A 56311-nucleotide genomic window follows, 5' to 3' on the forward strand; every position below is an offset into this window, starting at 1 on the left:
CGTCGACCGTGGCTGACATTCGCCGTGGCGGGCGGCGGACCCACCGGCGTCGAATTGGCCGGACAGATCCGCGAATTGGCGATGCACGCGCTCACAAACGAGTTCCGGTCCATCGACCCGGACGAGGCAAGGGTACTGCTCTTCCACGGAGACGATCGGGTGCTCCCTTCGTTCAGTCGCAAGCTCTCGGCCGCCGCCAAACGTACTCTCGACGGGATCGGCGTCGAGACTCACCTCGGCGTGCACGTCACCGACGTGTGCGAGACCAGCATCGAGACGACGGACAAGAAGACAAAAGAGAAGCGGCAGTACGAGACCCGCACGATTCTGTGGACCGCGGGCGTCGAAGCAGTGCCGTTCGCCGAGGCACTGGCCACGGCGCTGGGTGTGAAGCAGGTCGGCGGTGGCCGCATCGAGGTGGAAGCCGATCTGACCGTTCCCGGCCACCCGAACGTCTACGTGGTGGGCGACCTCATGTCGCGGGACAAACTTGCCGGGGTGGCCGAGGTCGCGATGCAGGGTGGTCGGCACGCCGGTGCCAGGATCGCTGCAACCGTGGAAAACGGCGTGCCCAGCCGAAAACCGTTCAAGTACCGCGATCTTGGAACCGCGGCCTACATTTCGCGACGCCACGCGTTGCTTCAGGCAGGGCCGGTCCAGCTGTCCGGGTTCATCGGATGGGTGTCATGGGGAATCATCCACATCGCGTTCCTCGCGGGTTTCCGCAATCGCGCCAGCACGGTGCTGAACTGGGGCGCAACCCTCGCGTCGAAAACGCGTCGGGAACGGGCAATCACGTACGGCGACCCCGAAACCGCGCGGCAGCCGTACAACTGAGGGTTACTCAGTCTTGAACACGGGGTTTCCGGCGGCGTCGATCATCCACCACAGGCTGCCGACGCTCTGTCCGAGCATGTCTCCGGGAACCTTGTCGTCGAGGTACCGATAGACGGGCTTGCCGTTGACGGTGATCTGGAAAGATCCTTCAGGCCCGTCGACAGTGTCGATGACGGCGTTGATTCCTTCGACGATCGGCGAATCCGTGACCGAGGTGACCGCCGGCCAGTAACGCAGGCACGCTTCGTCGCACGACCCGGCTTGTGAGTTCTCCTCGTCCGGGTTGTAGACGTAGACGGTCATGCCCTCGCCGTCGACGGCGATCGTCCCGAGTGGGGAGTCGGCGGTCTTCAGCAGGGGTGCATCAGCGGCGGCGGGTGGCGACAGCGACGTCGCAATGGCAGTGACGTTGTCTGCGCTGTCCCCGGAATCGAGGGCGTCGGGCGAGCAACCGGTGAGGATCAGGGCGCTACTCGCAACCGTCGCGAACAACCACTGTCTGCGCATGACGTCTCCGTTCTGGGCGGGAGTGCTCGGGACAAGCAATCGGGGATACCCGTTGCGGACGAGCTGAAAACGCCGGGCGTCCTGACTCCTCGACAATAGCTCTGTTACAGAGCTATTGTGAGGTGTGGATGAAATCGGAGCAGATCACAGGCTTTCGGATGATGTCCTGGAGACGCTCGGGCAATTGCGCCGGGGCACGAGGAAGGCATCGGGGCGACCATTTGCAGAACGACCGCTCGGCGGCGCCCAAATCGAACTCGTCAGGCTGCTACGGCGCAACCCGGGTCTGTCGGTGGCTGAGGCTGCCGGGCGATTGGGTGTCGCGGCAAACACGGTGTCCACCCTGGTTCGGCAGCTCGTCGACGATGGAGTGATCGAACGGGTTGCCGACGAGGCTGATCGACGCGTCGCGCGATTGGTCCTCTCGGACGAGGCGCGCGCCCGCGTCGAAGTGTGGCGTGATCGCCGGAGTGTGATTGTCGGTCAGGCATTGTCGAGTCTGACCGGAGAAGACAGGGCGAGGATCGAGGCTGCGCTACCAGCCCTGTCGCGATTGGCGAGCGCTCTGGCAGCAGCCGGATCAGAAGGTGAGGGGCAGTGAGATGCTGACACAGTGGTGGAAGAGCCGAGCGGCAGGTTCACCCGACCCCGGCGCACACGCGGTCGAGATCGACTCGGTTACATACAAGTTCGGCGACCACCGCGCGGTGGACAACCTGAGTCTGGTCATCAACGCGGGGGAGTGCTTCGGCCTGCTCGGTCCCAACGGTGCAGGAAAGACTACGACGATCAGATTGCTCAACACGTTACTTCCTCTGCAAGACGGTGATATTCGGATTCTCGGTCGCTCAGTTCGTATCGAGGCGATGACCATTCGGCGCTACCTCGGATACGTGCCACAACAGCTCTCGATCGAAAGCGCATTGACCGCGCGCGAGAACGTGACCTGGTTCGCGCGACTGTACGACGTTCCGCGGTCCGAACGACGCGAGCGCGTCGACCAGGCGCTCGAGATGGTGGACCTGCTCGATTCAGGCGATCGCCTGGCGTCGAGTTTCTCCGGCGGTATGGTGCGACGGCTCGAACTTGCACAGGCGCTGGTGAACCGACCGTCGCTGCTGGTACTCGACGAACCGACGGTGGGGCTGGATCCCATTGCCCGCGAATCCGTCTGGCAGCGAGTGGCGGAGATGCAGAAGCAGTACGGCATGACTGTGCTGCTGACGACGCACTACATGGAAGAAGCCGAGGAGCTGTGTGATCGTGTTGCGTTGATGCATCACGGTGAACTTCGGGCGGTGGGCGAGCCGAGCGCGTTGGCCGCCGAACTGGGGCCGGAGGCCACTCTCGAAGACGTGTTCCGTCACTACACCGGCGACGACCTCACCGGCGACAAGTCAGGAGGTCTCCGCGATGTCCGCAGTGCCCGTCGCACAGCGCGCCGCTTGGGCTGATCCCACTACCAACGGTTTCGCTCGATTGCTCTCGAGAATTTACACATTCTGCCTCGTGGAAGTTCAGAAGTTGCGGCACGACCGATCTGAATTGGTCACGCGCGCAATCCAGCCGATCCTCTGGTTGGTGATCTTCGGCCAGACGTTCAGTCATATCCGAGCGATCCCGACTGGTGACGTACCGTATCTCGACTTTCTCGCGCCGGGCATCATTGCGCAGTCCGCTCTTTTTGTTGCGATCTTCTACGGAATCCAGATCATCTGGGAGCGTGACGCGGGAGTCCTCACCAAATTGATGGTCACGCCGACGCCGCGCGCTGCATTGGTGACAGGCAAGGCATTCGCCGCCGGGATCCGCGCAGTCACCCAGGCAATGGTGGTCGTCATCGTGGCGGCGCTGTTGGGGGTGAGTATGACGTGGAACCCGCTCAAACTGCTCGGGGTCGTATTGGTCGTTGTCCTGGGTTCCGCGTTCTTTGCCTGCTTGTCGGTCGCGATCGCGGGAATCGTGCTCAAACGAGATCGATTGATGGGCATCGGGCAGGCAATCACCATGCCATTGTTCTTTGCGTCCAACGCGCTGTACCCGGTCGAACTCATGCCGACGTGGGTTCAGTGGCTCAGCCGCATCAACCCGCTGAGCTACGAGGTGTCAGCACTACGCGGTCTACTCATCGGAATGCCGACCAACTATGTCGTCGACTTCGGCGTGCTGATCGGGGCAGCGCTGCTCGGAATCGTCACAGCCTCGGCACTATTGGGCCGCTTGACTCGCTGATCTTCGCACTGGATCAGTCACGAGTGAACGGTGGGGCGTACGTGCTGCAATCCGGAGGTACGGCCGGGAGTCCTTCGGACGAGCGAAGTTTCTCCGCAATCGACGAGAGTAAGTCCTGCGATTCAGGGGAGAGATCGACCGCTTTCATAGCCAGAGAACGCAATTCGCTGTCGTGGAACTCTTCGACAACCGAACGGTCTTCTTCGGGAATCAGTTCGGGATCTTGGCGAGGCGTCGGGCCGAAGAAGTACTCTGCTGCTACGCCGAAGTAATCGGCCAATGCCAAAACGACTTGCTCTGACGGATTTGTGCGCACACCGCTCCGGAGCTGAGAGAGGTACGGTGTCGAAATCTTGCATCCGCGTTGTGAAAGGGCTTCCACAACTTGTGCGTTGGTGAGTCTCGGGGCTGTGGCCGGGTACAAGGCGTTCAAGCGGTCCTTGAATGAATCGGTCACAATTCCTCCCTCGAGCGTGACCCAGCGTCACAGCTACTTCGCAGTTTTCACATAGTAGACGACACGGTTATTCTGGACTCCGGTCGAAAGTCCTTTCACCTGCGGATATTTGGCGCGGAGAGATTCCAAAGACTTTGTAAAGTATGTGATTTACGCCGCGTACTGACCGTTCGTTTTGCCAACGGGCGTGCGGGTGGCGTATAAGCAAAATGTCGGTGGTTACGCCGTTGCGCTGCAGGTTCTTTCGGCCGGTCCTATGTAGCTGCGTCGATGCATCGTGGCCCTGTCTGTAACGTGCGAGCACTGCCGCCGGGCGCCGGGCGTCACTCTCTCCGGCGGTTGGCGCGCCGCGTGTTCGGAACTCCTTCTCGGTGCTCTGCTCGACGCTCGCGCGTAGTGATGGGCGCGTATTTTTCTCGGCACTCGAGAGTGAGCGGGCAGGTGTGTCGACCTGTCGAAAGTCACGCGCGTCGAAAGCGGCCGATTGGTATGTCATCGACGTTGGAACACAGTGCTTCTCGTCAGTCGCCGCTATCTCCTGCGGTGATACCAGCGTCGCCCGGACGTGTTTTGCGGCAGACCGAGCTCGAGGCGCAGCGTCTCGGCACGACATGTCGAGCGTCGCCTCTGCGTCTTTCGGATCGGAATAGCCCGCTGCGCCGGTAGTAGTCGACGTCCGTCGACATCGGGTGCGTGTCAGGACCCTTCGAAGGACTACGCGGCTTGCACAGGGAGGGCGGCAATTCTGTCGCACAGATCTACCATCAGCCCCTGCCGTGCGCTGCTCCTCCTGCAGGATGCGTGCCTCGGCCTCGGAAGCGGCTTATGGCACGGGGCTTGCTGACCGGCGCATACTGGTTACAACGCGGTGTGTTCGAAGGGCAGGACTGACATGGTCAGTGTCGAGAAGTGGGCGATGTGGGATTCCGCCGTGGAGGTGGATGTCACCGAAGGCGCTGCGCTGCCCACTGCGCACGCGTTGATCGCAGCTGCCATCGACGAGACCGAGGCGGTGTGCGACCTTCGCCGGGGCGACGCCGAGATTCACGCCGTCAACCTCGCTCAGGGAACTCCGGTCAAAGTGACTCGGCGTATGTCTGCTCTCTTGCGGTCGGCGCTGTGGGCGGCTCGTATGACCGGCGGCGCAGTCAATCCGCTTGCCGACAACTACTCCGAGGACGAGTCCATCCCTCCGGTCCACCCGACCCCGACGTTCGAGGACGTACAGCTCGACGGCGACGTGGTGTACGCGCCCTGGGGTGCGTCGTTCGACATCACCGGAGTTGCCAAGGCAGACACCGTCGATCGCGCCGCGCAGATCGTGGCTGCCGAACTGCAATGTGGTGTTGCCGTACGGATCGGCGACGTGATCGCCACGGCCGGCCATGCACCGGCCGGTGGCTGGCAGATTCCGGTACCGGGCAGTGAGGAAGTCGAACTGATCAACGGAACCGCGATGGCGACGGCGCGGGCGGTAGAGCTGCCCTCCTGGGAGCCGAACCAGGAGCGTCCCTCCACGGAGTGGGCGCAAGTCTCGGTGATCGCGGACGACGCGGTGTGGGCGTACGCCGCGAGCGAAGCAGCGTTGATCCGGGGTATCAGCGCCATCAAATGGGTTGAACAGCAAGAGCTTCGCGCTCGGCTCGTCGACCGATCCGGACGTGTGTACGCGACGGAGAGTTGGTTCGGCCCTGCTGCCGCGTGAATCAGGCCCGTCCGCGCTCCTTGCGGTACCAGTGCACGAGTGCGTCGGTGGACGTGTCGCCGAGGTCGCCGGGTGCCTCTTCGGATGAGAGTGCAGGTCCCAGTTCCAGTGCCTGCGTCTTGCCGAGTTCGACGCCCCACTGATCGAACGGATTGACACCCCACACAGCACCTTCGACAAATACCTGGTGCTCGTAGAGTGCGATCAACTGACCGACGACCGAGGGCGTCAATTCCTTGGCCAGGATGGTGCTCGAAGGCCGGTTGCCTGGCATCACCTTGTGCGGCACCAACTCCGGGGCCGTGCCCTCTGAAGCGATTTCTTCGGCGGTCTTGCCGAACGCGAGAACCTTTGTCTGAGCGAAGAAGTTACTCATGAGCAGATCGTGCATGGATCCGGTGCCGTCCGCCGTCGGCAGATCGTCGGTGGATTCCGCGAAGCCGATGAAATCGGCGGGCACGAGCCACGTGCCCTGATGCAGGAGCTGATAGAACGCGTGTTGGCCGTTGGTCCCCGGCTCGCCCCAGAAGATCTCACCGGTGGACGTGGTGACCGGTGAGCCGTCGGCGCGAACCGACTTGCCATTGGACTCCATGGTCAGCTGCTGCAGGTACGCGGGAAAGCGCAACAGGTCGTTGGAGTAGGGCAGCACTGCGCGGGACTGAGCGCCGAAGAAGTTGGAGTACCAGAGCCCGATGAGCCCGAGGAGTACCGGCGCGTTCTGCTCGAGCGGTTGGTTTCGGAAGTGCGTGTCGATCTGGTGGAAACCGTCGAGGAATTCGGCAAAACGAACGGGTCCGACGGCGCACATGACCGACAGTCCGATCGCCGAGTCGACGGAGTAGCGCCCGCCGACCCAATCCCAGAATCCGAACATGTTCGCGGTGTCGATGCCGAACTCCGCCACGCGATCACCATGGGTGGAGACTGCGACGAAATGCTTGGCTACGGCCGAGACGTCTTCGCTGCCCAGACCGGCGAACAGCCAACGCTTTGCCGCCGTCGCGTTGGTGAGCGTCTCGAGGGTGGAAAACGTCTTGGACGCGACGATGAAGAGCGTCGTCTCCGGATCGAGGTCGTCGAGCTGCCCGACCAGGTCGACCGGGTCGATGTTGGAGACGAACCGAACGCTGATTCCGGCGTCCGCGTAGTGCCGTAGCGCGCGATAGACCATCACGGGCCCGAGGTCGGAACCGCCGATGCCGATGTTGACGATGGTGCGGATGCGCTTGCCGGTGGCGCCGGTCCACTCGCCACTGCGCACACGGTCCGCGAAAGCGCCCATCGCGTCCAGAACTTCGTGAACGTCCGCGACGACGTCCTGACCGTCGACGGTCAGAGCAGAATCCTTCGGCAGACGCAGTGCTGTGTGCAGCACGGCTCGGTCTTCCGAGCTGTTGATGTGATCGCCCGCGAACATCGCGTCGCGTCGTGCCTCGACGCCGGCCTCGCGGGCCAACTCGACGAGTAGCGCGAGAGTCTCGCGGCTGACGCGATGCTTGCTGTAGTCGATGTGAAGATCACCGGCGTCGATCGTCAGCTCTCGCCCGCGGGCTGGATCGTCCTGGAAGAGTTCTCGCAGGTGAACGCCTTCGATGTCGGCGTAATGAGCGCGCAGTTTCTGCCAGGCTGAGGTTCCGGTGATGTCAGTGCTCACGATCATCGACTTTAGTGGCACAAGCTGGAAACTTCCGCGTGAGTCTCGCTCGCGGGCAGACGGACGCGGCTTCGACGAGCATCATGGAACCCATGGACACATTCGAATTCATTCGATCAGTTCCCACCCAGTTGTTCGTCGGCGGCCGGTTCGAGCCCGCGGAGAACAACGCGACCTTCCCGGTGGCAGATCCGGCGACCGGAAAATCGTTGACCGACGTCGCCGATGCTAGCCCCGCGGATGCGATGCGCGCGCTCGACGAAGCCGTGGCCGTCTCGTCGAAGTGGGCGAGCACACCTGCGCGCGAGCGTGGTGAAATTCTGCGAGCCGTCTTCGAGAAGATCACCGAGCGCGCCGAGGACGTGGCGCTGCTGATGACCCTCGAAATGGGCAAGGCACTCGCCGAGAGCCGTGCCGAGGTCAAGTACGGCGCCGAGTTCTTTCGGTGGTTCAGCGAGGAGGCCGTTCGCATCGGCGGGCGCTACACGCCGGCGCCGGCGGGCAACGGCCGGATCCTCGTCACGAAGGCGCCGGTCGGACCGTGTCTGGCCATCACTCCCTGGAATTTTCCGTTGGCGATGGGCACCCGCAAGATCGGACCGGCGTTGGCCGCCGGCTGCACGATCATCGTCAAGCCCGCCTCGGAGACCCCGTTGACGATGCTGCTGCTCGCTCAGCTCATGGCCGAAGCAGGGCTGCCCGACGGAGTCCTCTCGGTGTTGCCGACATCGAAATCCGGGGAAGTGACCGGCCCTCTCATCGACGACCCCCGACTGCGCAAGCTCACCTTCACCGGGTCCACCGGCGTCGGCAAGATGCTGGTGGAGAAGTCCGCGAAGCGATTGCTCCGCACGTCGATGGAATTGGGTGGCAATGCGCCCTTCGTCGTGTTCGACGACGCGGACGTCGACAAGGCAGTCGAGGGTGCGGTACTGGCCAAGCTTCGCAACGGAGGCGAAGCCTGCACCGCCGCCAACCGGTTCCATGTCGCCAACGCCGTGCGTGAGGAGTTCACGACCAAGCTGACCGAGAAGATGGCGGCGTTCACGATGGGACCGGGTACCGACCCGGAGACGAAGCTCGGCCCGCTGATCAACCAGAACCAGCTCGACACGGTCGCAGAGTTGGTTGCAGATGCGGTGGATGCCGGGGCGAAGGTTCGACTGGGCGGCGAAGCGCCAGGTGGTGAGGGGTACTTCTATCCGGCCACCGTGTTGGCCGATGTTCCGGCGAGCGCGCGGATACTGAAGGAAGAGGTGTTCGGACCCGTCGCCGCAATCACCGGCTTCGACACCGAAGCCGAGGGAATCGCGGCCGCCAACGACACCGAGTTCGGATTGGCTGCGTACATCTTCACGAGGGATCTCGACCGTGCGCTTCGGGTCTCCGACGCACTGGAATCAGGAATGATCGGCGTCAACCGCGGAGTGATCTCGGACGCGGCAGCGCCGTTCGGTGGTGTGAAGGAATCCGGATTCGGCCGCGAGGGCGGGACCGAGGGGATCGAGGAATACCTGAGCACGAAGTACATCGCGCTCGAGAACTGACACACACACGAACGGCTACATCGGGACTGCCAGAGGCATCCGATGTAGCCGTTCGCAAGTGATCTGGGTGTGCGCTAGTGGCCCAGGCGTCCGCGGCCCAGGCGCAGGAGCAGCATCGCGAGGGTGTGGCCTTCCTGGCCCAACTCGTTGAACCGTTCGAGGACCTTCATCTCTCGGCTGTGCACCAGACGCGGACCACCCGATGCCATCCGGGTACGGCCGATGATCTGGGATACCTCGGAGCGGCGTTTGATGGCCGCGAGGATCTCGGCGTCGAGACGGTCGATTTCTTTCCGGAGCTCGTCGATCTCCGCCTCACTCTGGGGGATCTCGACGTCTGTCGGAGCAGTATTTACACTATTTACAGTATTTCCATTGGGGGCTGCAGCCTGGGTGCTCATTGCTATTCGTCTCCTCTTCCTACTGCGTGGATCGTGGTCTCGGCTCGGGTCGTTACCGATCCAGGCACACTGACGAAAATGCCCCGGATCCGATTCGGACCAGGGGCGGGTGAGCTGTTCAGATCACGTGCACCGAGGTCCGGGGCACGTAAAGTAACGCCACAGCGGGCCGACGGGGTCGGCCGTGTTGTCGCGAACGGAAATGCTGAACATGGCGTCCAGTTTGCCATGCTCGACACAGGTAATCCAAGTGCCTCTACCAGCAGGTGGACGCACTGACGACCGTGTCGGTGGACGCCGGTAGCGTGGACAGGCGATGAACACGTACCCAGCACTCGGTGAGCACGACGGACATTCCCAGCACGACGGGGGCGGCGCGCGGGGACATGGCGCGGGTTCGGACGCCCTCCTCGAGGGTCTCAACCCGCAACAGCGCGAGGCCGTGGTCCATGCCGGTTCGCCGTTGCTGATCGTCGCGGGCGCCGGCTCGGGCAAGACGGCAGTACTGACGCGTCGCATCGCCTATCTGCTGGCCGAACGGGGTGTCACCCCCGGTCAGATCCTGGCCATCACGTTCACCAACAAGGCTGCGGCCGAGATGCGCGAGCGTGTGGCAGCCCTTGTCGGACCGCGTGCCAACGCCATGTGGGTATCGACGTTCCACTCCAGTTGCGTGCGCATCCTGCGAGCACAGGCGGCGCTCCTGCCCGGTTTGAACTCGAATTTCTCGATCTACGATTCCGACGATTCGCGTCGACTGCTGACGATGATCTCGAAGGACCTCGAGCTCGACACCAAACGATTCTCCGCGCGGCTTCTCGCCACTCACATCTCCAACCTGAAGAACGAACTCGTCGGACCGGAAGAGGCGGTTGTCGCAGCCGATCAGGATCCAGCCGAGCTGCCGCGACTGATCGCCAAGGTCTACGGCCACTATCAACAGCGGTTGCGTGCGGCGAACGCACTCGACTTCGACGATCTCATCGGTGAGACCGTTGCGCTTCTCCAGGCGTTTCCCCAGATCGCCGAGTACTACCGCCGCCGCTTCCGTCACGTGCTCGTCGACGAGTACCAGGACACCAACCACGCGCAGTACATGCTGGTGCGTGAACTGGTCGGCGGTGCCGGAGAGTCCGACCATGCCGTTGCCCCGGCCGAATTGTGCGTCGTCGGTGACGCCGATCAGTCGATCTACGCATTCCGCGGAGCCACTATCCGCAACATCGAAGAGTTCGAACGCGACTACCCGGACGCTCGGACCATCCTTCTCGAACAGAACTACCGTTCGACGCAGAACATTCTGTCTGCGGCCAACTCCGTGATTTCCAAGAACACCGGCCGACGTGAAAAGCGTCTGTGGACTGATTCGGGTGAAGGTGAACTGATCGTCGGCTACGTTGCAGACAACGAGCACGACGAAGCATCTTTTGTCGCCTCGGAGATCGATCGGCTGGTGGACCAGGGCGAGACCAAGTTCGCCGACATCGCGGTGTTCTACCGGACCAACAACTCCTCACGCGCGCTCGAGGAGATCTTCATTCGACTCGGAGTGCCGTACAAGGTGGTCGGCGGCGTTCGCTTCTACGAGCGCAAGGAAGTTCGGGACATCGTCGCGTATCTGCGCGTCCTCGCCAACGAAGACGACACCGTGAGCCTGCGACGCATTCTCAACACGCCACGACGCGGTATCGGTGATCGAGCCGAAGCCTGCGTCGCCGTGCACTCCGAGCATCGCAACATCAGCTTCGCCGCCGCACTGCGCGACGGCGCGGAAGGCAAAGTGGCGCTGCTCAATACGCGGTCACAGAAGGCCATCGCGTCGTTCCTCGAGATGATGGACGGGCTGCGGGCCCTGCTGCCGACACCGGCCGCCGACGAGGACGAACCCTTCGAACTCGGTGACATCGGTGAGGTCGCCGAGGCGGTGCTCGAGCGCACCGGCTACCGCGCCGAGCTTGCGGCCAGCAGCGATCCACAGGACGGCGCGCGGCTCGACAACTTGAACGAACTCGTCAGCGTGGCAAGAGAATTCAGCTCCGACGCACGAAACGCGGCCGGACTGATCGATCCGGACGACGAGGAAACCGCAGCAATGCGTGAAGGCGAACCCGATCCGGGTTCGCTTGCCGCCTTCCTCGAACGGGTATCGCTTGTCGCCGACGCCGATCAACTGCCGGACTCCGACGACGGCGTCGTCACGATGATGACGCTTCACACCGCCAAGGGCCTCGAGTTCCCGGTCGTCTTCGTCACCGGTTGGGAGGACGGGCAGTTCCCGCACATGCGCGCCCTCGGTGATCCGGCAGAGCTGTCCGAAGAGCGTCGACTCGCTTACGTCGGCATCACCCGTGCCAGGCAGCGCCTGTACCTGACGCGCGCGATCATGCGTTCGGCTTGGGGACAACCGATCCAGAACCCGGCGTCGCGGTTCATCCAGGAGATCCCGGAGGACCTGATCAATTGGCGCCGTGAGGATCCGGGCACCGGTGGTGGATTCGGAAGCGGCAGGCCGGGTTACGGCAGCGGAAGCCGATACGGCAGCCAGGGCGGCCAGGGATACGGTGGCGGGCAGAACTACGGGGGAGGGTCCGGCAAGGCTGCGTCGACTCCCAGTTTCGGTGCCGCGCGTGGCCGCAACAACGTTCTGGTCCTTGCCACGGGTGACCGCGTCAGTCACGACAAGTACGGTCTGGGCACCGTGTTGGAAACCAAGGGCACCGGACCCACCGCGACGGTCACCATCGACTTCGGTAGCGCGGGCAAGGTGCGGTTGATGCTCATCGGCGGTGTGCCGATGGTCAAGCTGTAGAAGACAGACAAAAAACTTCCGGCCCGTACCTGGAAAGGTGCGGGCCGGAAATTTTTTGTCAGAAGCGTTGGGCTTGCGGTCAGTCCTGCTCGATACCGAGGCTGATGCCGCGTGATGCGAGCCAAGGGAGGGGGTCGATCTTGTTCTCGCCGGCGAGGTGAACCTCGAAGTGAAGGTGGGGGCCGGTGGAGAAGCCGCGGTTGCCGACAGTGGCGATCTGGTCGCCGGCCATGACCTGCTGACCGACGGTGACGGTGGACGTGTCGATGTGGCCGTAGACGGTGATCGTTCCGTCTGCGTGCTGTAGGCGTACCCACATGCCGAATCCGGAAGCCGGACCTGAATCGATGACCTTGCCGTCGGCGACTGCGACGATGGGCGTCCCGATCGGGGCGGCGATGTCGACGCCGGCGTGCAGGGTGCCCCAGCGGGTGCCGAAGTTGGACGTGAACGTGCCGACTGCCGGCAGGACGAACAGCGGGCGACGGGCAGCTGCTTCGCGTGCTGCGCGCTCGTCACTGAAACGCTGGCCCTTGGCAAGCAGGTTGCTGAACTGGGAGAGGTCGGTCGGTGCTGCGACGTTGAGGACCTGGGGAGCGTCGGCCTCGGTGGTGGCTGCCGTGGAGGTGGCCGGAGCGAACTGAGCGGCCTGCGGTTCTGCGGTGGTGCCGATCGCGGAGGACTCGTTGGCGAGTGCAACTTCCGAGTGGTCGGCGGCGGAAGAGGAACCGTCGTTGACAACTGCCTGGCCCGCGGCGACAACTGCGCCGGCTGCAACTGCCAGAACGGCGGCGCGGCCCTTGAGAGCAGAGGGAGGGGTGGGGAGTCGGTGAGCACCGCTGCGGCGAACCGGAGATTCGACATCGACTGTCGGTGCGGAGGAGGCGTAAGTGGGGGTGCTGATCACGTCGGACTCGACGAACTCGTGAGAGTCGGAATCTGACGACGTGGAGGATGAATTTCGAGTGAACATATCGGTAGAGATCTCAGAACTTTTGGTCTCGGTGTAACGCCTGGCCGAGTGCGTTGGATAAGTGGTCGTGACCTCGTCTGGAGCTGAGTTCGAGAACCTACTAGCGGTGAACTGGCTGCGGTGATGCATATGCCGGTTCTCTCCTCGAGTTCGTGATCAGCCCGTGACTTAGACCGACTGACGGTAACGAAATGATTGCGATGGGCGCAAGCCGTAGCGGAAACCTGTCCGATTATGTGACGTGCATCACAGCTTGACCTGGGAATATGTCGATACGGGCAAAACGGACGAATCATCTCGTTTCGTGATCACGCGTGTCACAACCGGATCACCGGTCCATTCAGGCACTACCGTCGATCGAGTGTCCACAACACCTGGAACTACGTCGCAGGCGCGTTTCGACGACCCCGGAGTGAAGTCCGGGGCGCCACTCGCGGCGGTAATCGGACTGCTCGGTGCCGTTGGAGTGGCGGCCAGTCCCGTCGTCGGAGTCGGGAGTGGCCGCGGGGTCGACACGACGGGGGCTCTTGCTTCTGCCGCTCTCTTCGCGGCCGTCTGCACGATCATCGTGCCGTTGGTTGCAGTGCTCACCTCGGGCCGCAGGCCCGCCTTGGCCGGTGGACTCCTGGCCGGTATCGGGGCGGTGTCGCTCGGAGCGGCAATTCTCGACGTCCAGTTGTTCGTCGACGCAATCGATGCAAACCGCTTGGACCTTTTCCGTCCGATTTCGGCGGGTTCGATCGATGCGGGTCCTGGCGCTTATCTCGCGCTCGCGGGACACTGCCTTCTTGTCCTGTCCGGGGTGCTCGGACTTGTCGCTGTCCATCGTGAATCGGAACGGGACGGATACGGCAGCGCTCGCGCCGCGGAATTCGACGGGCGATCGGTTGGCGGACGGATCGGCGCGTGGCCGACAGCGCTGCTGATTCTGGCCGCAGTGGTGTTCGTGCTCTCCCTGTTCGGTCCTTCCTTCAGTTCGCAGGATCCGATCTTTCTGGTCAAACCGCTCGTCGACTCGGTGTCGGCCACCGCCGTCGGTACAGGATTGGTGGGCGTCGCGGTGCTCGTTGCGGTCGCGGCGGCGTTGACGTCCATCTCGCTGCCGGTGGGCTGCGGCGCCCTGATCGGTGTCGGCCTCGGCGCACTCGCAGTCAGTGGAACCAGGGTGGTGGCTGGGTTCGCGGCCGGCGATCGGATCGGCGTCGGTTCGGGATCCGTGGTCGGGGCACTGGCCGCCGTGGTCATCGTCGTGATCGGAGTTTCAGCGCCTTACCTCGCATCCAGGCGTGAAACGGATGCGATTCCCGCTGAAAGTGTGGTCCGCGCGCCTGCGAAGACAACAAAGGGTGCGCTCAAGGCAGCGATGGTGGCTCAGTCCCGGGCGGCGCAAGCGCGGGTGAACAGACTTCACCGCGTTGCCGGTACCGCCGCAATCATCACTGCGGCTGTTGCGGGCGTCGGCTCGGCTTTGCCTGTCCTGTCGTTGCCGGATGGAATCCCGGAGCCGTCGATGCTGTCGTCTCGAGTTGTCCTGCTCGCGGCTGCCGTATTGCTCCTCGCCGCGCTGGGCCTGTTTGCCCCGGGCCGCGCCGCCGTGGTGCGTCCGGCCGTCGGAGTGCTGTGGACCACCGTCGTGATGGGCGTCGCGGCTGTCATGCAGTCGGCGGTCATCGCGACGGACGTACCAGGCGTCGGGTTGGGTGCCGGCGCCTTCGTGCTTTGTGGCGTGGCTCTCCTCGCTGCGGCGACGGGACTGCTCGTCTGGCTGGCGGGAAGCGCAGAACGTGAAGACGTCGACACGTCGGTAGACGGAGGTTCGAGAGGGCTGGTGCTTCTCGTCGGTGGGATCGGCGCAGTCGCAGTCCTGATCGGGACCGCGCTTCCCCTCTATCGGGGTGACGCCTACACAGCGGCGTCAGTTCTGGAGTGGCCGTGGGGAATTGACGTCTGGGGGCAACTGCTCGTCGGCGTCACCGTCGTGATCGCCGCTGCGATCGCAGCGTCTGCGCGGCCGGCTCGAGGCGCGGCATTGCTGATCGGATCTGCCGTGGCAGCTCTGGTGTACGTCAGTGAGTGGCCGCTCACGTCATCGCGCATATCGGACGCAACCGTGGGGGTGGGTGCGATCACAGCGGCCACGGGCATAGTGTTGCTTCTCGTTGCAGCGTTCTCGAGCGCAAGAATCAGTGAGACTGATGCTTGACAAATTCGGTGTGGCCACCTTGCTCGATCGGTGAGGCGTGCCTCATTGCGCATTTGCGCGTGACTTGGGCCACATAGCATCAGTGCGGGCGCAAACCGAACGCGGCAACTGGTTAAAGTCCAGAACAGACCCGCTCCTACCCCTCGAGCGGGTGACAACGCAGACGAGACGGTGAGCAGATGGATCTCTTCGAATACCAGGCGAAGGAACTCTTCGCCAAGCACGGAGTGCCGACTTCGGCTGGACGTGTTACAGACACAGTCGCCGGCGCACGCGAGATTGCCGAAGAAATCGGTAAGCCCGTGATGGTGAAGGCACAGGTCAAGGTAGGCGGCCGCGGCAAGGCCGGTGGCGTCAAGTACTCGCCCGACGTGGATGCCGCAGTGGCAAACGCCGAGGCAATCCTGGGCCTGGACATCAAGGGCCATGTCGTCAAGAAGCTGCTGGTCGCAGAGGCAAGTGACATTGCCGAGGAGTACTACATCTCCTTCCTGCTCGACCGCACCAACCGCACCTACCTGGCCATGTGCTCGGTAGAGGGTGGCGTCGAGATCGAGGTCACCGCCGAGGAGAACCCCGACGCTCTCGCCAAGATCCCCGTCGACGCAGTCAAGGGCGTCGACCTCGCGTTCGCGCGCAGCATCGCCGAGGCAGGAAAGCTGCCCGCAGAGGTGCTCGACGCAGCGGCCGTCACGATCCAGAAGCTGTGGGAGGTCTTCATCAACGAGGACGCACTCCTCGTCGAGGTCAACCCCCTCGTTCGCACGCCTGACGATCAGATCCTCGCCCTCGACGGCAAGGTCACCCTCGATGAGAACGCAGCGTTCCGTCAGCCCGGCCACGAGGCATTCGAGGATCGCGACGCTACCGATCCCCTCGAGCTCAAGGCCAAGGAAAACGACCTCAACTACGTCAAGCTCGACGGTGAGGTCGGAATCATCGGCAACGGCGCAGGCCTGGTCATGTCCACCCTGGACGTCGTCGCATACGCCGGCGAGAACCACGGTGGCGTCAAGCCCGCCAACTTCCTCGACATCGGCGGCGGAGCTTCCGCTGCAGTCATGGCTGCCGGCCTCGACGTCATCCTGAACGACGCACAGGTCAAGAGCGTGTTCGTCAACGTCTTCGGCGGCATCACCGCGTGTGACGCAGTTGCCAACGGCATCGTCGGCGCACTGAAGACCCTGGGCGACGAGGCCAACAAGCCGCTCGTCGTTCGCCTGGACGGAAACAACGTCGAAGAGGGTCGTCGCATCCTCGCCGAGGCCAACCACCCGCTGGTCACGGTCGTCGCAACCATGGACGAGGCCGCCGACAAGGCCGCCGAACTCGCTCACGCAGCGAAGTAAGGGACTCACAGAACAATGGCAATCTTCCTCACCAAGGATTCAAAGGTCATCGTCCAGGGCATCACCGGCGGCGAGGGCACCAAGCACACCGCTCTGATGCTCAAGGCCGGCACCCAGGTCGTCGGCGGCGTCAACGCTCGCAAGGCCGGCACCACGGTCTCGCACGTTGCTGCTGACGGTTCCCCTGTCGAGCTCCCCGTCTTCGCGACGGTCGAAGAGGCAATCAAGGAGACCGGCGCAGACGTCTCCATCGCATTCGTTCCCCCGGCCTTCTCGAAGGACGCCATCGTCGAGGCCATCGACGCGGAGATCCCGCTCCTCGTGGTCATCACCGAGGGCATCCCGGTTCAGGACTCCGCTTACGCTTGGGCGTACAACGAGTCCAAGGGCAAGAAGACGCGCATCATCGGACCGAACTGCCCCGGCATCATCACCCCGGGTGAGGCCCTCGTCGGCATCACACCCGCCAACATTGCAGGCACCGGCCCCATCGGCCTGGTCTCCAAGTCGGGCACCCTGACCTACCAGATGATGTACGAACTCCGTGACTTCGGCTTCTCCACCGCCATCGGCATCGGCGGCGACCCGGTCATCGGAACCACCCACATCGACGCCATCGAGGCGTTCGAGAAGGATCCCGAGACCAAGGTCATCGTGATGATCGGTGAAATCGGTGGCGACGCGGAAGAGCGTGCAGCCGATTACATCAAGGCCAACGTCACCAAGCCGGTCGTCGGCTACGTGGCAGGCTTCACCGCTCCCGAAGGCAAGACCATGGGCCACGCAGGCGCCATCGTCTCCGGTTCCTCGGGAACGGCTCAGGCAAAGCAGGAAGCTCTCGAGGCTGCAGGCGTGAAGGTCGGCAAGACGCCGTCCGCCACTGCTGCTCTCGCTCGCGAGATTCTTCAGTCCCTGTAAGGGGCTTCGCCCCCGTGCGTGGTTAGGGAGTCTCCGGACTCCTTAACCACGCACAGTGGTATCGACCCACATCGACCCGGCAGGTTCCAACTGCCCGGCACCGGATGTGATGGATGCGACGATCGAGTCGAGATCGTCGGCGTCACCGGCGGCGAGCGTCATCACCGCCTTCGATCCGTACGTAGTGCCGAGCACCGAGACGCCCCGCGCTCTCAGCTCCGCTTCCACCCGACCGGCCTCTGAGTGCCGGATCGCCAAAGTGCGCAGGATCCTCCTCTCCCTGGCCACAAGCTCGGCCGAATCGAGAGCAACCGAGACGGCTCCCGAATACGCGCGGACCAACCCACCGGCGCCGAGCTTGATTCCGCCGAAGTAGCGCGTGACGACAACAATCACATCGACCAGATCTCGAGACTTGAGAACCTGAAGCATCGGCACCCCAGCTGTCCCGCCTGGTTCGCCGTCGTCGTGTGCACGCTCGACGCGTGAGTTCGCTTCGTATCCGATCACGAAAGCCGAACAATGATGGCGCGCATCGGGATACAGCGACTTCTGCTCCGCGACGAACTCCGTGGCGGCCTCGGCGTCGTCGATCCGGCGAAGCGCGGCGATGAATCGTGAGTGCTTCACCTCGGTTTCGACGACATGGTCGGCGCCGGGCGCGAGGGTGAAGGGCATCTGCCCATTGTCTCCTGTCGGTGTTAGCGTGCGAAGTCGAGACACATACGCTGGTAACCATCGAAGACCGTCTACGAGGAGAAGTCATGACGTTCACGCCGCAAGGGCCCAGCTTCGGGCCACCGAATCAGCCGGCAGCGGGCGGTGGAACCAAGAATCTCGGATTCATCCTGCTCATCGCCGTCGCGGCACTCGGCCTGATCAATTTCCTACTCGGTTTTGCGCCTTTCACGTCGATCAGTGGAAGCAGCAGCGGCATCGGTAGCGGTCTGGACACCAGTTCGAGCTTCTTCGAGTCGAGCATCTACGGCCTCGGATTCGTTTTCGCCGGCGGTGTGGTCGCAGGCGTATCGCTCCTCCCGAAGCAGTCGTATGCAGGCATTGCCGCAGCGCTCACCCTCACGGGTTTCTTCGCTTTGGTGTTCGCCGCGTTCTCCGTAGGTACCAGCGACTACGTCGACATCAGCCTCGGTTGGGGTCTGATCATCGTGCTGATCCTCTCGTTCGTGCAGACGGTCGTCGCAGTCGCCGCGTTGTTGTTCGAGATCGGAATCCTGAAGGCTCCCGCGCCGCGTCCGGTAGCTCAGCAGTACGGTCAGCCGCAGGGCTATGGCCAGCCCCAGGGCCAGGCGCCGGGGCAGGCGCCAGGTCAGCCACAGGGATACGGACAGGCTCAGTACGGCCAGCCGCAGCAGGCTCAGCAGCCGGGCCAGTACCAGCAGAACCCGCAGTACGGGCAGGCGCAGCAGCAGGGATACGGGGGAGCGCACGCCGCCCCCGCCGACCCGACTGCTTCGCAGCCGCCTTACGGCCAGACTGCGTCTCCCTACGGTCAGAACCCGGTGCAGAATCCCGCACAGACCGACTCGGCCGCGACGACGTCGTCTTACTATCCGCTGACCTCGCAGCCCGCGAGTCAGCCGAACCCGAGTTACTCGTCGGATCAGTTCACCGCTCCGCGCGGTTACGGCCAGCCGTACAACCAGCAGCAGACTGGCTCGACCGAGCAGCCGACGGGCTTCGAGCCGCCCACTTTCGAAGCGCCGACGCCGTCTGCTGAGCCTGACCAGGGCAGCAGCGATTCCGCGGCCGAGACCAAGGTCTTCGGGTCGCAGAACCCCGACGAGCGTCAGCAGTAGTACTACTTCGTTTCACGAACATGAATGTGGCCTCCGACCCGCTGCGGGTGGAGGCCACATTCCGTGAGCCCGACGGCGCGCCTGAGTGCGCGGCGCACTATCGAGTGAAACCCTCGAGGGGATGAGTTCTTTGATTGATGGCACCCGGTCCCGTCCCGCGTCCTCACGACCCGGACGTGGTCGTACTGGCGGCGGCCGCGTCGGCGGCGGTCGCCCGGCACCGAACCCGGACCTGGCGCGCAAGCTGCTGACGGTCGCCTTCCGGCCGTCGGGTCTGACGATGCTGCTGATCGCGGCTGTCGTTGTGGTCACCTTGGTATCGGCGAGCAGCGACCTGACCGGAACCTTCGGCGCCATTGCCACCACATGGTTGGTCATCCACCAGGTGCCGGCGACTATCAGCGGCGTCCAACTCGGTGTACTGCCATTGCTTCCGACGGCCGTCATGATGTGGGTGGTTGCACGCCGATGCGCGTCGACTGCGGTGCACACCGACTCCCGTGACGACACCCTCCGCCTGGTGGGGGCCGCGGTAGCCGGACCGTTGACTATCACGGCAATCGCTCTCGCCGTGGTCGCCGACGCCTCCGCAGCCATTCCGCTGTCTAGCCCCAACACGTTGGCCGCTTTCGGCTGGGTCGCCGGGATTCACCTGATCGCCGCGTCCGTCGGTGTTGCTGCTGCGCACTGGGATCGCGTCGTCGCCGAGATTCCGCCGTGGGCATCTGCCGCTGTTCGACCGGCAACGGCTGCGTCGGCAGCGCTGTTGGCTGCGGGCGCCGTGGCCGTCGTAATGTCGCTACTCGTGTCCTGGTCGACGGTCGGTGACCTACTCGCGCGCGGCAACGGGTTTGTCGGCGTACTGGGATTGACGGTGTTGTCGCTGCTCTACCTGCCGAACCTCGTGGTCGGCGCAGCCGCGGTGATGACGGGATCGACGGCCGATTTCGGCAATGTCTCCATCAGCGTGTTCGGCAACATCGGCGGTGACCTGCCACCCTTGCCCCTTCTCGGAGCGATTCCGGAAGGCGTCGCCGGTGGAATCTGGCCCGTGTTGTTGATCGTTCCGGCAGCGGTGGGCATGATGCTCGGCCGTGATTGCGCTCGACGCATCGCCGGGCAGGACAGTGTGCTCGCAGTGCTGACGGCAGCTGCCGGTGCCGGGGTCGTCATGGCGCTGCTCGCTCTTGCTGCCGGGGGAGACCTCGGGCAGTTCGGCACCGTCGAGGTCCTGTGGTGGGGCTTCGGTCTTCTGACTTTTGCGTGGCTGGGATTGTTCGGAACCGTCTCGGCGCTGTTCGCGATGTGGTTCTCACACCGCGGACACATGAAGGACGAGGTTGCGCCCCCGACGGCTGAACCGGCTCGAACAGTCGAGCCCGAACTTGCGATCACGGCTGCGGCCACACCGGAAGACGAGGACGACGAGAACACGGGCGAAGTGCTGGCCCAGGAATCTGCGGTCGTTGTCACCAAGGTCGTCGAAGCGGAAATCGTCGAGGAATCAGGCGAACCCGTGCAGGTAGTGACAGAGGAAACCGTCGAGATCGAAGTAGTCGACGCCGAGGTTGTCGCGGCACCCGAGGCGGACCCCACAGCCGACTCTCCAGCCGGGGCCGAGCCGGAGACCGACCTGCCCTCGAAGCCGCAGAAGTCCAGCGACTAGGCTGTCATGCGGCCGATACTCCGGCCGCATCATCTTCCAGTTCTCAGGAGTAGTGCGCTGACTGCCTCGGCCGACAATCCGCAGCCGACAATGCCCGACGGGGTCCAATTTCGCGACTCGATCGCGCGGGTAGTCGTACTCGCTTCCGGCGCGGGAACCCTGTTGACTTCGCTGATCGACGCTTCGCACGCCGAGGGATACCCGGCCGAGATCGTTGCCGTCGGTGTAGATCGTGACTGCCTCGCCGCCGAGCACGCCGCGGGCTCGAAGATCCCGTCCTTCAAGGTCTCGATCAAGACTTATGAAAATCGTGCCGCCTGGGACGAGGCGCTGACAGCAGCGGTGGCCGAGCACGAACCCGATCTCGTGGTCAGTGCAGGCTTCATGAAAATCCTCGGCCCCAGCTTTCTCGCGCGTTTCGGCGGCCGAATCATCAACACTCATCCCGCGTTGCTGCCTGCCTTTCCCGGCGCGCACGCGGTTCCCGACGCTCTGGCGTACGGCGTGAAGGTCACCGGTTCCACGGTGCATCTCGTCGACGGCGGAGTTGATACCGGGCCGATCTTGGCGCAGGAAGCTGTGCCGGTGCATGACGACGACACCGAGTCTTCGTTGCATGAACGCATCAAAATTGTGGAGCGACGGTTGTTGGCGGACGTCATCGCCGCTGTTGCTACGCGCGGAGTGGTTTCCGATGGACGAAAGGCCGTGATCCCCAGTGAGTGAACGCAAGGCTGTGCGCCGTGCACTTGTCAGCGTCTACGACAAGAGTGGTCTGATCGAGCTGGCCACGGGCCTGCACGAGGCCGGTGTCGAGTTGGTCTCGACCGGTTCGACCGCGTCGAAGATTGCCGACGCCGGAATCCCCGTGACGCCGGTCGAGGCGCTGACCGGATTCCCGGAATGCCTCGAAGGCCGTGTGAAGACGCTGCATCCGCGCGTCCACGCCGGCGTCCTCGCTGATACCCGCAAGCCGGATCACCTCGCTCAGCTCGAGGAACTCGGCATCGCGACCTTCGAATTGGTCGTCGTGAACCTGTACCCCTTCACCGAGACGGTTGCCTCGGGCGCTAGCCCGGACGAGTGCGTCGAGCAGATCGACATCGGTGGCCCGTCGATGGTGCGTGCTGCAGCCAAGAACCATCCGTCGGTTGCCGTCGTGGTCGATCCGGCTCGGTACGCCGATGTCCTGACTGCCGTTGCCGGTGGCGGATTCACCTTGCGTGAGCGCACTGTGCTTGCGGCGCAGGCGTTCCAGCACACTGCGTCGTACGACGTCGCTGTTGCAAGCTGGATGACGAGCACGATCGCAGCTGACGAGGACGGTTCGCTGTTCCCCGCCTGGGTCGGTGCTACCTGGAACCGCAGCGCTGTCCTTCGTTACGGCGAGAACCCGCACCAGGACGCCGCGCTGTACGAAAACCCGGCCGCGCCTGCAGGTTTGGCTCAGGCAGAGCAGTTGCACGGCAAGGAGATGTCGTACAACAACTACACGGACTCCGACGCAGCGTGGCGTGCAGCGTACGACTTCACTGATCCGGCCGTCGCAATCATCAAGCACGCCAACCCCTGTGGCATCGCCATCGGCACCGACATTGCCGACGCTCACCGCAAGGCGCATGCATGCGATCCGGTCAGTGCATTCGGTGGTGTCATCGCAGCCAACCGTGAGGTCACCGTCGAACTGGCAGAGCAGATCGCCGATATCTTCACCGAGGTTGTCATCGCGCCCTCGTACGAAGACGGGGCTGTCGAGGTTCTGCAGCGTAAGAAGAACATTCGTGTTCTGAAGGCTGCGGCTCCGACCGCTACTGGAATCGAACTGCGTCCGATCTCTGGCGGTACCTTGCTCCAGCAGCGCGACGTTCTGGACGCTGACGGCGACAACCCGGCCAACTGGACTCTCGCCAACGGTGAGGCTGCAGATGCCGAGACTCTCGCAGACCTCGAATTTGCTTGGCGTGCCAGCCGATCGGTGAAGTCAAACGCGATCCTGCTGGCCTCCGGCGGCGCGTCCGTCGGCGTCGGTATGGGCCAGGTCAACCGCGTCGATGCAGCGCATCTTGCTGTTCAGCGAGCCGGTGACCGCGTCGTAGGGTCGGTTGCGGCCTCGGACGCGTTCTTCCCGTTCCCCGACGGTCTGCAGGTTCTTCTCAACGCCGGCGTCAAGGCTGTTGTGCAGCCGGGTGGTTCGGTTCGCGACAACGAGGTGATTGCCGCGGCCAAGGAAGCCGGTGTCACTCTTTATCTGACCGGTGCGCGCCACTTCGCGCACTGACTTTCTGCTTCGGTAGCGGGCCTCGACTCCTCAACGGGAGTTCGGGGCCCGTTCTGCATTCAGGCCGGCCCGGTTCTTTCAGGCTGCGCTGCTGTGGGTGCCCTGGAGTTCGCGGGGTGAGCCGGTGATGACCACGCGTGAGGCTCCGCGACTGCGGATCTCGCTGATCAGTGCGCCGAGGGTGGCTTCGTGGGCAGCATCGGAGTGCGAAAGATCCAGGGTGACGGCGTATCCGGTGAGGTCACCGGGCAGATCGACATACGGCGGCGCGATGGACAGTTGGTTGACTCGAAGTTTCATCTGGTGCTCCTGCGTGTGAAAGGTAAAAGAAAAGGCACCCGAGGCGTTTGCCCTGGGTGCCCGAGAACGAATCCGGTGAAACTGGGGATCATTCTCGGGGTACACCGCGCTTGTTGCCCATGTGCTTGGCCGACATTGCGGCCGAAAAAATGTGCTTGCCTGCGGTGCAGCTGCGCCACGAAGGTACGGATGCAAAGTTCGGGTGTAGCGACATGACGTCCGTTCCTTTCTGTGTGGCGTTGCTGGTTAATGGATGACCGTACAGCACGGATCGAGGGTTCGCACCAATAAAAAGCGCCGCGAACGTAAACTCCGGGTGACTTCTGTCCCCGGGTTCGCTGGATTGAGAGAGCCTTCGTTGCAGGTCAGGCGTAGAAAGCAGAAGTCCCTCCGCGATGGTTCGCGGAGGGAACTTTCTACCCGAAAAAGAGGACGTTCGGTCTGTACGTCATTTGGAGAACGAGCGGACCCACGCTGTGAAGGGCTCCGAGAACTCTGCCGAGTACGGAAGCGGCGCGACGTAGTCGGCCCCGGTGGACTGTTCTTCGCCGATGTCCTTGAGTACGAAGTTGGCGTTGCGCATCCGCACTGAAGTCAGCGCGGTATGTGAGAGCGCGGCGTCGAGTGCCGCGACGTCGGAGGGAATTACTTGGATGTCCTTGTCCGAGCAGCTGGTGAGAACGGGCATGCCTGCCGGCAGCGCCGCTACGAGCGCAACCGGGTCCAGTGCGTCTTCCTCGGCGAGTGCCTTGGCATTGGCGTGAACGAGTCCCGCGTTCTGCAGCGGTTCGGGTAGATCATCCGGAACCGTGCCCTCGGTCCGAAGAGACTCGACGGCGTCGGCGAGCGCTACGCGCAGTTCGTCAGCCAGTTCGACCGGCAACTGTCCGGCGCCGACGACGGCGTCGAGCTGGCGGTGAATCTGCGTCGTGAGTAGATCGAGAAGCCGGACACTCAGTGGCTCGAGCAGTGCGAGGGCGCTGACTCTTGTGCCCTCTTTCGCCGTGGCAAGTGCCAGCGCGACGACGGCGCCGTCGCTGTGTCCGACGACGAACAAGCGCTCGGGATCGACGCCGGGTTGTCCGGCGAGGTAGTCAAGTCCGTCGGAGGCGGCGTCGACGAATGTGTTGAAGCCGAGATCGGCGATGTCCTCGATCTCGTAGTCGCCGAGGGCGGTTTCGCCGCTGCCGAGCTTGTCGTAACGCAGGCTTGAAATGCCTTGATTTTCAAGAAGATCCGCGATGAACCGCAGAGTTCCGATGTCGCCTTCGAGGAGTGCGCTGTCGCCGTTTCGGTCGGTGGGGCCGCTGCCGGCCAGAATCAGCGCGGCCGGCGCCGGGGAGTCGGGTGAGGCTGCCAGGCGAAGACTCCCGTACAGGGTGACGTCGCCGGATTGGAACGAGATCTCGGTGTCGGACATGACGACTTGTCTACCAGGTCCACAGGTTCAGGCGGTGCGCAGACTCCGGACACGTCGCCATCCACGCCAACTGAACCACAAGAGTGCGGCGAGCAGCGGAATGATCAGGAGCGGCAAGATCATCGCGATCAACGAGGTGAAGAAAGTCAGCACATCCTCGATGACGGAGACGACGGGATTCGCCAGTCCACCGGTAGTGGCCGTACTGACCGCGCGAGTGCCGGTCTGGGCGGCGCTGAAAGTCAGCGCCGTCGGTGCTCCGACGATGATGCCCGCCAACGCGGCCATCGCAGGGTCGAGATGGCTGAAGGCCGCCCAGGCCGCGATCACTCCGGCGATGGGTCCGGTGACGTTCCCGATCACCGAGAGTGCGTTGTCCACGAAGGGAATGAGGTCGGCACCCAGTTCGACCACCGCGGCTATTGCCAATGCCACCAGCGCGCCGGTGGATCCGACCCACCGCATCGACTCGCCGACGGTGATCCCGAACAGTTCGAAGTGGACGGCAGCGCTGAGCATCAGTAACGGCAGGAAGGTTCGCATTCCGGACGCTGCGGCGAGTCCGAGACCGAGCATGGCGGGCAACACCCAGGTATCCATGGGTGGAGTTTAGGTCTACTGTGCGCCTTTATTAACCGCCGGCGGTTAATAAAGGCGCACAGCAAAGTCTCGGAAAGGACCTTTCATGGCGACAAACCCGCAGCCGATGTTCTTCCTCAACCTGCCCGTCAAGGACCTCGGCAAGGCCACCACCTTCTACGAGGGCCTCGGATACTCCAAGAACACGCAGTTCTCCGACGAGAATGCGTCGTCGATGGTCATCAGTGACACCATCGTCGTGATGCTGTTGGCCGAGCCCTTCTTCAAGACCTTCACCACCAAGGGCATCGCCGACACCTCGACGTCGACGGAAGCGCTGCTCGGTCTCTCGGCCGAGACCCGTGAGGCCGTCGACACCCTCGTCGACAAGGCGCTCGCGACCGGCGGTTCCGAAGGTAACGCGACGCAGGATCACGGCTTCATGTACAGCCGCAGCTTCCAGGATCCCGACGGCCACATCTGGGAAATCATCTGGATGAATCCCGAGAACATCGAGGGCTGAGCGACCGAACTTCCTCGGCGAGAGGCGAAACCCCGCAAACACTCGTAGCGTGGAGTAGTGACTGTCGCAAAAACCCTCGGAGAGCTACGCGCCTCCGGACACGTACAGCGAAGTGTCAAGGAAGAACTACGAGAGAACCTTCTCGCCGCGTTGCGGGACGGCCGTGACCCCTGGCCCGGGATAGTCGGGTTCGAGGACACGGTCGCCCCGCAACTCGAGCGGGCGCTGATCGCCGGCCACGACGTGGTTCTGCTCGGCGAACGAGGTCAAGGAAAGACGAGGTTGCTTCGCACTCTCGGGCTCCTGCTCGACGAGTGGACGCCCGTCATCGAAGGCTCGGAACTGGGGGAGCACCCGTACGAGCCGATCACACCGGCTTCGATACGTCGAGCCAAGGAACTGGGTGACGACCTCTTGATCGCCTGGCGACACCGCAGCGAGCGGTACTCCGAGAAACTGGCAACGCCGGACACCTCGGTCGCCGACCTGATCGGCGATGTCGACCCGGTCAAGGTGGCCGAGGGTAGGAGCCTCGGCGATCCGGAGACCATTCACTTCGGTCTCGTGCCCCGCGCGCATCGCGGAATCGTGGCGATCAACGAGCTTCCCGACCTCGCCGAGCGCATCCAGGTCTCGTTGCTCAACGTGATGGAAGAGCGGGACATCCAGGTCCGCGGGTACACGCTTCGGCTTCCGTTGGACGTCCTTCTGGTCGCGAGCGCAAATCCTGAGGACTACACCAACCGCGGGCGCATCATCACACCGCTCAAGGACCGCTTCGGCGCCGAAATTCGCACTCACTACCCCGTCGAGTTGGCGGGTGAGATCGCGGTGATCGAGCAGGAGGCGCACCTGGCCGCGGAGGTGCCTGACTACCTTCTCGAAATTCTTGCCAGGTTCACGCGCTTGCTACGCGAATCCACCTCGGTGGATCAGCGATCGGGTGTGTCGGCACGATTTGCCGTCGCCGGCGCGGAAACCGTCAGTGCAGCGGCGGTACGACGCGCGGCGGTGCTCGGCGAGGCCGATCCTGTTGCACGGCCCGTCGATCTCGAGTCCGTGGTCGAGGTTCTTCGCGGCAAGGTCGAATTCGAATCCGGTGAAGAGGGACGGGAACTGGAGGTGCTCGAGCACCTGCTGCGTCGCGCGACCGCCGATACGGTTCGGGTACGACTCGGCGGAATCGACCTCGGGATGTTGGTTGCTGCTGTGGAGACGGGCAATACGATCGTCACCGGTGAATCTGTCACGGCCAAGGCGTTTCTCGACGAGCTTCCGGACCTCGAGGTCCTGGACGAAGTAGCCGAACGCCTCGGCGCGCAATCCGACGGCGAGCGTGCCGCCGGTGCCGAACTTGCCCTCGAAGGGCTTTACCTCGCGCGCCGGATCTCCAAAGATCAAGGCCCGGGCGGCCGCTCGGTGTATTCGTAAGGGGCAGTGATGATCCACAATCCGCGGTACGGGCCGTACGACGGTGGTCCCGATCCGCTGGCGCCTCCGGTAGATCTGCGCGAGGCCTTGGCAGCAATCGGCGACGACGTGTTGTCAGGCACGTCGCCGCGCCATGCCCTCCGGGAGCTCCTGCGCCGCGGAAACCGAGACATGCGCGGGCTCGACGACCTTGCTGCCCAGGCGAACCGGCGTCGACGTGAGTTGCTACGCCGCAACAATCTCGACGGAACGCTCGACGAGGTTCGTAAGCTTCTCGACAAGGCGGTGCTCGAAGAGCGCAAAGAACTGGCACGTGCTCTCGACGACGACGCACGATTCAACGAAATGCGAATCGAGGAGTTGCCACCGTCGACAGCTCAGGCCGTGCAAGATCTGGCCGACTACAACTGGCGCAGCGAACAGGCTCGCGCGGATTACGAGAAGATTCGTGATCTGCTCGGACGTGAGGTCCTCGATCAACGCTTCTCGGGAATGAAGCAGGCACTCGAGGGCGCTACCGACGAGGATCGTGAGCAGATTCGCCAGATGCTGGCAGATCTGAATCAACTGCTCGATGCGCACTCTCGGGGCGTCGACACTCCGGAGCAGTTTGCGGAGTTCATGGACAAGCACGGGCAGTATTTCCCGGACAACCCGCGCAACGTCGACGAACTTCTGGATTCGTTGGCGCAGCGCGCGGCGGCCGCACAACGATTGCGTAACTCGCTCTCGCAGGAGCAGCGTGACGAGTTGGATGCGTTGGCGCAGCAGGCGTTCGGCGATCCGAGCCTGATGAGTGAGCTGAGTCAACTCGACCAGTTCCTTCAGGCGGCTCGGCCGGGTGAGGACTGGGAAGGTTCGCAACAGTTCCGCGGCGACAACGGAATGGGGTTGGGTGAGGGGACCGGTGCCCTGCAGGACATCGCCGAGCTGGAATCGCTGGCAGATCAACTGTCGCAGCAGTATGCCGGCGCAGCGCTCGACGACATCGACCCCGAGCTACTTGCGCGGCAACTCGGCGACGAAGCCGCCGCTGATGCTCGCACCCTGGCCGATCTCGAAAAGGCTTTGCAGGAACAGGGTTTCTTCGATCGCGCACCAGACGGTCAATGGCGCTTGTCGCCCAAAGCCATGCGACAGCTCGGACAGACCGCTCTGCGTGACGTTGCCGGGCAACTGTCGTCGCGAACCGGTCAACGCGATACGCGTCGGGCAGGTGCGATGGGCGAACCGACCGGAGCTTCCCGCGAATGGGAGTTCGGGGACACCGAACCCTGGGACGTCACGAGAACCATCACCAACGCCGTCCTACGTGACCCGGGCCGAATGCCGGTGCGGCTGAGCGTCGTCGATGTCGAGGTGGCCGAAACCGAGCAGCGTAGTCAGGCTGCGGTGGCTCTGTTGGTGGACACGTCGTTCTCGATGGTGATGGAGGATCGCTGGGTGCCGATGAAGCGCACCGCTCTGGCACTCAATCATCTGGTGAGCACGCGGTTTCGCAGCGACGAGCTGCAGTTGATCGCCTTCGGACGCCACGCGCACGTACTGAGCCCGTCGGAGCTCGCCGGTTTGGACGGCGCGTGGGACCAGGGAACCAACCTGCACCACGCACTGTTGTTGGCGGCCAGACACCTTCGACGCCATTCCAATGCGCAGCCGGTGGTATTGATCGTCACGGACGGTGAGCCGACGGCTCATCTCGAAGCGGACGGAGAAGCCAGGTTCGACTACCCGCCGAGTGCGCGAACCCTCGGTTTGACGGTTCGAGCACTCGACGCCGTGGCCAGGCTGGGCGCCAAGGTCACGTTCTTCCGCCTCGGTGAGGATCCAGGTCTGGCCAGGGTGGTCGACCGGATGGCGCACCGGGTGGGTGGACGCGTCATCGCGCCGGACCTGGACGGCCTCGGCGCAGCCGTTGTGAGTGACTACATGCGAGGTCGCCGTTAATTCTGCCGCCGTCAGTCTTGTTCAGCGGGCTGGTGCTGGGTGATGCAGTGGATGCCGCCGCCACGTTCGAACAGCGGTCTGGCGTCGACGGTGACGACAGTGCGTCCGGGGTAAGCGGCTGACAGGATCCGGGCCGCTTCGGCGTCGGCCGGATCGTCGAAGCTGCAGGCGATCACTCCACGATTGACCACGAGGTGGTTGATGTAGCTGTAGTCGACGAATCCCTCGTCGTCGCGCAGGATTTCGGGAGCGGGTACCCGAATGACCTTCCACGGCCGGCCGCCGACGTCCGTCGAGCTTTCGAACAACTCGATGATCGTCTTGCTGACGGCGTAGTCGGGGTGCACCGGATTGCGTTGGTCATGGACGAGTACCACTCCGGGGGAAGAGATGGCAGCGACGATGTCGACGTGTCCGCGCGTTCCGTAGGTCTCCTGATCGCGAGTCAACCCGCGGGGAAGCCAGATCACGTGCTTGGCGCCGATGGTGCGGGCGAGTTCGGCCTCGATGTCGGCCTTCGTCAGGTCGGGGTTTCGTCCCGGATCGAGTTGGACGGTTTCGGTGACCAAGACGGTGCCGAGACCGTCGACCTGAATACCGCCGCCCTCGTTGACGATTGGTGAGTCGATCAACTGGGCACCGGATTGTTCGACGACAAATGCGCCGATCTTCGAGTCCTTGTCCCACTGCGCCCACTCCTGTGCGCCCCAGCCGTTGAACACCCAGTCGACTCCGCCGAGACGGCCTTCGTCGGACAGGACGAACGTCGGCCCGATGTCGCGCATCCACGCGTCGTTGAGAGGCGCCTCGACGATGTCGACCTTCTCGGACAGATACTTTCGTGCTTCTTCGACTTCGGCGGGATCGACGACGACGGTGACCGGCTCGAATTCGGCGACGGCGTGGGCGACGGCCGCCCACGTCGAGCGCGATTCGTGCTGTTCCTCGGCGGTGTCGCCGAGGGAGTATCCGGCGCTGGGGTACGCCATCCAGGTGCGTTCGTGCGGTTCACTTTCCGCGGGCATTCGCCAGGTCATCGGTTGGCTCCCACAGTGTTCACCGGTGCGGTCAGAGCCGAGTAGGTGTCGGGTCGGCGAGTGGCCAGGAACGGGAACAGTGCAAGCCAGTCTTCACGTTGCCGAAGATCGAGATCGGCGACCAGCACTGCTGATTCGTCGCGGGGAGCCTGAACGAGGATGCGTCCGTACGGATCCGAGATGAAGGAAGAACCGTAGAAGGTGATGAGACCTTCACTGCCGTGGCGATTGGGAACAACCATGAAGGTGCCGTTGGCAATACCGTTTCCGACGATCACCTGCTGCCACAGCGGTTGGGTGTCGAAGTTCGGATGATCGGGCTCGGAGCCGATCGCCGTAGGGTACACCAGAACCTGGGCGCCGGCGAGGGAGTATGCACGTGCGACCTCCGGGAACCACTCGTCCCAGCATGTCGGGAGGCCGAACTTCGCGCCGAGTGCCTCGTGGACGGGGTATGCGTCCTGCGCCGGACCGCCGCGGAAGTACGTGTCCTCGTAGTATCCGGCCGTCACCGGAATGTGGAGCTTGCGGGTTCTGGCGAGAAGCTCACCTTCGGGCGAGACGAGGATCGCGGTGTTGAATCCCAGTCCGTCCTCGGCCTCACTGCGCTCGTACAGCGATGCGTGGACGAGGACCTGGTTCGCGGCGGCGGCTTTGGCGGCGAAGGCGAGAGTGGGTCCGGTGAGCAGGTCTTCCGCTTCGCGTCCGGGATTGTCGCCGGCCGGGGTGGAGGCGGGGTAGCGGCTGAGCGTCAGCTCCGGAAGAAAGACCACGGAAGCGCCCAGCTTCGCTGCGGACGCAATGCCCTCGCTCAATTCGGTGTAGAGGTCGTCTTGGTCCTCGTGCCAGCGATGTTGCACGAGACCTACACGCAGAGGTGTGGACGTGGACGGCGTAGTCGCGGCCAGAGACTCGGGTGGGGTGAGGGCGGTGATCGTCAGCATGGGGTTTCCTCGGTGCTCGGGTATTCGACGTTCAACGTAAAACGAATGTGATTCGTTAAGTATGGTGGGTGAGCGCTGATTGATCAAGGACTTTCGAGGAATTGTTTTTTGCGGCGCCCCGAACGGTGTGGATCACTACAGGAGGACATATGCCGCGGCCATCGCAACGACTGCTCTCACCGGCGATCATCACCGAGGCAGCGATCGAGTCGGTGGACGAATCCGGCGACTTCACCATGCCGGGACTCGCCGCACGACTGAAGGTGCGACCGTCGTCGCTCTACAACCACGTTTCCGGACGGGCCGAGATCGTCGAACTGATGAGGGCTCAGCTGATGGCGGGAATCGACGTGGAGTCGGCCTCGGGATCCTGGAGCGAGACCGTCTCTGCGCTGGCAGCCGAGTACCGGCGAAGCTACGCAGCACATCCTCGCCTGATTCCGCTCTTCACCGCCCAGACGGTGCAGGCCGGTGTGGCGTTCACCCTGTACAACGCGTTGGCGCAGGCATTCGCCGATGGTGGCTTCGACCCGGCTCAAACGCTGCACGCAATCACAACCGTCGACAGTTTTGTTCTCGGTTCGGCGTTGGATCTGGCGGCGCCGGATGTCCAGTGGGCATCGGGGCCCGAGGCCAACGACGCGATGAAGGCGGCGTTGGCAACATCCGGGAAAAATCCCGAACGTGCCGACGCCGCCTTCGAATTCGGCTTGCGCGTATTGATGGCGGGCCTGATCGCTCAGGCCCCCGAACCTACTGTCTCCTAAGACACGCTGAGGTCGTTCTCGTCGCGCAGAGCCTCTGTGTCGCGGTTGAGGGTTTTGCCCTCGAAGAACTCGGGATTGCGCACTCGCATGACCATCATCAGTACCGCGCCGAGAATGAGGATTCCGAAGCCGAGGAAGAAGACCAGGCCGATTCCGCCGATGGATGCTCCGCTGGCGTTGTCCGGATTCATACTCTCCTGGACCGAAATGACGAACACCGCAAGCAGCATGAGACCACCGATGAGTGGGAACGCGAGCCGGAAGACGAAGTTTCGTACGCTCTCGAAGAGCGTCTTGCGGAAGTACCACACGCACGCGAATGCCGTGATGCCGTAGTACCAGCAGATCATGATACCGAGGGCGGCGATTGTGTCGAGCAGCGCACTTTCGGAGAGGAACGTGACGACGCTGTAGAACACTGCCGTCACCGCGCCGGCCACGACGGTGGCGTACGACGGCACCAGGAACCGAGGCGAGACCTCGGCGAGCTTCTTGGGGAAAGCTCCGTATGCGCCCATGGCGAGCATGGTTCGGGCGGCGGGCAGGAACGTGGTCTGCAGGCTCGCAACGGAAGAGACGAAGACTGCGAGGAAGAGGAGCATTCCGCCCCAGTTGCCCAGGACCGGGTCGGCCAGAGCGCCGAAGACGTTCTCGGAGTTGTCGGGATTGCCGAGGCCGAGGCCTTCCTCACCGACGCCGGCGTACATCATCGCGGCAACGGCGACCAGCAGGTAGGTCAGGAGAATGGTTGCGACACAGAGCAAACCGGCGCGGCCCGGGGTCTTCTTGGGGTTCTTCGACTCCTCGCCCAGCGTGAGACAGGTATCCCAGCCCCAGAACGCGAAGATCGATCCGGTGAGTCCGATGACAAACGCACCGATGGCGAGTCCGCTGAACGGGTTGAACCAACTCAGGTCGAAGGACAATCCGGCCGGGGCATCGCCGGCGCCAACGTGAACCAGTGCAACGACGGCGAAGACGACCAGCAGCACCATCTGGAAGCCGACGAGTGCGAACTGCACGCGCTCGCTGGTAGTGATTCCTCTACTCGCTATCCATGTGGCCAGGGCGATGAAGACGAGTGTGGTGCCGACATTGACAAATTTGTTGCCCGGCAGATCGGCGATCGACGGATTGTCGACCACTCGCGCGATGAACAGATAGAAGAAGTCGACGGCAATGGCAGCAAGGTTCGAGAGCACGATGATGGTGGCGATCACCATGCCCCAGCCGCACATCCAACCGACGTACGGCCCGAATGCCTTGGTGGACCAAGTGAATGACGCGCCGCAGTCAGGTGTGTCGGAGTTCAGCTCGCGGTACGCGTACGCGGTGAGGAACATCGGGATGAAGCCGGCGATGAAGATGGCGGGCATCTTGAGGCCGACCGCTGCGACGATCAATCCGATGCTGGCGGTCAGGGTGTAACCCGGTGCCACGGAGGAGATTCCGAGTACTGCGCCTGAGATCATGCCGATCTTGCCGGTGGCGAGGCCTTTGGAACTCAGTTCGGTGCTGGTCATGACAGTGCCTCCGGCTGGGTGAATTCGTGCTTGGGCACTACGACCATGGGAACGGGCAGCACGCGCAGCATCTTGGCGGCGGTGGAGCCCAGGAAGAGTTTTCGGGGCTGCGCGAGACGGCTGGAACCGACCATCACGAGGTCGCCGTCCTGCCAGTCCAGTTGACGCACTGCCGATTCCACTGTTGAACCGTCGGCGATGATGACCTCGATGGGGAACTCGGCGGGGAGCGCCGCTCTTGCGATGTCAAGCGTGTCCTGAGCGTGATTTCGTGCACGCTCCCTGGCGGACTCGGCGGTGTCGCGGTGATCGCGCAGGTCGTTCTGGGGGTCGAGTGCCACGAGCGAGACCAGTCGCAGCGGAACCTGCATCAGTTCACTGGTACGTACGGCGGTGTTCAAGACGACGTCGGCGCCGACGCGGGTACCGAGCGCGCAGGTGACCTCTCGTATTGCGGTAGCCGACGAGTGCCGCGTTCCGCGAGGAGCCAGTGCTACCGGGACGTGGGCGGAGTGCAGCAGTTCGGTCGAGACCGAACCTATCGCGTGACGGCCGAGCAGACCGTCGCCGGAAGCTCCCACCACGATCGCCAGCGCGCTCAGTCGGTCAACCTCGTCGAGCAGGCCCTGAGCAAACGACTCGTGGAAGCTCAGGTGTACTTCCACCTGGATGTCCTCGGGCACCGATGCTTTCGCCTCGGCGAGCCAGTCGTGTGCACGTGCGGCGAGAATGTCGTCGTAGCCGGCTTCCGAGGGAACCTTGGCCGGCAGTGTCCGATCCGGTGGGAGGACCATGCAGATGTCGAGTTGCGCGCCGAGACTGCGCGCGAGCTGGGCCCCGAGGACCAGCCCGTCTTTACCGCTGGGTGTGGCGAGGTATCCGACGATAAGGCGCATGGTGGCTCTTTTCCGGATTGGAGGAATCTGCTGTGCGCCTTTATTAACCGCGGGGGGTTAATAAAGGCGCACAGCAGGAGGGGCGGCGACTCAGTCGTGCGAACTCATGACGTGCTTGAGGCGGGTGTAGTCCTCGACTCCGTATGCCGAGAGATCTTTGCCGTAGCCGGAGTACTTGAAGCCGCCGTGCGGCATCTCGGCAACGAGTGGGATGTGGCAGTTGATCCACACCGCGCCGAAGTCGAGAGCGGCGGAGACGCGTTGCGTGACACCGTGATCCTTGGTCCAGATGCTCGAGGCCAGGCCGAACCGAACGTCGTTGGCAAGCGTGATCGCCTCCTTCTCGTCGGAGAAGCTCTGGACGGTGAGGATGGGACCGAAAGTCTCTTCCTGCACGATGTCGTCCGATTGCGCGACGCCGGTGATGACGGTCGGCTCGAAGAAGAATCCGGTTTCGCCCGAACGCTTTCCGCCGGTAACGATCTTGGCCGACGCCGGCAGGTTCGCGATCTTGTCGCTCACGGCGTTGAAGTGGTTGATGTTGTTGAGCGGGCCGTAGAAAGCATCAGGATCGGAAGGCGCGCCGGGGCGCAGCTTCTCGGCGTTCCGGACGAGGGCTTCGACGAGCTGATCGTGGATGGACTCGTGAACGATCACGCGAGTGGCCGCGGTGCAATCCTGGCCACCGTTGAAGAACGCTGCCTCTGCGATGCCGGTGGCGGTCTTCTCGATGTCGACGTCGCCGAAGACGATCGCCGGCGCTTTGCCGCCCAGTTCGAGGTGCGCGCGCTTGAGTTGCTGCGCTGCGGACACGGCGACAGCGATGCCCGCCCGCACCGAACCGGTGATCGAGACGAGACCGAGGGCCGGGTTCTCCACCAACGTCGCGCCGGTTCCGCCGTTGCCGAGCACGACGTTGAACACGCCGTCCGGCAGGATGCCCTTCGAGAGCTTCGCCAGGACCAGCGTGCTGCCTGGTGTGGTGTCGCTGGGCTTGAGGACGATCGTGTTGCCGGCTGCGAGGGCTGGCCCGATCTTCCACAGCGCCATCATGAACGGGTAGTTCCACGGAGTGACCTGACCGACGACGCCGATCGGCTCACGACGGACGTAGGAGGTGAAACCCTCCATGTACTCTCCGGCCGCCTTGCCCTCGAGAAGTCGTGCGGCTCCGGCGAAGAACCGCATCTGATCGGCTCCGACCTTGACCTCTTCGTCGGCGATCATCTGGTGGGCCTGGCCGGTGTTGGCGCTTTCGGCTGCGACGATTTCGTCGCTGTGCGCTTCGATGGCGTCGGCGAGTTTGAGGAGTGCGGCCTGCCGCACGCTTGGTGTCGTCTTACCCCAGGTCTCGAATGCGCGCTGTGCTGCTTCGACGGCGGCGTCGACGTCTTCCTTGGTGGAGACCGGCGTACGCCCGACCACACTCTCGTCCACGGGGTTGATCAGGTCGAGTGTTTCCGTCGCGGCCGAGGCGACGAATTCACCGTTGATGTAGTTCTCGAGTACGACGATCGACATCGGTACCGGTTCCTCTCGAGGTCGAACGAGTTCCGGCCGAGGTGATCAGCACGGAACTCGCACTTTGTGGGGCGTGTGTGAGCAAGTGTGCGCTGACTCACAAGTAAAGGCAGCTGCCAAAAAGGTGAAATCTTTGATCCCTGACGCGCCGAGTTGTACAGTCCTGCCCATGACGATCGCTGTGCGGTGGATGTTGGCGCAGCCGGATCTCGCGCTGGAACTCAAAGGTGGGGCGCAGGGTGTCGGTCGCGAGATCACATTTGCGCACGCCACGGAGCTGCTCGACCCGTTTCGATGGTTGACCGGCGGCGAATTCATCCTCACCACCGGCATCCGATTGCCGTCCACTCAGCAAAAGCGCGGCCGCTATCTCCGGATGCTCGATGCGGCGGGTGTGGCGGCGGTGGGATTCGGAACCGGGCTGTCGTACCCCGAGGTCCCGGCCGATCTGGTGGCCGTCGCCGACGAGATCGGACTCCCGCTGATCGAGGTGCCGCTGCCGACGCCGTTTGCTGCCGTCGTCAAGCGTGTGATGAGCCGGTTGGCAGAGCAGGAATATGAAGCTGTCCTCCGGGCGTCGCGGGCGCAACCGCGGATGACGCGTGCCGTCATTTCCGGCGGAACTGCCGCAACCGTGCGTGAACTGGCGATCGCAACCTCGGCGACGGTGCTTCTTCTCGACGTCGCCGGACGAGTTCTCGAGAGCTCACCTCAACTGCCGACGGACGACGTGATCGACGAACTGCGAGCAACTCTCGGGGGCGGCGCATCCAGCAGCGTGACGCTTGCAAGGTCTGGAGCGTCCATCGCCGTGCAACAGATCAGCGTCGGAAGGACGCCGTACGGATACCTGGCGGTGATCAGTGCTTCGGCGCTCAGCTACGTCGATCAGATACTGCTCGGTCACGCGAACTCGTTGCTGGCGTTGGACTTCGAGAAACCTGCGCGCCTGCGCGCCACTCAGGATCAGTTGAATTCGCATGCCCTCGGGTTGCTGCTCACCGAAGACCGTGACCCGGCGCCGGCGTGGCAACAGATCCGGCAGGCCGCCGACGGCGAGGGAATGATCCGAGGGTTGACAGTTCTTGCCGACACGTCCGACGTAGCGGGACGCGTCGGAGTCGAGATTGCCGAGTTCATGAACAAGGCAGGGCGGCAGTTGTTCTCGCGAATCAACGACACTCGCGTCACGGTGCTGCTGCGTGGAACCGACGACGTCGAGTTCGCCCGAGAGCTGCTCGGCGGGGTATCGAGGTCGGATCTTCGCGCGCTTCGTGTGGGCCTGAGTGCGCGGCGCGTGGTCGCAGCGCTGGCGGTCGCCGTCGAACAGTCCCAGCTGTGTGCGTCTGCGGCGGAAATCGGTGGCGAGCCTTTGGAATTCGCGGCGCTGACCGGAAGTGTGCTGCTGTCTTTCGATTCGACGCGTGAAGTGCTCAACACGCTGGCGGAAACGATGATCACACCGATCGAGGACTATGACCGTGACAACGGCACCGAACTGCTGGCGTCGTTGCGGGCATTTCTCGAGGCCAACGGGCACTGGGAAGCGGCAGCCATCACGATGGGCGTCCACCGGCACACGCTGCGAAGCCGAATGGCGAAGGTGGAGAGCTTGATCGACTGTCGACTCGAGGTAGCGAGAGTTCGTGCGGAACTGCTGCTCTCGATCATTGCCCGGCAGTCGTGACTGCCGGGCAATGATCGAGACTTGGCAAAGTGGCCGTCAGGCCTTGCTGCGGGCGATGATGTCGGCGGCGGTTCGCTGCCCCATCCGGACAGCACCGTCGACGTGCTGGTACCCCTCGGCTGCGATGTCGGAGCACGAGAAGTGGATCGGGCCGACGGGTGTGCGGGAATCCGCGCCGTATCGGTGCAGGCCACCGAGGTCGAAGCTGGCCGCGTACGCACCGCGGGTCCATTCCTCCGAGCCCCAGTCGGATTCGTAGTACACAACCGGTTCTTCGGCCTTCGGGCCCAGGTAGCGGGCAAGTGAGGCCAGAATCGTGGCCTTACGCTCCTCGACGGAAAGCTCGAACATCGCGTCGGCCTTCTCGTCGGAGACGAAAGCGACCAGGGTGCCGCGATCGTCCTCGTGGTTGGTGTTGTCGTACACCTCCTGCACTACCTCGGACGCGCCGAAGCCGGTGCCGGAGAGGCCGTCTTCGCGCCAGAAAGGCGTCTCGTACACCGCGTGCACCTTGATGACGAGGCCGAGGGACTGGTGCTGGTGCATCTGGTGCTGACGACGCGGCAGCGGGGGATCGTACGAGATCCGGGAGTAGAGGTTGGGCGGTACGGCCAGGATCACTCGGCTTGCCTCGACGCGAACATCGCCGTCCGCCAACACCGTTGCGCCGGATTCGTTCCACTTCACCGTTCGCACGGGTGCGTTGAGGAAGACGTCGTCACCGAGAGCCTCCGCCATGCGGATCGATACCTGCTGCATTCCGCCGATCACTCGCTTGTCGAGGATGAAGTCCTCGTCGACGAGGTGGGAGAAGGAGCCTGCCGAAGCGGCCATGAGTACGGCCTGCAGGGCAGAGAACGAGTGGGCGGGCTTGGTGAGCATGCCACCGGCGATGAAGAGGCCGATGTTGTCACGTGCCTCGGCGTCGTCGGACTGATTGATCAGCCACTGCTTGAAGGAGACTGTGTCGAGATCGCGGGCGAGGGGATGTGCCCACGGTTCCTCGGCGCCGATCTGTGCTGCGAGATCGTCCATCTCGTCGATGAGACGGTCCATCTCCTTCTTCGTGGTGTCGTTCGTGGGGAAGGAATCACCCGTGTACTGCGTCCGCTCACCTGCCGACGAGATGTAGACGGACTCGCCCTCGCGGTAGCGCTCGAAAGTTTTCAGACCGAGTTCGTCGAGCAAGGAGATCAGCGCGGTCTGGTCGGGGGAGACCCACTGGCCGCCGATTTCCAGAACTGCTCCGTCGATGGTGTCGGTCCACGTGCGGCCGCCGACGCGGTCGCGCGCTTCGATCACAGCGACGGTCAAACCGGCCTTGCGCAGCGCGGTTGCAGCTGCCAGGCCAGAGGGGCCGGCGCCGACGATTGCAACGTCTCTCTGGAGAGTAGGCACTTGCGAGCTCCTTCATGTTGAGCACCGCTCGAGTCGAAAGATGCCGACGAGCGAGTGAACGGGTGTCGGTTTTCAGTCTGTCCCGAGGAGACGCACACCACACCTGACGAAACGGAGTGTTCGATCGGTGATCTTGTGCCGTTTAGGCGCGGCTAGCCGTTGATGACGTGGCGATCGCCGAGCGGTCGGCTCAGCGGAACGTCCAGGCTGCCGAACACGGCAACCAAGATGCACATCTTGTCCGCGGCCTCCGGCAATGCTCCGGTTCGGAGCGTGACGATCACCGTCGTATCAGTCTCTTCGACGGTTGCGTACGCGCCGTAGCACTCCGGAGTGCCGGTCACGAAGTGGACTGCCACCGTGTGATCGTCGACCTCGGACCACGATTCGAACATGGTGGCCGTCGCACCCACGATGTCGGTGCGGCTGTCGAACTCCGTGCCCATCTCGCTGTCGTCGACCTCGTCGGGAACGGGGGTTCCGAGCGACCAGTCGGCGGGACTTGCTTCGTTGGCCGCCATCGGATTCGGCGCGGCAACCGGCCCCGTTGTCTGGGCCCCGACGGAGCATCCGGCCACAGCAAGGCAGGCCAGAACGGCGAGGGTTAGTACACGCATGAATCCACCGTAACCCTGCTCAAGCGAGTAGCGCCGTGACCAGCGCAATCGCCGGTATCGACGCCAAAGTGGTGACAAAGGCGCTGTCTCGGGCGAGGACCATTCCGCGCCGATATCGGCTTGCATAGATGAAGACGTTCTGAGCCGTCGGCAACGTCGAGACGACCACGATGGCGAACAACTGATGGCCGTCGATGCCGAGGAGGAAGTGCGCCATCAGGTAAGCCAGCACCGGTTGGACGACGATCTTGAGGGTCGACGCAAGCGCGACGTCGCGGCGCGGACTGGAGCCCTTCTCGAGCACTCGTACGCCGTACAACGAGAGCCCGAATGCCAGCAGTGCGCCGGGGACCGACGTGGCGCCGATCAATTCGAAAGGCTGCATCAAGGGTCTCGGCGGCACCCAACCGATCAACGCCACGATCAACCCCGCAGCGCCCGCGAGCACGATCGGATTCTTGAACGGAGCGGTGACAGTGTCGATCAGTGACAGTTTTTCGGCTTCGCCCCGCAATGCCGTGAGATCGAGGATCGTCAAGGCGATCGGGGAGTACACGACGATCTGGAAGAGCAGGAGCGGCGCGACGAACGTGGCATCGCCGAGCACGAACACCGCGATCGGGATACCGAGGTTGGCCGAATTCACGTACGACGCCGACAGTGCGCCGATGGTCAGCTCGGGCAGCGGCCGGTCGAGCCAGATTTTTGCGACGACGACGTACAAGGCGCCGACGGCAAAGGCGGTGGCCGACGCGACCGCGAGCGTCGGCGAGAAGATAACTGAAAGATCGGACGACGCGAGCGTGGTGAACAGCAGGGCAGGCGTCGCGACGAAGAAGACGAGCCGACCGAGAACGAACTGTCCTTGGCTACCGAGGGTGCCGAGGCGACCGAGGAGATACCCGACCGCGATGACGACAAAAATGACGGTGAAACCCGCAACAACTCCCGACACGCTGCGGGCACCTCTCGACTGGAATGAACGACTCCGGGAAATCTTAGTCCGGGCAACGAAAAGGCCGCGCAGTCGAGTGACTGCGCGGCCTCTTCGGTACTTCTACGTATGACTACCGTGCGGCGGTGAAGGGGAGCAACGCCATTTCGCGGGCGTTCTTCACTGCAACGGCGACCTGACGCTGCTGCTGCGGGGTCAGGCCCGTGACGCGACGGCTGCGGATCTTGCCGCGGTCCGAGATGAACGTGCGAAGCAAGTTGATGTCCTTGTAATCGACATGCGTGATCTTCGCTGCGAACAACGGGTTCTTCTTGGGCTTACGACCCTCTACGGGGCGTGGCTTCTTCGACGGTGAACGCTTGACTGCCATCCGACTTCCTTACCAGCTCGACTTGTGTACGCCAGGCAGTTCCCCACGGTGCGCCATTTCTCGCACGCGAATCCGGGAGAGCCCGAACTTCCGCAGGTGGCCGCGCGGACGTCCATCCGCAGCGTCTCGATTGCGCAATCGTACCGGACTGGCGTCGCGTGGTAGACGTTGCAGGGTCGCTTGGGCCTTCGCGCGCTCCTCGGGTGAGCTTTTCGGGGAGCGGATCGTCTCCTTGAGTGCCGACCTCTGCTCCGCGTATCGCTCGACGACGACCCGTCGCTGGTTGTTCTTCGCGATCTTCGACTTCTTGGCCATGCCTACTTCTCTTCTCGGAAATCGACGTGCTTGCGCAGCACCGGGTCGTACTTCTTCAGTACGAGTCGATCGGGGTCGTTGCGACGGTTCTTGCGGGTCACGTACGTGTACCCGGTGCCCGCGGTGGACTTGAGTTTCACGATCGGGCGGATCTCGTTGCGTGCCATCTGCTCAGACCTTCTCGCCGCGCGCGCGGATCCGGGCGACGACGGATTCGATGCCGTCGCGGTCGATCGTCTTGATGCCCTTGGTCGAGAGGGTGAGCGTGATGCGACGACCCTCGCTGGGCAATACGTATGTCTTGCGCTGGATGTTCGGGTTCCAGCGACGATTCGAACGCTTGTGGGAGTGCGAGACGGATTTTCCGAACCCCGGCACACGTCCGGTCACTTGGCAGTGAGCCGACATGGGTGTTCCTTTCAACTTGCAGATGACAATCATTTTCGACAATGCGGTGAGATCAATGTAGCGTTCATCCCCGGTAATGACAATCATTCCCAGAAAGGTCCGCTGTGAACACGATCCTGGACGGCAGGACTCCGCTGGTCCTGGTCGCCGGCATGAGCGAATCCACTCCACACACCGCACGAGCGTTGCTGCGAACCGGAACTGTTCTGGTTCACCACGACCTGAGCCACGTCCGTGAAGGGGTGGTCCGGCGGACGGTCACCTCGATGACCGGGGGCACCGGGTCTGCCGGGACGGTGTCCGAACGCGAGACGATCCTCGAGCTCGCGCACGGCTGCGTCTCCTGCACCCTGCGCGAAGACTTGCTGCCGCTGCTGCGTCGCCTTCACTCGCACAGTTCGGTTCAGCGGATCGTCTTGCTGCTTGACCGCCAACTCGAACCCGAAGCGCTGTGCTGGGCGATCGAGCATGTCGTCGTGACCGGCGTCGTCGGCCAATTGGACGGACCGGCGCAGCGTGACTGCCGCGTCGACGCCGTCGTGACGTGCATCGACGCCCAGACCTGGCTTGCCGACGCCACCGGCGACGAAGCTCTCGACGACGACCGCACCCTGGCTCAAGTCGTCGTCGGGCAGGTCGACTTCGCCGACGCTCTCGTAATGCGCGGGTCCGATGGACTCGACGGCTGGCAGCGGTCCCGCTTGAACGCGGTTCTCGCGCGCATTGCTCCGCGCGTACCCGTCTTCGATGAGGGAGACGACATCGAGGCACTGCTCCTCGAGGTGCCTGCGGATGCGCGACGCGGTGAGCTGGCCGACGCTCACTCACCGCTGTTGCGTCGTCAGCCGCCGCTCGACGACGACGGCGGAGTGATGCTCGTCGAGTTTACCGCTAACCGGCCGTTCCACCCCGAGCGTCTGCACGAGGCGATCGACGTCCTGCTCGAAGGTGTCGTCTATTCCCGCGGGCGCGTCTGGGTGGCGACTCAACCGGGCGAAGCGCTCTGGCTCGAATCGGCGGGCGGTGGCCTGCGAGTTGCCAGCGCGGACACCTGGCTGGCCGCGATGACGCCGCAGCAACGCGAGCGCGTTCCAGCCGAGCGCCGTGCGCTCGCGGCCCTGAAATGGGACGAGCGTTTCGGCGACCGCGATACCTCGATGGTGGTTCTGGCGTGCGGAGCCAATCCGCTCGAGATCGACCGAACGCTGCAGCACGCCCTGGTCACCGACGAGGAGTTGGCCGACGAAGCGTCGTGGACCACCTGGGAAGACCCGTTCGGAGAGTTCCACGAAGACCCGTGCGACGAATCCGAATCACCTTATGCCGAAACCGAATCAACGCGAGAGGGAAACGAATGAAGAAGCAGATGCACCCCGACTACCACCCCGTGGTGTTCCAGGACGCCAGCACCGGCAAGAGCTTCCTGACCCGGTCGACCGTGACGAGTGAGCGCACCGTCGAATGGGAAGACGGCGGCACATACCCGCTGTTGGTCGTCGACGTCACGAGCGACTCGCACCCGTTCTGGACTGGAGCACAACGAGTGATGGACACCGCCGGACGCGTCGAGAAGTTCGAGCGTCGCTACGGAAAGCGCAAGGCACTCTGATGGCCGTTCCCAAGCGGAAGATGTCGCGTTCCAACACCCGCAGTCGCCGTGCCCAGTGGAAGGCGACGGCGCCCGATCTGGTCGAGGTCACGGCCTTCGGCCAGACCCACCGGGTTCCTCGGCGACTGGTCAAAGCAGTTCGACTCGGGGTGATCGACCCGAGCCGCATCTGACCGTGCGATCCTTGGCCGGTGCTGCTGAGGATCCTCGAACTGGTGGGCATCGTGGCGTTCGCGGCCTCGGGTGCCCTGGTGGGCGTCACCAAGCGACTCGACATCTTCGGGGTGTGCTCGGTGGGTGTGTTCACCGGCATCGGCGGCGGTATCGTCCGCGACGTCCTTCTCGGCGTCCATCCGCCCAGCTCGCTGAGCAGTTGGCCGTACTTCGGAACGGCCGCCGCCACCTCACTCGCCGTGTTCTACCTACACGAGCCGCTCAATCGACTGCGTCGTGAAATCCTGGCGCTCGACGCGCTGGGGATGGGCTTGTTCGCGAGTACCGGCGCCGTCATCGCGCTGGACAACAACGCCAGTTCGCTGGCGGCGACATTGATCGGTGCGACCGCGGCGATCGGCGGCGGAGTGATCCGCGACGTCCTCGTCAACGAGGTACCGCTGCTCCTGCACAAAGACCTGTACGCGGTTCCCGCACTGCTCGGCGCTGCGTTGGTGGTCACAGTCTCGCAAGCCGGACTGTCCACCAACGCCGCGCTGGTGTGCGGCACGGCGTTCGCCGCGGTGTTCAGACTGCTTGCGTTATGGCGTCATTGGAGCCTGCCCGGGCCCAGGCGAACCCGGGACTGACCGCGACACGCCGGAGGCCGGAATCGGACCCTCTCAGCCGCATCTCAGCACTTCAGTCCAAACTGTCGGTATGCGTATTTTGGTGGTCGACGACGACCGGGCGGTTCGCGAGTCGCTTCGGCGGTCGCTCAGCTTCAACGGCTACACGGTCGAGCTCGCGGTCGACGGGCTCGACGCACTCGAGAAGATCCTCGCCAACCGGCCGGACGCCGTCGTGCTCGACGTCATGATGCCGCGACTCGACGGACTCGAAGTGTGCCGTCGTCTTCGCAGTGCCGGCGACGACCTGCCCATCCTCGTGCTCACCGCCCGCGATTCGGTCAGCGAGCGAGTCGCCGGCCTCGATGCCGGAGCGGACGACTACCTGCCCAAGCCCTTCGCTTTGGAAGAGTTGCTTGCCAGGTTGCGTGCACTACTGCGTCGCACCGCGCCCGATCTGGACGCCGATTCCGAAATGATGGCCTTCGAGGACCTCACCCTCGACCCGGTCACCCGTGAGGTCAAGCGCGGAGAGCGATCGATCAGCCTGACTCGTACCGAGTTCTCCCTCCTCGAAATGCTCATGGCCAACCCGCGTCGCGTGCTCACCCGTGGACGCATTCTCGAAGAGGTGTGGGGGTACGACTTCCCGACGTCCGGCAATGCGCTCGAGGTGTACGTCGGCTACCTGCGTCGCAAGACGGAAGCCGACGGCGAACCGAGGTTGATCCACACCGTCCGCGGAGTCGGCTACGTCCTGCGGGAGACGCCTCCGTGATCACCGCTCCGTTCGGCAAGAATGCCGAACCGAAGAAATCCTCCACCACCCAAGCGTCCGTCGAAATGCGCCCGCCGATGCCACTGACCCGTTCGGTGTCATTGCGTTGGCGTGTGACGCTCCTCGCTGCGTCGGTGGTGGCCATTGCCGTCGCAGTCATGGCGATCGCGGCGTACGCGGTGGTTTCGCGTGCGCTCTACGCGGACGTCGATCACCAGTTGCGTACCAGGGCGGCGGTGCTCATCGACAGCAATGTCGTGCGATTCGATCCTCGCTACATCTCCGGTGCGACGCTGTACACCACCGACATCAGTGTGGCCCTGATCTTCTCGGACCTGAGCACGTACCAGCCGCCCGGTTCCGACGTGCCGATCGGTGAAGCCGAAGATGCCGTAGCGCGTGGCGAATCGGATTCTTCGCTGCGAACCGTCGACGGTCAGCGAGTTCTTGCTCAACGGACGCATGACGGAAGCACTTTGGTGATCGGTCAGCGGCTCGCGCCGACCGTTGCGGTACTGGATCGGCTGGCCTGGGTTCTCTTCGTGGTCGGGGGGTGTGGCGTCATACTTGCTGCGGTGGCGGGTACTACCGTGGGCCGCACCGGTTTACGGCCCATCGCCAGGCTGACTGCCGCCACCGAACGAGTCGCCCGGACTGACGATCTGACGCAGATCCCCGTTACCGGGAGCGACGAATTAGCGCGCCTGACAGAGAGTTTCAACACGATGCTGCGGGCGCTCGCCGAGTCACGTGAGCGTCAGTCGCGCCTCGTCGCGGACGCCGGACACGAGTTGCGCACACCGTTGACTTCGTTGCGTACCAACATGGAATTGCTGATCGCGTCCAGTCGCCCCGGTGCGCCGCAGATTCCCGACGAGGACATGGCGGAACTTCGTGCCGACGTCGTCGCGCAGATCGAGGAACTGTCGACTCTGGTAGGTGACCTTGTCGATCTGGCCCGCGAAGACGCGCCCGAAACCGTGTACGAGCGCGTAGACGTCAGCGACGTCGTCGAGCGTGCGCTCGAACGAGCGCGGCGCAGGCGCAACGAAATCGAGTTCGAAGCGGTCACCACTCCGTGGTACGTCTACGGAGATCAAGCGGGCCTGTCGCGTGCGGTGCTGAACGTCCTCGACAACGCTGCGAAATGGAGTCCGAAGGGCGAACAGGTACGCGTCGAAATGCGTCCGGTCGGCCAAGGATTGTTGGAATTGACCGTAAGTGATGCGGGACCCGGCATTCCGGAGGAGGATCGGGAGTTGGTGTTCGATCGTTTCTACCGGTCGACCGCGGCACGTTCGATGCCGGGATCGGGTCTGGGACTTGCGATTGTGCGTCAGGTCGTCGTCAAGCACGGCGGCACCATCGCGATCGACGAATCCGATCGTGGGGGAGCGCTTGTTCGTATCGTGCTTCCCGGCGAACCAGGGCCGAGCGCCGAGTAGCGTGTTCTGTAGACCCGTTGGTCCCGTGCTTCGGTGACTGACGTCACGAGTTAATGCGTTCGGCCCGAGAGTCTTTCGGGCCGAGCCGACAGAACCGGATTTTCACGTCGAACTCTGGGTAAAGTGACAGGCACGTCTCAGCGCCTTCTCAGCAGCGCAAGGCAGCATTGTCGGCAGAACAGTTGTGACTGCCCGTCCGGTGGTCACCGTAGACGAAAGCGAGCCGATGACCGAGGACCGTAACGTCGGGCCGACCCGGCCCGAGCAGCCCAACAGCGAGCCCACCACCCAGGCGCAGCCGACAGCACCTCAGGCGCAGCCTCCTGTGCCGCCGCAGCAGCCTCAGGGGCAGGCGCCTCAGCAGCCGTACCAGCCGACCGAATCCTTTGCCCGACCCACCGAAGCCTTCGGGCAGGCGCCGCAGCAGCCCACGCAGGCTTTCGGCCACCCGCACGGTGCCCATGAGGCCGCGTACCAGCAGAGCGCCCCGTACGGCGCACCCAACCCTGGTGGCCCCAGCGGTCCGAACGGCCCGGGCGGCCACAACCAGATCCCCGCACCGCTGCAGGGGCCGAACTCCGGTTCGACCACCACAAAGCCGAAGTCGGGACGCATGGCGCTGGTTGCCGGCGCTCTCGCCCTGGTCCTGGTCAGTGGTGGTGTCGGTGGCGTGGTCGGTGCCGTCGTCGCGGACCGCAACGGTGGAACCGCGACGGTCACCAACTCTCTGAACGCTCCGAAGCCCACTGCGACCAACACGTCCAACGCTCCCGCCGGCTCGGTTCAGGCCGTTGCCTCGAAGGTGGTGCCGAGCGTCGTGCAGATCGAGGTCGCCACCGCGCAGGGACAGGGCGGTGAGGGTTCCGGTGTCATCCTGTCCTCCGACGGCCTGATCCTGACCAACAACCACGTTGCCGGCGCACAGGGAGCGCAACTTCGCGTCGCGTTCTCCGACGGAACCAAGGCCTCGGCCACCCTTGTCGGTGCCGATCCCGTCTCCGACATCGCCGTCATCAAGGTCGACGGCCGCAACGACCTCACCCCCATCGATCTCGGCAACTCCGGCGACGTCCAGGTCGGACAGCAGGTTGTGGCCGTCGGGTCCCCGCTCGGCCTTGCCGGCACGGTCACCGAAGGCATCATCTCCGCACTCGATCGCCCGGTGTCCACGAGCGGCGAGTCCGGCAACCAGAACACCGTCATCGACGCTCTGCAGACCGACGCAGCGATCAACCCCGGCAACTCCGGCGGCGCCCTCGTCAACATGGACGGCCAGCTGATCGGCATCAACACGGCGATCGCCTCGCTCGGAGCGTCGTCGGGTACCCAGGGCGGTTCCATCGGCCTCGGTTTCGCCATCCCGATCGATCAGGCACGCCGCGTCGCCGACGAACTGATCAAGACCGGCAAGGCGACTCAAGCCATGATCGGCGTGACCGTACCGTCGCAGGACAACGCCGACGGCGCAACCGTCATGGATGTCACTGCTGACGGGCCGGCCGCCAAGGCCGGTATCCCGAAGGGTGCAGTCATCACCAAGGTCGACGATCGTGTTGTCGCAGATGGTGATTCGCTGATCGCGGCAGTGCGTTCACATGCTCCCGGCGACAAGGTCTCGATCACGTACAGCGACGGCGGGCAGACCAAAACCGTCGACGTCACGTTGGGAACCGCGGCAGCGCAGGGCGGCCGATGATGTTCGGCGATCAGCAGACGATCGACCCGATCTTCGGCCAGATCGCAACGGCGTCGGGATCGGACACTACGGTAGGTGTCATGGAACTCGAAGCCACATCGGCCGGCCGCGCTCTGGTCGTCATCGTCGACGATCGCACAGCCCACGGCGACAACACCGACTCCATCGGTCCACTGGTTACGGAACTGCTGAACGAAGCGGGTTTTCTCGTCGATGCGACGGTCGCCGTCGCCGCCGACGAAGTGGAGATCCGCAACGCTCTCAACACCGCAGTCATCGGTGGCGTCGACCTCGTCATCTCGGTCGGCGGTACCGGGGTATCCCCGCGTGATGTGACTCCCGACGTGACCGCAGAGGTTCTCGATCGCGAGATCCCGGGAATTGCCGAAGCACTTCGCGCTTCCGGTCTGTCGGCCGGATCGCTCGAAGCAGGCTTGTCCCGCGGCCTCGTCGGGGTTTCGGGAAGCACCGTGGTCGCCAATCTGGCGTCGACCAGGCCGGCAATTCGCGACGGCATGGCAACCCTGACGGCTTTGGCGAGTCACGTCATCGCCGAGCTGTCCAGCCTCGAGGGCTGAGTCAGCTTGTCGGAGCAACCAGATACCCCGAAGAAGCCGCCAGTCGACAAGAAGCGCCTGGCGCGCATCTTCGGGGACGTCTTTCCCGAGACGACGTCGGACGAGCGGGGTCCTGAAGGGTCCTCGCGATCCTCGGACGACGACTGGCTGCGCAGTCAGCGGCCCCCGCACCACGGCGGTTGAGAAGTAAATCAGGCCCTCGGACACAATGTCCGAGGGCCTGATTTGTTCTGTGAGCGCTGCCTATTCGAGCGTCTTGGCGTGAGCTCCCGTGTCGGCGCCACCGGCATTGGCGGAGAGGATGTCGCGGATCTGGATGAGCAGATCGGTTTCGCTGGCTTCCTTGTCCTCGGGCTCGGAGACGAACTTCTTCTTCGCCGCATTCGCGGGAACGATCAGCACGAAGTAGACGACCGCCGCGATGATGATGAAGTTGATGATCGCGGTGACCACGGCGCCGAAGTTCAAGAACGTCTCAGCGGTGTCACCCGTCAGCTGAATGCCCCACCCATATTCGTTGCCGCCGCCGATCGAAGCGACGAGTGGGTTGATGATGTTGCTGGTGAATGCCGTGACGATGGCGGTGAAGGCTGCGCCGATGACCACGGCGACGGCCAGGTCGAGCACGTTTCCGCGAAGCAGGAAATCCTTGAATCCCTTGAGCATGTCGGTGTCCCCTCGAGTCTCCGATGGCAAGTGCCAGATGGTCCGTTGATACCGAACCGACTGGAAAAATCCTAGAGGAGCTTCGGACGCTTTGTGCGGTCAGCGGAATGTCACGGTGATCGCATTGGACAGGGATGCCGCGGCAACGACGTTGGCTGCCGGTGTCGGCAGAGCCAGCAGAATCACCTGTTCCTGCTGGTTACGTGTACTTTCCGACGTGGTGACCAACGCGACTACTGCTCCCGCCGCAAGAATCTGCGGGGCCTTGTCGGCAATTGATTCGTTGGGTGTGTCGGGGCGGGATGTGTCAGTGCGGGATGTGTCAGGGCCGACGGTCAGGACGTCGACGACATCCCCGCTGCGCAACATGTCCGCGACGGCTGCATCGGCCAATCGGACGGGGACGATACGGGCGTCGTCGGTTCCTACCGACAACCCGGCCAGCCGTGGGCTGAGAACGCGCACGTCGGTGACGGTTTCTCCGGAGCGAATCGGGCCGGCAACGGTTCTCCCGACTACCAGGTCGGTATCGGAGACAACTCCTTCGGGAAGCTGTTTCGAGTCGATCTCTCGGATCTCGACATCCGAATCCGCGATCACCTGTCCGGGAGTGAGATCGCGACTCGAGACAACTGCAGCGACGGTATCGGTCGCGGGATCGCCTCGGAAGAAGAGAACGACGCCGAGTGCTGCCAGGGCAACGGCTGCGATCTTGCGGACTGTCGCCGTGCGGAATCGTGCGCCGCGTGTCAGTTCGACGACGCGATCGAAGGTGCTCGGGCTGAGATCGAGCTGGGCGCGCAGTGGATCGGAGCGCCTCGGCGAGCGAGAACGTGCTGACGGCATTCATGCACGTTAGGGCCGGAAGCGGTGCTTCCGGCCCTAACGATGTGAAACTGTGGACAACCCGGAGGTTGTGGAAATCAGCTTGCGGCAGCCTTCGCGGGCGCCGGCGTGCTGGTCGACGAACTCGATGTCGAAGAGGAGTCCGACTTGGACTCGGACTTCGCAGCGGGTGCCGAATCACTCTTGGCGGGCTCGCTCGCAGTCCCGGAGCCGCCGCGGCTGTCGGTGCGGTAGAAGCCGCTGCCCTTGAACACGATGCCAACAGAGTTGAACAGCTTGCGGAGCTTGCCTGAGCAAGCTGGGCAGACCGTCAGCGAATCTTCGCTGAAGGACTGGACGATGTCGAAACGGTTGTCACATTCCGTACATGCGTATGAGTAGGTGGGCACCGGGCTTCCTCCGCACTGTGATGTTCGAGCAGCCGCGTATTTACACCGCAGCCTTTAGCACTCTACAAGTGACAGTGCCAACAGCGCTAATCAGGGATCTATTCCCGCAGATCAATCGCCCTGGAGTCGCGTGAGGCCGCCGCCCGGCGTCAATGCCCAGCCCATCGGAATGTCGTGGTCGTCGGCAGGCAAGGTCTCGACGAGTTCGGAGTCTCTGACAATTGCCACGAGCCGAGTCTGCGGTCCGACCGACCCGAGCGTCCGGTCGTAGAAGCCTGCGCCGCGGCCAAGGCGTGTTCCACGAAGATCCACCGCGAGAGCAGGGATCAGCATGCATTCCACGTCGGACAGGGTTTCCGGTGGTAGGACGGGTCCGACGGGCTCCCGAATGCCGTACTTCGCGGGGCGCAAACCGTCGGTACCGCTGTATTGAACCCAGGACAACGGTCCGGGTTCTCCGGTGATCGGAAGTAGTACACGCTGCGCGATCTCGGCAACGGCGTCGAGCAAGTCGGTGGATCCTGGTTCGGTGCGGGTGGGGACGTACGCACAGACGGTTGAGCCGTCGACAATCACTGAACGTATGTGCGTGATCAACGCCGCAGTTTCCGTATTTCGGGTGTGCTCGGAGACTGCATCACGTGCTGCGAGTGCGATTTGTCGCCATTGTGCTTTTGTCTGAGGTGTCACCCCGCAACGATATTCGTCGTGCTGACCGAGCGGTAACAAGCGGCGGCTAAGGTGTTGGCATGACAGACGTTGTCGCTAGCAGCACGAGGGCCTTCCGTACGGCCGTGGTTCCCGCAGCCGGACTTGGTACGCGTTTCCTGCCTGCCACCAAGACGGTTCCGAAAGAATTGCTGCCGGTCGTGGACACACCGGGTATCGAACTGGTGGCGGGTGAAGCTGCGGACTCGGGAGCCGAGCGGCTCGTCATCGTGACGTCCCCGGGCAAAGACGGAGTGGTTGCGCACTTCGTCGAGGATCTCGTGCTCGAAAGCAAGCTGGAAGCGAGCGGAAAACTTGCTGCCCTGGCAAAGGTGCGCAAAGCGCCGGGTTTGCTCGAAGTCGATTCCGTGATTCAGGAGCAGCCCCTCGGCCTCGGGCACGCAGTTGGTTGCGTCGAGTCGGTTCTCGACGACGACGAAGATGCCATCGCGGTCCTTCTGCCCGATGATCTCGTGCTCCCGCGTGGCGTCCTGGAGATCATGGCGCGAGTTCGGGCCAAGCGCGGCGGATCCGTTCTCTGTGCAATCGACGTTCCCAAGGACGCAGTGAGCGCTTACGGCGTCTTCGACGTCGAGATCGTTCCCGACGCGGTCAATCCCGACGTCCTCAAGGTCGTCGGCATGGTCGAGAAGCCGGCTGTGGAAGACGCGCCGTCGACCTTTGCCGCTGCGGGTCGCTATCTGCTCGATCGTGCGATCTTCGACGCACTTCGCCGCATCAAGCCGGGAGCCGGCGGTGAGTTGCAACTCACCGACGCCATCGCTCTCCTGATTTCCGAGGGTCATCCGGTTCACGTGGTCGTGCACCGCGGAACGCGTCATGACCTGGGCAACCCCGGCGGGTACCTCCGCGCTTCGGTTGACCTGGCACTCGACAGCGACGATTACGGTCCGTCCTTGCGTAAGTGGCTCGCGGATCGGCTCGACCGCTGAGCGTGTCGCCACGGTGGTTGATCGCCCGATAACGCAGTATCAATGTGCTTGTCCCTTTTCGAAGGCAAGGCATCATGAGCTGACGGATATCACCGAATTTCCAGACACAGGAGGACGCGGACCAGATGCGGTCGGTTGAGGAGCAGCAGACCAGGGTTACCGCTGCTGCAGTGGCACCCCGTCCGGTTCGGGTCGCCATCTCGGAGGCGCAGGGACTGCTGTGTGCCGAGGAAGTGGTGACCGAACGCCCATTGCCGGGATTCGATCAAGCTGCCATCGACGGTTACGCGGTTCGCAGTGTCGATGTCGCCGGCGCTGGAGCCGACCTCCGCGGCGAGGACGGCGAGCCTACGGACCTCAGCTTGCCGGTGGTCGGCGAGGTGACGGCGGGCTCACGCCAACCGATCCGGTTGCAACCGCGTCAGGCCGTTCGAGTCGACACGGGCGCGCCGCTGCCCACGCTGGCCGACGCCGTGCTCCCGCTCGAAAACACCGACGGTGGTCGCGCTCGCGTTCGGATCTTCGAGCCGGTGCGTTCGGGCGATTACGTTCGCCGTGCAGGTGACGACGTCCAGCCGGGCGACGTGGCCGTTCGGGCAGGCACCATCATCGGAGCCGCACAGGTCGGTTTGCTTGCCGCGGTCGGTCGCGACAAAGTGCTCGTCCATCCGCGTCCGCGTCTCTCCGTCATCAGCGTCGGTGGAGAACTTGTCGACGTGGATCGCACGCCGGGGCCTGGTCAGGTCTACGACGTCAATTCGTATGCCCTCGCCGCCGCAGCGCGCGATGCCGGCGCCGACGTCAACCGTGTGGGAATCGCAGGCAACGACTCGCGCCGTCTTCGCGAAGTAGTCGAAGGACAGCTGATTCGCTCGGAAATCGTTGTCATCGCCGGTGCCGTGGGCGGCGGAGCGTCCGACGAGGTTCGTGAGGCGCTTGCCGACCTGGGGACACTCGAGGTGGAGCGCGTTGCCATGCATCCGGGATCAGTGCAGGGCTTCGGCAAGCTGGGACGAGACGAGGTTCCGACCTTTCTCCTACCGTCCAACCCGGTCAGCGCACTGGTGGTATTCGAAGTCATGGTTCGCCCGCTGATCAGAATCGCGCTCGGACGCCGCCAACCGATGCGGCGAGTAGTGAAGGCGCGCACGGTGGGAACGATCACGTCGATTGCCGATCGCAAGGGTTTCCTGCGTGGTCAGCTGATGCGTGACGAAGCGACGGGGGAGTACCTGGTGCAGGCACTCGGGGGTGCGCCCGGTGCGTCCTCACATCTCCTCGCGACCTTGGCGGAAGCCAATTGCTTGGTTCTTGTCGATCGAGACGTCACCGAAGTGCACATCGGTGAAGAAGTCGACGTAGCTTTTCTCGCCCAACGTGGGTAACGCCGACCCGAGTGGGGTGTGATGTCAGTCCATCCAGGATGGCCGGAAGATCTCGGCCCACTGCGAGTGCCCGCGGGAGTGGTGACCGTCCGCCCCGTGAAGCTCCGTGACGCTGCTGTGTGGAGTCGCCTCCGCATTCGCGATCGCGAGCACCTGGAGCCGTGGGAGCCCACCGGAGAGTCGCCCTGGGATGCTCGCCACCACATCACTGTCTGGCCGTCCCTGTGCGGGAATCTTCGCTCCGAGGCGCGCAAGGGTCGGATCCTTCCCTTGGTGATCGAACTCGACGGGAAGTACTGCGGGCAGGTCACCATCGGAAATGTCGTGCGCGGCGCTCTGCGGTCCGCCTGGGTGGGCTATTGGGTCGCCTCGCACGTCACCGGTGGGGGCGTAGCCACAGCGGCCGTGGCGCTCACACTCGATCACGCATTCTCGAAGGTCGGTCTGCATCGAGTGGAGGCGACCGTTCGGCCGGAGAACGCGTCGAGTCGCGCAGTCCTACGAAATGTTGGGTTCCGGGAGGAAGGTCTTCTCAAGCGCTATCTCGATGTCGACGGCCAATGGCGTGATCATCTTCTGGTCGGAATGACCATCGAGGAAGTACCCACCACCGTCGTCGACAGATTGGTGCGGTCCGGACGCGCTTCGTGGGTGTGACCAATACGGCGCCACGAGCGTGAGAAACGCGAGCTAAACGGCAGTTACCGCTGAGTAGTCCTACTTTCGGCCGGAAAAATGTGGTTTTTGATTCAACCAGAACTTGAGACTTTTGGGACTGAACCGGAAGTTCAGTTCGGTACGCGTGTGACACATGAGTATGGTGGGGTTCGGCGCGTCGGCAACGATGCGAGGGCGTCGGCCGTTAACCTTGACTCGTCAACGGCTGGCATAGGTGCTGGTAGGTGATCGGGAGGAGGCCGCGGCATGCCTAGCTCATTCGTGTGGATCGGGCTGGTGGCCGTGTGGCTGTTCGTCCTGGTGCCGATGCTTGTCAACAAGCGCCCCAGGATCCGGCAGACGAGTGACGCGGCGCTCGCGACTCGAGTACTCCACCGCGGCGACAGCAACCCTGTTCAGCGCGGGCCGGCAGCAGGACATCGAAGCGATCCGAACTGGCAACCAGAACCAGTGCGCAGCAGCTACGACGCGGAGGACCAGATGGACACTCACGCAGAAGACGACTACACCGGCGGTCGTGCACCGGTCGGAGAATTTGTTCCCGTTCGGCGCGGCCGAGGCGGATTCGACCCCGAGGCGGATGCCATCGCCCGGGAGGCGCGGTACGCATTCCGTCAGCGGACATTGCTGGGCCTGGCATTCGTCGCGATTCTCTCGGGCGCTCTCGCATTGATCATCTCGCCGATGGTGTGGTGGTTGTTTGTGCTGACCGTGTGCGGCCTCGGTGGGTACATGGCGTACCTACGTCGGCAGGTTCGGATCGAGCAGGAGATTCGCCGTCGTCGCACCGAGCGCCTCAACCGATCGCGACTCGGAGTCGAATCGCACACCGACGAAGAGCTGCGCCTGATTCCCGCGCGATTGCGCCGGCCAGGAGCGGTTGTTCTCGAGGTCGACGACGAAGATCCGGCGTTCGATCACTTGGATCACTACGAAGAAGAGGTCAGGCACACCGAGATGCGTCGCGCATCCGGTCAGTGACCTTCTGGGCCGATCTTGTCAGGTCGAAAGTTCGTGTCGGGTGATTCCAACGGGAGTATTCGTTCCTGTTAGAGTTGCCGAGCACCGCTGAGGCGGTGGCACGGGGCTGTGGCGCAGTTGGTAGCGCGCTTCGTTCGCATCGAAGAGGTCAGGGGTTCGATTCCCCTCAGCTCCACCAAGAAGTACCAGCAAAAAGGGTCTTTCAACGAAAGTTGAACGGCCCTTTCCTGCATTTTCAGAGCCTGCCCGAATTGTGAAGATTTAGCTCGAGTGTGCGCCGTTTCATACGATTGCGACCGCTGATCCGGACCGTTGAGCTTCCAAGTGAGGGATGATCCTTGGGCGGATACATGTTTGCCGGAAATGTAACGAGGGTGTGTCCGGTGCGATAGGCACGATGAGTCTGCCGCAGTTTTCCGCAGGTCGGACGTATGTGTCGGGGAGGAATGTCGATGAGCCAGCCACGACGGCTAGCGATGATGCTTGTTGCTGTGATGTGCCTGATGGGTATCGGCGTCCTTGCCGTATCGGTCTTCCCTGCCATCGTCGCCGCCCAACCTGGCGGCAACAGTGGCGGTGGAAACAATGGCAACGGAAACGGCAATTACGGCAACAACGGTGGCAATAACAACGGCAACAACGGCAACGGTGGCGGTAACAACGGCAACGGTGGCGGTAACAACGGCAACGGCAACTATGGCTGGCATTGCCACCATCACAACTGCGGTACAACCGTAATTCCGACGCCGACCACGACGACTGAGCCCACGACCACTGAGCCCACGACGACGACTGAGCCCACGACGACTGAGCCCACGACGAC

The 56311-nt window shown here is 63.6% G+C and carries 58 protein-coding genes and 1 tRNA gene (1 of these 59 only partly in view); 34 read left to right on the forward strand and 25 right to left on the reverse strand.

Annotated elements, in window-relative coordinates; translation table 11 throughout:
- Positions 1–837, forward strand: partial view of an NAD(P)/FAD-dependent oxidoreductase gene (locus QMA15_RS02215; RefSeq protein WP_003946361.1) — the 3' portion only. It extends 486 nt beyond the left edge of the window; 837 of the gene's 1323 nt are visible here — the last part of the coding sequence; its start codon lies beyond the left edge, outside the window; the stop codon is at positions 835–837.
- A 3-nt stretch (positions 838–840) separates the two neighbouring features.
- Here QMA15_RS02215 and QMA15_RS02220 read toward each other — a convergent pair whose 3' ends face one another.
- Positions 841–1344, reverse strand: coding sequence for a hypothetical protein (locus QMA15_RS02220; RefSeq protein WP_279163657.1), 504 nt, complete (start codon positions 1342–1344; stop codon positions 841–843).
- Positions 1345–1468: 124 nt separating this feature from the next.
- Here QMA15_RS02220 and QMA15_RS02225 point away from each other — a divergent pair, with 124 nt between their 5' ends.
- Genes QMA15_RS02225 through QMA15_RS02235 form a run of 3 tightly spaced genes read left to right on the forward strand, consistent with a single transcriptional unit; the run spans position 1469 to position 3576 of the window.
- A complete protein-coding gene (locus QMA15_RS02225) occupies positions 1469–1945 on the forward strand; it encodes a MarR family transcriptional regulator (RefSeq protein WP_020908655.1) in 477 nt (158 codons plus the stop codon).
- A gap of 1 nt (position 1946) precedes the next feature.
- Positions 1947–2798, forward strand: a complete 852-nt coding sequence (locus tag QMA15_RS02230) for an ATP-binding cassette domain-containing protein (RefSeq protein ID WP_290283626.1) — start codon at positions 1947–1949, stop codon at positions 2796–2798.
- Entirely contained in the window at positions 2758–3576 is an 819-nt protein-coding gene (locus QMA15_RS02235; RefSeq protein WP_021332294.1) for an ABC transporter permease, read from the forward strand. The genes QMA15_RS02230 and QMA15_RS02235 overlap by 41 nt, the downstream gene beginning before the upstream one ends.
- A gap of 13 nt (positions 3577–3589) precedes the next feature.
- On the opposite strand, the gene QMA15_RS02240 is transcribed toward QMA15_RS02235, so the two are convergent.
- The gene (locus tag QMA15_RS02240) at positions 3590–4033 is read right to left on the reverse strand and encodes a helix-turn-helix transcriptional regulator (protein ID WP_019744761.1); all 444 of its coding nucleotides are present in this window, start codon (positions 4031–4033) and stop codon (positions 3590–3592) included.
- An 892-nt stretch (positions 4034–4925) separates the two neighbouring features.
- Here QMA15_RS02240 and QMA15_RS02245 point away from each other — a divergent pair.
- Positions 4926–5738, forward strand: coding sequence for an FAD:protein FMN transferase (locus tag QMA15_RS02245; RefSeq protein WP_020970361.1), 813 nt, complete (start codon positions 4926–4928; stop codon positions 5736–5738).
- Position 5739: 1 nt separating this feature from the next.
- Here QMA15_RS02245 and pgi read toward each other — a convergent pair whose 3' ends face one another.
- Complete coding sequence (pgi, locus tag QMA15_RS02250; protein WP_021345178.1) at positions 5740–7395, reverse strand: glucose-6-phosphate isomerase; 1656 nt, start codon at positions 7393–7395, stop codon at positions 5740–5742.
- Positions 7396–7487: 92 nt separating this feature from the next.
- On the opposite strand from pgi, the gene QMA15_RS02255 reads away from it, so the two are divergent.
- A complete protein-coding gene (locus tag QMA15_RS02255; protein WP_031330892.1) occupies positions 7488–8942 on the forward strand; it encodes an NAD-dependent succinate-semialdehyde dehydrogenase in 1455 nt (484 codons plus the stop codon).
- A 74-nt stretch (positions 8943–9016) separates the two neighbouring features.
- Here QMA15_RS02255 and QMA15_RS02260 read toward each other — a convergent pair whose 3' ends face one another.
- On the reverse strand, positions 9017–9343 hold the full coding sequence (locus QMA15_RS02260) for a chorismate mutase (protein WP_021332296.1): 327 nt from the start codon (positions 9341–9343) through the stop codon (positions 9017–9019).
- Between the two features lie 316 nt (positions 9344–9659).
- Between QMA15_RS02260 and pcrA the strand changes: the two genes are divergently transcribed.
- Positions 9660–12152: a DNA helicase PcrA gene (pcrA, locus tag QMA15_RS02265; RefSeq protein WP_020908650.1), complete on the forward strand. Its 2493-nt coding sequence runs from the start codon at positions 9660–9662 to the stop codon at positions 12150–12152.
- 79 nt (positions 12153–12231) lie between these two features.
- On the opposite strand, the gene QMA15_RS02270 is transcribed toward pcrA, so the two are convergent.
- Entirely contained in the window at positions 12232–13254 is a 1023-nt protein-coding gene (locus QMA15_RS02270) for a M23 family metallopeptidase (protein WP_020970357.1), read from the reverse strand.
- A 232-nt stretch (positions 13255–13486) separates the two neighbouring features.
- Here QMA15_RS02270 and QMA15_RS02275 point away from each other — a divergent pair, with 232 nt between their 5' ends.
- From QMA15_RS02275 to sucD, 3 genes are all read left to right on the forward strand, one after another.
- Entirely contained in the window at positions 13487–15328 is a 1842-nt protein-coding gene (locus QMA15_RS02275) for a hypothetical protein (protein WP_290283629.1), read from the forward strand.
- A 179-nt stretch (positions 15329–15507) separates the two neighbouring features.
- Positions 15508–16677 carry an ADP-forming succinate--CoA ligase subunit beta gene (gene sucC, locus QMA15_RS02280; RefSeq protein WP_019744753.1) on the forward strand — a complete coding sequence of 390 codons (1170 nt, stop codon included), beginning with the start codon at positions 15508–15510 and terminating at the stop codon, positions 16675–16677.
- Positions 16678–16692: 15 nt separating this feature from the next.
- Positions 16693–17595, forward strand: coding sequence for a succinate--CoA ligase subunit alpha (sucD, locus tag QMA15_RS02285; RefSeq protein ID WP_003946432.1), 903 nt, complete (start codon positions 16693–16695; stop codon positions 17593–17595).
- A gap of 42 nt (positions 17596–17637) precedes the next feature.
- Here the strand turns inward: sucD and QMA15_RS02290 are convergent, their stop codons facing one another.
- The gene (locus tag QMA15_RS02290; RefSeq protein ID WP_021332300.1) at positions 17638–18273 is read right to left on the reverse strand and encodes a YigZ family protein; all 636 of its coding nucleotides are present in this window, start codon (positions 18271–18273) and stop codon (positions 17638–17640) included.
- An 86-nt stretch (positions 18274–18359) separates the two neighbouring features.
- Here QMA15_RS02290 and QMA15_RS02295 point away from each other — a divergent pair, with 86 nt between their 5' ends.
- From QMA15_RS02295 to purH, 4 genes are all read left to right on the forward strand, one after another.
- Positions 18360–19412 (forward strand): DUF5336 domain-containing protein, encoded by a 1053-nt coding sequence (locus QMA15_RS02295; protein WP_021332301.1) that lies wholly within the window; start codon positions 18360–18362, stop codon positions 19410–19412.
- Between the two features lie 121 nt (positions 19413–19533).
- Positions 19534–21078 carry a DUF6350 family protein gene (locus QMA15_RS02300; protein WP_290283630.1) on the forward strand — a complete coding sequence of 515 codons (1545 nt, stop codon included), beginning with the start codon at positions 19534–19536 and terminating at the stop codon, positions 21076–21078.
- Between the two features lie 90 nt (positions 21079–21168).
- Positions 21169–21804, forward strand: a complete 636-nt coding sequence (purN, locus tag QMA15_RS02305) for a phosphoribosylglycinamide formyltransferase (RefSeq protein WP_047888512.1) — start codon at positions 21169–21171, stop codon at positions 21802–21804.
- Positions 21797–23356 (forward strand): bifunctional phosphoribosylaminoimidazolecarboxamide formyltransferase/IMP cyclohydrolase, encoded by a 1560-nt coding sequence (gene purH, locus QMA15_RS02310; RefSeq protein WP_003946407.1) that lies wholly within the window; start codon positions 21797–21799, stop codon positions 23354–23356. The genes purN and purH overlap by 8 nt, the downstream gene beginning before the upstream one ends.
- Before the next feature lie 78 nt (positions 23357–23434).
- Here purH and QMA15_RS02315 read toward each other — a convergent pair whose 3' ends face one another.
- From QMA15_RS02315 to QMA15_RS02325, 3 genes are all read right to left on the reverse strand, one after another.
- A complete protein-coding gene (locus QMA15_RS02315) occupies positions 23435–23656 on the reverse strand; it encodes a hypothetical protein (protein WP_003946391.1) in 222 nt (73 codons plus the stop codon).
- Positions 23657–24104: 448 nt separating this feature from the next.
- Positions 24105–25076: an alpha/beta fold hydrolase gene (locus QMA15_RS02320; RefSeq protein WP_019744748.1), complete on the reverse strand. Its 972-nt coding sequence runs from the start codon at positions 25074–25076 to the stop codon at positions 24105–24107.
- Positions 25077–25103: 27 nt separating this feature from the next.
- A complete protein-coding gene (locus QMA15_RS02325) occupies positions 25104–25676 on the reverse strand; it encodes a DUF4126 domain-containing protein (protein ID WP_046378988.1) in 573 nt (190 codons plus the stop codon).
- Between the two features lie 85 nt (positions 25677–25761).
- Between QMA15_RS02325 and QMA15_RS02330 the strand changes: the two genes are divergently transcribed.
- Genes QMA15_RS02330 through QMA15_RS02340 form a run of 3 tightly spaced genes read left to right on the forward strand, consistent with a single transcriptional unit; the run spans position 25762 to position 29556 of the window.
- Positions 25762–26178, forward strand: coding sequence for a VOC family protein (locus QMA15_RS02330; protein WP_019744746.1), 417 nt, complete (start codon positions 25762–25764; stop codon positions 26176–26178).
- A 57-nt stretch (positions 26179–26235) separates the two neighbouring features.
- Positions 26236–27609, forward strand: coding sequence for an ATP-binding protein (locus QMA15_RS02335; RefSeq protein WP_069146407.1), 1374 nt, complete (start codon positions 26236–26238; stop codon positions 27607–27609).
- Positions 27610–27618: 9 nt separating this feature from the next.
- Positions 27619–29556: a VWA domain-containing protein gene (locus QMA15_RS02340; RefSeq protein WP_041815135.1), complete on the forward strand. Its 1938-nt coding sequence runs from the start codon at positions 27619–27621 to the stop codon at positions 29554–29556.
- An 11-nt stretch (positions 29557–29567) separates the two neighbouring features.
- Here QMA15_RS02340 and QMA15_RS02345 read toward each other — a convergent pair whose 3' ends face one another.
- Together QMA15_RS02345 and QMA15_RS02350 are read right to left on the reverse strand one after the other, a co-directional pair.
- Positions 29568–30593 (reverse strand): agmatine deiminase family protein, encoded by a 1026-nt coding sequence (locus QMA15_RS02345; protein WP_069146406.1) that lies wholly within the window; start codon positions 30591–30593, stop codon positions 29568–29570.
- Positions 30590–31537 carry a nitrilase-related carbon-nitrogen hydrolase gene (locus QMA15_RS02350; protein ID WP_029255930.1) on the reverse strand — a complete coding sequence of 316 codons (948 nt, stop codon included), beginning with the start codon at positions 31535–31537 and terminating at the stop codon, positions 30590–30592. Before QMA15_RS02350 ends, QMA15_RS02345 begins: the two co-directional genes overlap by 4 nt.
- Positions 31538–31686: 149 nt before the next feature.
- On the opposite strand from QMA15_RS02350, the gene QMA15_RS02355 reads away from it, so the two are divergent.
- Positions 31687–32304 carry a TetR/AcrR family transcriptional regulator C-terminal domain-containing protein gene (locus QMA15_RS02355; RefSeq protein WP_019744741.1) on the forward strand — a complete coding sequence of 206 codons (618 nt, stop codon included), beginning with the start codon at positions 31687–31689 and terminating at the stop codon, positions 32302–32304.
- Here the strand turns inward: QMA15_RS02355 and QMA15_RS02360 are convergent.
- The 3 genes from QMA15_RS02360 to QMA15_RS02370 all read right to left on the reverse strand — a co-directional run bounded on the left by QMA15_RS02360 (position 32301) and on the right by QMA15_RS02370 (position 36244).
- A complete protein-coding gene (locus tag QMA15_RS02360) occupies positions 32301–33827 on the reverse strand; it encodes an APC family permease (protein ID WP_007727566.1) in 1527 nt (508 codons plus the stop codon). The two genes, QMA15_RS02355 and QMA15_RS02360, sit on opposite strands and share 4 nt — an antisense overlap.
- A complete protein-coding gene (locus tag QMA15_RS02365) occupies positions 33824–34723 on the reverse strand; it encodes a universal stress protein (RefSeq protein ID WP_019744740.1) in 900 nt (299 codons plus the stop codon). The genes QMA15_RS02360 and QMA15_RS02365 overlap by 4 nt, the downstream gene beginning before the upstream one ends.
- 90 nt (positions 34724–34813) lie before the next feature.
- Positions 34814–36244, reverse strand: coding sequence for a gamma-aminobutyraldehyde dehydrogenase (locus tag QMA15_RS02370; protein ID WP_003946421.1), 1431 nt, complete (start codon positions 36242–36244; stop codon positions 34814–34816).
- Between the two features lie 169 nt (positions 36245–36413).
- On the opposite strand from QMA15_RS02370, the gene QMA15_RS02375 reads away from it, so the two are divergent.
- Positions 36414–37931, forward strand: coding sequence for a PucR family transcriptional regulator (locus QMA15_RS02375; RefSeq protein WP_021332308.1), 1518 nt, complete (start codon positions 36414–36416; stop codon positions 37929–37931).
- A gap of 36 nt (positions 37932–37967) precedes the next feature.
- Here the strand turns inward: QMA15_RS02375 and QMA15_RS02380 are convergent, their stop codons facing one another.
- The 7 genes from QMA15_RS02380 to rpmB form a co-directional block, all read right to left on the reverse strand.
- Positions 37968–39329, reverse strand: coding sequence for an NAD(P)/FAD-dependent oxidoreductase (locus QMA15_RS02380; protein ID WP_007727552.1), 1362 nt, complete (start codon positions 39327–39329; stop codon positions 37968–37970).
- Between the two features lie 152 nt (positions 39330–39481).
- On the reverse strand, positions 39482–39946 hold the full coding sequence (locus tag QMA15_RS02385; protein WP_007727550.1) for a hypothetical protein: 465 nt from the start codon (positions 39944–39946) through the stop codon (positions 39482–39484).
- Positions 39947–39965: 19 nt separating this feature from the next.
- On the reverse strand, positions 39966–40901 hold the full coding sequence (locus QMA15_RS02390) for an AEC family transporter (RefSeq protein ID WP_029255926.1): 936 nt from the start codon (positions 40899–40901) through the stop codon (positions 39966–39968).
- Between the two features lie 112 nt (positions 40902–41013).
- Positions 41014–41271 carry a 30S ribosomal protein S18 gene (gene rpsR / locus QMA15_RS02395; RefSeq protein ID WP_003946414.1) on the reverse strand — a complete coding sequence of 86 codons (258 nt, stop codon included), beginning with the start codon at positions 41269–41271 and terminating at the stop codon, positions 41014–41016.
- A gap of 9 nt (positions 41272–41280) precedes the next feature.
- Positions 41281–41586, reverse strand: a complete 306-nt coding sequence (rpsN, locus tag QMA15_RS02400) for a 30S ribosomal protein S14 (RefSeq protein ID WP_095971064.1) — start codon at positions 41584–41586, stop codon at positions 41281–41283.
- A gap of 2 nt (positions 41587–41588) precedes the next feature.
- A complete protein-coding gene (gene rpmG, locus QMA15_RS02405; RefSeq protein WP_003946358.1) occupies positions 41589–41753 on the reverse strand; it encodes a 50S ribosomal protein L33 in 165 nt (54 codons plus the stop codon).
- A 4-nt stretch (positions 41754–41757) separates the two neighbouring features.
- Positions 41758–41994, reverse strand: coding sequence for a 50S ribosomal protein L28 (gene rpmB / locus QMA15_RS02410; protein WP_020908631.1), 237 nt, complete (start codon positions 41992–41994; stop codon positions 41758–41760).
- A 104-nt stretch (positions 41995–42098) separates the two neighbouring features.
- Here rpmB and QMA15_RS02415 point away from each other — a divergent pair, with 104 nt between their 5' ends.
- The 9 genes from QMA15_RS02415 to QMA15_RS02455 all read left to right on the forward strand — a co-directional run bounded on the left by QMA15_RS02415 (position 42099) and on the right by QMA15_RS02455 (position 49065).
- Entirely contained in the window at positions 42099–43352 is a 1254-nt protein-coding gene (locus QMA15_RS02415; protein WP_279163661.1) for a GTP-binding protein, read from the forward strand.
- Positions 43349–43603 carry a type B 50S ribosomal protein L31 gene (locus QMA15_RS02420; RefSeq protein WP_003946367.1) on the forward strand — a complete coding sequence of 85 codons (255 nt, stop codon included), beginning with the start codon at positions 43349–43351 and terminating at the stop codon, positions 43601–43603. The genes QMA15_RS02415 and QMA15_RS02420 overlap by 4 nt, the downstream gene beginning before the upstream one ends.
- Positions 43603–43776: a 50S ribosomal protein L32 gene (gene rpmF / locus QMA15_RS02425; RefSeq protein WP_007727540.1), complete on the forward strand. Its 174-nt coding sequence runs from the start codon at positions 43603–43605 to the stop codon at positions 43774–43776. Before QMA15_RS02420 ends, rpmF begins: the two co-directional genes overlap by 1 nt.
- An 18-nt stretch (positions 43777–43794) precedes the next feature.
- Positions 43795–44406: a trimeric intracellular cation channel family protein gene (locus tag QMA15_RS02430; RefSeq protein ID WP_003946409.1), complete on the forward strand. Its 612-nt coding sequence runs from the start codon at positions 43795–43797 to the stop codon at positions 44404–44406.
- A gap of 70 nt (positions 44407–44476) precedes the next feature.
- Positions 44477–45163 carry a response regulator transcription factor gene (locus QMA15_RS02435; RefSeq protein WP_003946387.1) on the forward strand — a complete coding sequence of 229 codons (687 nt, stop codon included), beginning with the start codon at positions 44477–44479 and terminating at the stop codon, positions 45161–45163.
- A gap of 65 nt (positions 45164–45228) precedes the next feature.
- The gene (locus tag QMA15_RS02440; RefSeq protein ID WP_020908630.1) at positions 45229–46608 is read left to right on the forward strand and encodes a HAMP domain-containing sensor histidine kinase; all 1380 of its coding nucleotides are present in this window, start codon (positions 45229–45231) and stop codon (positions 46606–46608) included.
- Between the two features lie 226 nt (positions 46609–46834).
- On the forward strand, positions 46835–48304 hold the full coding sequence (locus tag QMA15_RS02445) for a trypsin-like peptidase domain-containing protein (RefSeq protein WP_279163662.1): 1470 nt from the start codon (positions 46835–46837) through the stop codon (positions 48302–48304).
- Between the two features lie 80 nt (positions 48305–48384).
- A complete protein-coding gene (locus tag QMA15_RS02450) occupies positions 48385–48882 on the forward strand; it encodes a MogA/MoaB family molybdenum cofactor biosynthesis protein (protein ID WP_176720912.1) in 498 nt (165 codons plus the stop codon).
- Between the two features lie 6 nt (positions 48883–48888).
- Positions 48889–49065: a hypothetical protein gene (locus QMA15_RS02455; RefSeq protein WP_019744729.1), complete on the forward strand. Its 177-nt coding sequence runs from the start codon at positions 48889–48891 to the stop codon at positions 49063–49065.
- 60 nt (positions 49066–49125) lie between these two features.
- Here QMA15_RS02455 and mscL read toward each other — a convergent pair whose 3' ends face one another.
- From mscL to QMA15_RS02475, 4 genes are all read right to left on the reverse strand, one after another.
- Positions 49126–49548: a large conductance mechanosensitive channel protein MscL gene (mscL, locus tag QMA15_RS02460; protein WP_029255923.1), complete on the reverse strand. Its 423-nt coding sequence runs from the start codon at positions 49546–49548 to the stop codon at positions 49126–49128.
- 99 nt (positions 49549–49647) lie between these two features.
- On the reverse strand, positions 49648–50394 hold the full coding sequence (locus tag QMA15_RS02465) for an SAF domain-containing protein (protein WP_046378979.1): 747 nt from the start codon (positions 50392–50394) through the stop codon (positions 49648–49650).
- A 77-nt stretch (positions 50395–50471) separates the two neighbouring features.
- Positions 50472–50783, reverse strand: coding sequence for an FmdB family zinc ribbon protein (locus QMA15_RS02470; protein WP_003946378.1), 312 nt, complete (start codon positions 50781–50783; stop codon positions 50472–50474).
- A gap of 111 nt (positions 50784–50894) precedes the next feature.
- On the reverse strand, positions 50895–51473 hold the full coding sequence (locus QMA15_RS02475) for a 5-formyltetrahydrofolate cyclo-ligase (RefSeq protein WP_042952560.1): 579 nt from the start codon (positions 51471–51473) through the stop codon (positions 50895–50897).
- A 59-nt stretch (positions 51474–51532) separates the two neighbouring features.
- On the opposite strand from QMA15_RS02475, the gene QMA15_RS02480 reads away from it, so the two are divergent.
- From QMA15_RS02480 to QMA15_RS02505, 6 genes are all read left to right on the forward strand, one after another.
- Positions 51533–52444, forward strand: coding sequence for a UTP--glucose-1-phosphate uridylyltransferase (locus tag QMA15_RS02480; protein WP_019744725.1), 912 nt, complete (start codon positions 51533–51535; stop codon positions 52442–52444).
- A gap of 125 nt (positions 52445–52569) precedes the next feature.
- Positions 52570–53829, forward strand: coding sequence for a gephyrin-like molybdotransferase Glp (gene glp / locus QMA15_RS02485; protein WP_003946353.1), 1260 nt, complete (start codon positions 52570–52572; stop codon positions 53827–53829).
- A 21-nt stretch (positions 53830–53850) separates the two neighbouring features.
- A complete protein-coding gene (locus QMA15_RS02490) occupies positions 53851–54486 on the forward strand; it encodes a GNAT family protein (protein WP_007727523.1) in 636 nt (211 codons plus the stop codon).
- Positions 54487–54753: 267 nt separating this feature from the next.
- Entirely contained in the window at positions 54754–55488 is a 735-nt protein-coding gene (gene glpR, locus QMA15_RS02495; RefSeq protein ID WP_060939735.1) for a gephyrin-like molybdotransferase receptor GlpR, read from the forward strand.
- 102 nt (positions 55489–55590) lie between these two features.
- Positions 55591–55666 (forward strand) — tRNA-Ala (locus QMA15_RS02500).
- Positions 55667–55940: 274 nt separating this feature from the next.
- A partial coding sequence (locus QMA15_RS02505; RefSeq protein ID WP_290283632.1) for a hypothetical protein occupies positions 55941–56311 on the forward strand: 371 nt, incomplete at its 3' end.

The sequence above is a fragment of the Rhodococcus sp. APC 3903 genome, assembly GCF_030407755.1.
Lineage (GTDB): Bacteria > Actinomycetota > Actinomycetes > Mycobacteriales > Mycobacteriaceae > Rhodococcus_F > Rhodococcus_F erythropolis.

Excerpts from the sequence above, each read along its gene's own strand:
- sucC (WP_019744753.1), top strand. The coding sequence starts at position 15,508 with ATGGATCTCTTCGAATACCAGGCGAAGGAACTCTTCGCCAAGCACGGA.
- QMA15_RS02365 (WP_019744740.1), bottom strand. The coding sequence starts at position 34,723 with ATGCGCCTTATCGTCGGATACCTCGCCACACCCAGCGGTAAAGACGGG.
- QMA15_RS02290 (WP_021332300.1), bottom strand. The coding sequence starts at position 18,273 with ATGCCCTTCACCCTCGCGCCCGGCGCCGACCATGTCGTCGAAACCGAG.
- QMA15_RS02435 (WP_003946387.1), top strand. The coding sequence starts at position 44,477 with ATGCGTATTTTGGTGGTCGACGACGACCGGGCGGTTCGCGAGTCGCTT.
- glpR (WP_060939735.1), top strand. The coding sequence starts at position 54,754 with ATGCCTAGCTCATTCGTGTGGATCGGGCTGGTGGCCGTGTGGCTGTTC.
- QMA15_RS02330 (WP_019744746.1), top strand. The coding sequence starts at position 25,762 with ATGGCGACAAACCCGCAGCCGATGTTCTTCCTCAACCTGCCCGTCAAG.
- QMA15_RS02445 (WP_279163662.1), top strand. The coding sequence starts at position 46,835 with ATGACCGAGGACCGTAACGTCGGGCCGACCCGGCCCGAGCAGCCCAAC.
- QMA15_RS02245 (WP_020970361.1), top strand. The coding sequence starts at position 4,926 with ATGGTCAGTGTCGAGAAGTGGGCGATGTGGGATTCCGCCGTGGAGGTG.
- mscL (WP_029255923.1), bottom strand. The coding sequence starts at position 49,548 with ATGCTCAAGGGATTCAAGGATTTCCTGCTTCGCGGAAACGTGCTCGAC.
- QMA15_RS02440 (WP_020908630.1), top strand. The coding sequence starts at position 45,229 with ATGCGCCCGCCGATGCCACTGACCCGTTCGGTGTCATTGCGTTGGCGT.
- QMA15_RS02235 (WP_021332294.1), top strand. The coding sequence starts at position 2,758 with ATGTCCGCAGTGCCCGTCGCACAGCGCGCCGCTTGGGCTGATCCCACT.
- sucD (WP_003946432.1), top strand. The coding sequence starts at position 16,693 with ATGGCAATCTTCCTCACCAAGGATTCAAAGGTCATCGTCCAGGGCATC.
- QMA15_RS02315 (WP_003946391.1), bottom strand. The coding sequence starts at position 23,656 with ATGAAACTTCGAGTCAACCAACTGTCCATCGCGCCGCCGTATGTCGAT.
- QMA15_RS02300 (WP_290283630.1), top strand. The coding sequence starts at position 19,534 with ATGAGTTCTTTGATTGATGGCACCCGGTCCCGTCCCGCGTCCTCACGA.
- pcrA (WP_020908650.1), top strand. The coding sequence starts at position 9,660 with ATGAACACGTACCCAGCACTCGGTGAGCACGACGGACATTCCCAGCAC.
- QMA15_RS02370 (WP_003946421.1), bottom strand. The coding sequence starts at position 36,244 with ATGTCGATCGTCGTACTCGAGAACTACATCAACGGTGAATTCGTCGCC.
- QMA15_RS02465 (WP_046378979.1), bottom strand. The coding sequence starts at position 50,394 with ATGCCGTCAGCACGTTCTCGCTCGCCGAGGCGCTCCGATCCACTGCGC.
- QMA15_RS02270 (WP_020970357.1), bottom strand. The coding sequence starts at position 13,254 with ATGCATCACCGCAGCCAGTTCACCGCTAGTAGGTTCTCGAACTCAGCT.
- QMA15_RS02385 (WP_007727550.1), bottom strand. The coding sequence starts at position 39,946 with ATGCGTGTACTAACCCTCGCCGTTCTGGCCTGCCTTGCTGTGGCCGGA.
- QMA15_RS02355 (WP_019744741.1), top strand. The coding sequence starts at position 31,687 with ATGCCGCGGCCATCGCAACGACTGCTCTCACCGGCGATCATCACCGAG.
- rpsR (WP_003946414.1), bottom strand. The coding sequence starts at position 41,271 with ATGGCAGTCAAGCGTTCACCGTCGAAGAAGCCACGCCCCGTAGAGGGT.
- QMA15_RS02320 (WP_019744748.1), bottom strand. The coding sequence starts at position 25,076 with ATGTCCGACACCGAGATCTCGTTCCAATCCGGCGACGTCACCCTGTAC.
- QMA15_RS02345 (WP_069146406.1), bottom strand. The coding sequence starts at position 30,593 with ATGACCTGGCGAATGCCCGCGGAAAGTGAACCGCACGAACGCACCTGG.
- purN (WP_047888512.1), top strand. The coding sequence starts at position 21,169 with ATGCCCGACGGGGTCCAATTTCGCGACTCGATCGCGCGGGTAGTCGTA.
- rpmG (WP_003946358.1), bottom strand. The coding sequence starts at position 41,753 with ATGGCACGCAACGAGATCCGCCCGATCGTGAAACTCAAGTCCACCGCG.
- glp (WP_003946353.1), top strand. The coding sequence starts at position 52,570 with ATGCGGTCGGTTGAGGAGCAGCAGACCAGGGTTACCGCTGCTGCAGTG.
- QMA15_RS02450 (WP_176720912.1), top strand. The coding sequence starts at position 48,385 with ATGGAACTCGAAGCCACATCGGCCGGCCGCGCTCTGGTCGTCATCGTC.
- QMA15_RS02255 (WP_031330892.1), top strand. The coding sequence starts at position 7,488 with ATGGACACATTCGAATTCATTCGATCAGTTCCCACCCAGTTGTTCGTC.
- QMA15_RS02230 (WP_290283626.1), top strand. The coding sequence starts at position 1,947 with ATGCTGACACAGTGGTGGAAGAGCCGAGCGGCAGGTTCACCCGACCCC.
- QMA15_RS02295 (WP_021332301.1), top strand. The coding sequence starts at position 18,360 with ATGACGTTCACGCCGCAAGGGCCCAGCTTCGGGCCACCGAATCAGCCG.
- rpmF (WP_007727540.1), top strand. The coding sequence starts at position 43,603 with ATGGCCGTTCCCAAGCGGAAGATGTCGCGTTCCAACACCCGCAGTCGC.
- QMA15_RS02490 (WP_007727523.1), top strand. The coding sequence starts at position 53,851 with ATGTCAGTCCATCCAGGATGGCCGGAAGATCTCGGCCCACTGCGAGTG.
- QMA15_RS02350 (WP_029255930.1), bottom strand. The coding sequence starts at position 31,537 with ATGCTGACGATCACCGCCCTCACCCCACCCGAGTCTCTGGCCGCGACT.
- QMA15_RS02480 (WP_019744725.1), top strand. The coding sequence starts at position 51,533 with ATGACAGACGTTGTCGCTAGCAGCACGAGGGCCTTCCGTACGGCCGTG.
- QMA15_RS02340 (WP_041815135.1), top strand. The coding sequence starts at position 27,619 with ATGATCCACAATCCGCGGTACGGGCCGTACGACGGTGGTCCCGATCCG.
- QMA15_RS02375 (WP_021332308.1), top strand. The coding sequence starts at position 36,414 with ATGACGATCGCTGTGCGGTGGATGTTGGCGCAGCCGGATCTCGCGCTG.
- QMA15_RS02360 (WP_007727566.1), bottom strand. The coding sequence starts at position 33,827 with ATGACCAGCACCGAACTGAGTTCCAAAGGCCTCGCCACCGGCAAGATC.
- QMA15_RS02220 (WP_279163657.1), bottom strand. The coding sequence starts at position 1,344 with ATGCGCAGACAGTGGTTGTTCGCGACGGTTGCGAGTAGCGCCCTGATC.
- rpmB (WP_020908631.1), bottom strand. The coding sequence starts at position 41,994 with ATGTCGGCTCACTGCCAAGTGACCGGACGTGTGCCGGGGTTCGGAAAA.
- QMA15_RS02420 (WP_003946367.1), top strand. The coding sequence starts at position 43,349 with ATGAAGAAGCAGATGCACCCCGACTACCACCCCGTGGTGTTCCAGGAC.
- rpsN (WP_095971064.1), bottom strand. The coding sequence starts at position 41,586 with ATGGCCAAGAAGTCGAAGATCGCGAAGAACAACCAGCGACGGGTCGTC.
- QMA15_RS02325 (WP_046378988.1), bottom strand. The coding sequence starts at position 25,676 with ATGGATACCTGGGTGTTGCCCGCCATGCTCGGTCTCGGACTCGCCGCA.
- QMA15_RS02260 (WP_021332296.1), bottom strand. The coding sequence starts at position 9,343 with ATGAGCACCCAGGCTGCAGCCCCCAATGGAAATACTGTAAATAGTGTA.